Here is a 57,671-nt window from a genome sequence, read left to right as displayed (position 1 = left end):
GATGTCCGTACCGATACTTACCGTGCCTCGGGTGCCGGTGGTCAGCACATTAACAAAACTGACTCTGCGGTACGTTTGACTCATATTCCAACCGGTATTGTGGTGGCCTGTCAAAACCAGCGTTCACAACATGCCAACCGTGACCATGCCTGGAAACAGTTACGTGCAAAACTCTATGAACTGGAAATGAGCAAACGTAATGAAGCGGCTCAAGCATTAGAAGACTCGAAGTCTGACATTGGTTGGGGTAGCCAGATCCGTTCTTATGTACTGGATGACTCACGTATCAAAGACTTACGTACTGGTGTTGAAAATTCAAATACAGGTGCAGTTCTGGATGGTGATCTGGATAAATTTATTGAAGCAAGCTTGAAACAAGGCCTGTAAGCAGACCTTTTAACTCTCTGCGTAGCAAGGCAGATACAGTTTGTAACTCTTATATCTAAAATATTCGATATATAAATCGAAAAAATACGATATAATAGGATAAATGCTGCAATCAGCTTTGTTGCGCACGACTATGTGATGTGACTATGGACTTTGATCTGATCTTTAAAGCACTGGCAAATCCCACACGCCGGCAAATTCTGGAATGGTTAAAAACACCAGAGCAGTTTCTGTCTGCCGAAGAATGTGGCGGCTTTCAGCGTGGTGTTTGTGCGGGCCAGATTGAAAAATTAGGGCAAGTCTCGCAGTCCACCATGTCCAATCATTTGTCCGTGTTACAGCAGGCGGGATTAATTACCGCCACCAAACATGGGCAATGGTCATATTTCTCCCGCAACGAAGCTTTGATTCAGCAGTACATCGAACATCTACAACAACACCTCTAAAACATATCTGGAGGTCGGAGTCAGTATGGCTGAATTAAATACTCCCCTGAAACTGGGTGCGCTTGAATTAAAAAACCGTGTCATCATGGCGCCTTTAACCCGTAGTCGTGCTACGGATGATCGCGTTCCGACGGCATTAATGGCGGAATATTATGCTCAGCGTGCCAGCGCCGGTCTGATTATTTCTGAAGCCACAGTCATTTCTGAAGAAGCCAATGGCTATTTAAATACTCCGGGCCTGTTTAGCGATGCTCAGGTTGAAGGCTGGAAGCGGGTCACCCATGCAGTGCATGAGTGCGGCAGTTTAATTGTGGCGCAGTTATGGCATGTGGGCCGGGTGTCGCATCCCGATTTACTTCAAGGCGAAACGCCAGTGTCTGCCAGCGCTGTGCAACAGGCTGGTCATGTCAGCTTGCTGCGTCCAAAACGTCCTTATGTGCTGCCACGTCCGCTAGAAATTGCTGAAATTCACGCGATTACTGCGCAATATAAACAGGCGGCGATACGTGCCAAAGACGCCGGTTTTGACGGGGTAGAACTGCACGCGGCCAATGGTTATTTAATTGACCAGTTCCTGCAAAGCAAGACCAACCAGCGTGAAGATCAGTATGGCGGTTCGGTTGAAAACCGTGCCCGTTTCCTGCTGGAAGTGGTGGATGCCTTGATTGAGATCTGGGGTGCTGGACGTGTGGGTGTACACCTTGCACCGCGCGGTGATGAGCATGATATGGGTGATGATGATCCACGTGAAACATTTGGCTATGTGATGCAGGAATTGGGTAAACGCCAGATCGCGTTTTTCTTTACCCGTGAATATTTGGCAGAAGACAGTATTTCCGAGTATATGAAACAGCGTTCAGGTGGTGTTCCCTACATTGCCAATATGCGTTTAAGCCGTGCCGATGCGATTGAACTGCTGGCTTCGGGCAAAGCCGATGCCGTGTCTTTTGGTAAGGCTTATATTGCCAACCCGGATTTATATGAACGTTTGCTGGATGATGCACCGCTAAATGAACTGCAGCTAGAGACCATGATTGGGGTGCAGGGTGCAGCAGGCTATACCGATTATCCAAGCCTGGCTGAAAGCGTGGTGACTGCCGACTAAAGCAGCCACGTTATTGCTGTGCTTTTTTTATTTGGAGCCATATCCATTAACATGCGGATATGGCTCTGTTATATTCTCAGGGCAAAAAATCAGTTTGAGGCATCTCTTTGGCTACTCCGTTTTGGTATAACGCAGCGTTATCTGTTCTAAAACCGTTGTATCGGTCGCGTATTAAAAAGCGGGCCGAGAGTGAAGCGCAGTATCAGCAGGAAATTGTAGAGCGTTTCGGGCCATTTCAGCCGCCGAAAAATCTGCAGGCGATCTGGTTTCATGTGGTCTCGGTGGGGGAAACCAATGCGGCCCAGCCTTTAATTGAGCATTATTTAAAAGCCGGTCATCCGGTACTGGTCACCAACACTACCAAAACCGGACAGGCACGTGCTAAAGCTCTTTTTCTTAAAGAACCCTATTTAAATTTATTTCAGGCCGTTTATTTACCAGCCGATCAAAAACATCTGATTCGGGATTTTTATCAGAAATATCAGCCGAAATTATTGCTGTTAATGGAAACCGAGCTGTGGCCGAACCTGATTGATCAGGCCCAAAACTTCCATGTGCCGTGCCTGTTGCTGAATGCGCGTCTGTCCGAAAAATCGGCCAAAGGCTATGCCAAAGTCTCCGGCCTGACCCGGGCGATGTTGCAGGGTTTGACGCAGCTGTTGGTGCAAGATCAGGCCTCACATAGCCGCTTTGTAGCACTGGGTGCAGTTGCTGAACAGACTCAGGTGGTGGGTAGTATCAAGTTTGATATTAGTGCGCCGCCGGCCTTTATTGAACAGGCCAACATGTTGCAGCAGGACTGGCAGCTGGCAGGCCGTAAAGTGATCACACTGGCCAGCACCCATGCTCCAGAAGAAAAAGATGTGCTGGCCGCGTTAAAACCAGCCCTGATGGCAGATCCGGCGCTGGTTTGTATTGTGGTACCGCGCCATCCGGAACGTTTTGATGAGGTCTTTCACGCGGCACAGGCCTTGGATTTGCGTACCCAACGCCGCAGTTTGGGACAAACTATTGAAGCGGATACCCAGGTCTATCTGGCCGATTCAATGGGCGAAATGTGGCTCTGGTACGGTCTGAGTCAGGCCTGTTATGTCGGTGGTTCTTTAAATGAACCGGGCGGTGGACACAATATTCTGGAGCCGATTGCGCTGCATGTGCCGACCATTCTGGGCAAGAATTACTTTAATTTCCAGACTATTGTCGATGAGTTTGTCGATGCTCAAGCGGTAGAAGTGGTAGAGAATGCTCAGCAGGCAGCTACGACTTTGCTGAAGGTTCTAAATGATGCATCCAAGGCTGAGAGTTTAAATACCGCAGCACAAAAGATTATGCAGCAGAATCAGGGTTCACTGGCAAAGCATATTTCGGTGATTGATCAATATCTTTGATGCTATTCTGATGGGTAAAGAAGCTGATTTTCATGGATTTACGATATCAGCTTAAAACTGAGCCTTCTCTTTATAGATTTAATACCAGGAACTCTGCTTTCTTTTACTTTTGTTTTGGTAAAAGGAGTCCTGCCTCGGACCGTTGTGGATGACGTTTCCGCCTATCCAGTGATGGGTTTGTTGAGTTATTTTTTTATGAATATTGTCCTTCTTGATCCTCGCCAAACTGAATCTGAATTGTGGTCGATTAGTTCAACGCGGCAGTTAGCGCATTTGCAACAGCATCTGGATATTCAGGTTGGTGATACCTTGAAAGTAGGGATTCGTGAAGGCAAACGGTATCTCACGGAAATTATCGAAATTACAGACAAAACGGTTCGCCTAAAACCGTTAAAAGAAGAAGCCGTGCCAGCAAAATTGCCAGTGACGTTAATTGTGGCTTTACCACGGCCGAAAGTGCTGCGCCGTTTAATTATGGATGCAGTCACAGTCGGGGTAGAAAAAATTATCCTGATCCATAGCTTTCGGGTCGATAAAAGCTACTGGCAGACGCCATTTTTACAGCAGCTGGAGCATTATATTGAACTGGGGCTGGAGCAGGCCGGCGATACCATTGCACCAAAAGTTGAACTGTACAAACGCTTTAAACCTTTTGTTGAAGATGTTTTACCGGGTCTGATTAGCGCCGATTGTCCCGCCTATGTGGCACATCCCTATGCAGAGATGCGCATGCCTGCCGCGATTCAGCATCCGTGTAGCATCGTGATTGGGCCGGAAGGCGGTTTTATTCCTTATGAGGTCGATCTTTTGATACACAACGGCTGCCAGGCAGTAAGTCTGGGCAACCGGATTATCCGTACAGAAACTGTGATTCCGTATGTGCTGGGACGTTTATTTAGCCTCTGAGCTGTCTGCCACCGATGGATCACCGCGATAGACTTTCACTTCCTGCACCGGGTAAGGAATGGAAATGCCCTGTTCGGCAAAGCTTTGAATGACTTCTTCCTGAATTTTACTGATAGATGCCGCGCTATTGGTTTCGCTGGTATTAATCCACCATTGCACGCGTAAATTGACCGAGAAATTGGCCAGCGCATCGACATTAACGCTAAATTCCGGCTGGGTCAGAATGGTCGGGTCACGTTTCAGAATGCACATCACCAGATCTTTGGCTTTCTGAATGTCATCTTCATAGCCAATGCCGACCACAAATTCGCAGCGGCGGCGTGGAAAGGCAGTATTGACAGTAATGGCGCTGGTATAGACCGTGGCATTGGGAATCACAATGCGGCGACCATCGGCCGAGCGTAAAAAGGTGGCGCGAATCTGGATATCTTCGACCGTACCTTCCAGTCCATTCACCAGAATGCTGTCGCCAATCTTAAAGGGCTCACCCAGTAAAATCAGCACGCCGGAAAGCAGGTTCTGGAAAATATCCTTAAAGGCAAAGCCAATGGCAACCGAACCAATCCCGAGGGCGCTCATCAGCTGGCTTGGGGTAAAACCAGGAATGGCAATCACCAGACCAATTAAGAAACCGAAGAAGATAATCACCGAACTGCCAACCCGGTTCAGTACCAGCACCAGATTCTGCCGGGTATAACTGCGGTTGGATAAGGTTTTTTTCACAAAAAACTTAAATAACTGGGCAATCAGCCAGAAAATCAGAATCACGCCAAGCGCGATCAGGAAATAGGGCACACGCTCCCAGAAGCCTTCCATGATTTTATCAATAGCAGAATAAGCATCATTGTATTTATGGGTATGTTCAATGACTTTCTGGGTGGTTTTTTCCGTGGCCTGTTGAATCAGCTCGGAAGTTTCTTGGGTGACTTCGCCCAGTTGGGTTTTTTCTTCGGCCACGAATCTGCCAGTCCTCAGCAATAAAATCGTATTTTGCCTGAAATCCGGCCGGATTTTAATAAATATTCTGCAAGCGCGCTGCCGATTTTTGCAAAGTACACTGCGGTTTTGACTGCAAGCGGGTTGTTTTTATAGATAAAGCTACTGCTTTTATACTGAAAAGTACGGCAAAGACATTGAATCTGCTGGTGTATCTGTGCTTAAAATTAAATCAATCGCTACGACCAAAGCATGATTGTGGTGGAGAAAAAATAAGCGTCATACTGCTGATATGCAGAAATAAAAAATGAAGAATGTGGCATACATCTCGTGATGAGATGAGAGAAGATCAAGGAAGTATAATATGAATGAGATCTATCCTGTACCCGAAGAATTTAAGAAAACTGCGCGTACCAACGAGGCAGAATATTTCGAACGTTATCAGCAATCCATTGAACAACCCGACGAGTTCTGGGCCGAGCAGGCCAAGCGTCTGGACTGGATTAAACCGTTTACCCAGGTCAAAAATACCAATTTTGATCCGGACAATTTCAAGATTGAATGGTTTGCCGATGGCCAGCTCAATGTCAGTGCCAACTGTCTGGACCGGCATTTAAAAGAACATCCTTATAAACCGGCAATTATTTGGGAAGGTGACCATCCTTCACGGCATAAAATTATTTCCTACCGTGAGCTGTACGATGAAACCTGCCGCTTTGCCAATGTGCTGAAGAAAAATGGCGTCACCAAAGGCGACCGCGTAGTGCTGTATATGCCAATGGTGTCCGAGGCTGCCATTGCCATGCTGGCCTGTGCCCGGATTGGCGCGGTGCATTGTGTGGTGTTTGGTGGATTCTCTCCAGATTCGCTGGCCAGCCGGATTGAAGACAGCCAGGCCAAACTGGTGATTACCGCAGATTCGGCCATGCGCGGCGGCAAGCCGATTTATTTAAAGGCCAATGTCGATCAGGCCCTTACTGTGGCCGGTACCGAGTCGGTGCAAAACGTGATTGTGGTCCACCGGACCGGTAACCCGATTGAAATGAAAGCCGGGCGTGACCTGTGGTATCACATGGAAATCATGACGGTCAATGAAATTTGCCCGCCTGAGCCAATGAATGCCGAAGACCCGTTATTTATTTTATATACTTCCGGCTCGACCGGTAAGCCGAAAGGGGTGCTGCACACCACCGGCGGTTATCTGACTTATGTCAACAGTACCTTCCGTGAAGTTTTTGATATTAAACAGGATGATGTGTTCTGGTGTACCGCCGATGTCGGCTGGGTGACCGGGCACTCCTATGTAATTTACGGGCCATTATCGAATGGCACCACCACAGTGATGTTTGAAGGTGTGCCGCAATATCCGACCTGGGCGCGCACCGGGCATTTGATTGATAAACACAACGTCACGATTTTATATACCGCACCCACTGCGATTCGCGCCATGATGCGTGAAGGTGACAGCTTTGTACGGGAAAGTGACCGTAGCAGCCTGCGTCTGCTGGGTTCGGTCGGTGAACCGATTAACCCGGAAGCCTGGAATTGGTACTACACTGTGGTTGGTGAAAGCCGCTGCCCAATTGTGGATACCTGGTGGCAAACCGAAACCGGCGGGATTCTGATGTCGCCGCTACCAGGGGCAACGCCACTGAAACCGGGCTCGGCTACGCGTCCACTGTTTGGGGTACAACCGGCCCTGGTCGATGCTGAAGGCAATGAGCTGGAAGGTGAAGCCGAAGGGAACCTGATTATCAAGGATTCCTGGCCGGGGCAAATGCGCACCATCTGGGGCGATCCGGCTCGTTTTATTGAAGCCTATTTTGCCACCTATCCGGGCAGTTACTTTACCGGAGATGGCGCGCGCCGCGATAAAGATGGCTATTACTGGATTACCGGCCGGGTCGATGATGTCCTGAATATTTCCGGACACCGCCTAGGCACGGCTGAAATTGAAAGTGCGCTGGTGGCACATGATGCAGTGGCTGAAGCCGCGGTGGTGGGCATGCCGCATGATATTAAAGGTCAGGGCATTTGTACCTTTGTTACCCTGCAAGCCGGCGTGACAGAAAGTGATGAGCTGCGTACCGAACTGGTCAACTGGGTCCGGAAAATTCTGGGACCGGTGGCCACTCCAGATGCGCTACATTGGGCGCCGGCTTTACCAAAAACCCGTTCTGGTAAAATCATGCGCCGGATCCTGAGAAAAATTGCCGCCAATGAGCTGGATAGTCTGGGCGATACTTCGACCCTGGCAGAACCACAAGTGGTAGATCAGCTGATTGCCACGGTGCAAGCCAGCCGTTAAAAAATAAATATTAAAATACCGCCTCTCGCAGGCGGTATTTTTATGCTGAAAGCCGTGTAGCATAGCTGGACAGGATGCGAGCACAACAGCCAGCTTCACCCACGACAAAACCATTATCAAGGATATGATTTTCAGATGAACCCGACTACGACCACTGTTTTAGACCCGCTTGAAATTGCCCGGCAACTGGCTCACCAGTTTGCCCAGACCGCTGCTGAACGTGACCGGCAGGGCGGTAATTCCAAAGCAGAGCGTGATCTGATTCGCCGTAGCGGGTTGTTGAGTTTATCAATCCCGACAGAATATGGCGGGCAGGGTGCAACCTGGCCGACCATATTTAAAACGGTCCAGATTTTGGCACAAGCGGACAGCTCCTTGGCGCATGTCTATGCATTTCATCATTTACTGATTGCCACCGTGCAGCTGTTTGCCCAACCCGCACAATATCAGCACTGGTTACAACAGACAGTTCAGCAGCAGCTGTTCTGGGGCAATGCCCTGAATCCGCTGGATCGGCGTACCACGGTCACACCGGTTGCAGATTCTGAATATCTGTTTCAGGGCGATAAAAGCTTCTGCTCCGGTTCGGTCGATTCAGACCTGTTGCTCTGTTCCGGTTATGATGCGACCGGCAGGCTTTTGATTGCGGTGATTCCGAGTACCCGGAGTGGTGTCCATTTTCTGGGTGACTGGCACAATATGGGACAGCGCCAGACCGATAGCGGCACGACCCATTTTGAACAGGTGCGTGTTCATCAACATGAATTGCTGCTGAATCCCGGACCGCTAAGTACGCCTTATGCCAGTTTGCGGCCACTGATTGCACAACTGATTTTTGTGCATCTGTTTTTGGGTGTGGCCGAAGGGGCATTTGAAACCGCGATTCAGAGCGTGCAAGGTCAAAAAGCCTGGTCCAAATCTCGGGTCGAGCAGGCGGTGGATGACCCGTTTATTCAACGGCATTGCGCCGAGTTTTATCTGCAGCTAGAAAGTGTCCGGCTTTTGGCAGATAAAGCCGTGCAGAGTGTGCAGCAGGCTTGGCGCATCGGACCGGAACTCACGGCTGAACAGCGCGGTGAAGTAGCGGTGGCCATTGCTACGGCCAAAATTGCCTCCACCAATACCTCTTTATATATTACCGAGCAGATGTTTCAGGTAATGGGCGCACGGGCCACCACCGCCCAGCTGAATCTGGACCGCTTTTGGCGCAATGTGCGTACTCAGACCCTGCATGATCCGGTAGATTATAAATATCAGGAACTGGGCGAATGGGTGCTGACTGGCAAAGTGCCAGATCCCAGTTTTTATTCTTAGGACTAAAACCGCTTCATTCTCATTTCATTGAGTCAGATAAAATGAAAAAATCCCTCAAGCCGAGTCTTGAGGGAAAAATAAGGGGCCTGTTGTTGTGTTTATTTGATCCGATATTACAGCGATGTTTCGCTGCAAGCTTGCGGATCCAGGCTGCTGCAAGCCTAAATCCGCAGGATCAATGGCCAAGACTACACTCGGAAGAAGGGAATGCCAGCGGGTCAGCCGATTAAGCCACTTGTGGTTTGACCTTGTTCTGATGCAGACGCGATTCTGCTGCATTCAGACTAGGTACCGCAGCAGAAGGCAGTACTTCATCCTGCTCAATCTGTTTATTAATGCCCAGGTTCTGGTTGGTCTGCTGGGTTTTACTTTTCACCACTTCGGCGCGCTGGCCTTTGGCTGGTGCCCATTCCAGAATGGGCAGGGCGCGTGCCACAGCCAACGTAATCCGGTCACGCAGGGCCTCGCTATGGATGGTGTATTGCGGGGTAAAGTCACGGTCTGTGGCATAGACGCCAATAGGCAAGGTTTGCGCCTGGAAAAAGCTGAATAAAGGACGCAGCTGATGTTCCAGTACCAAGGCATGGCGGTCACTGCCCCCCGATGCTGCCAGTAATACCGGGACATCTACCATCGCAGTCTGTTCGACAAAATCAAAGAAATGTTTGAATAGACCGGTAAAGGAGGCGCGATATACCGGTGTACCGACAATTAATGCATCCGCCGCTTCAACGGCAGCCAGATCATCCTGCACGCGTTGTGGTAACTGCTTGCGGTAAATGGCACCGCCCAGCAAAGGGGCAATTTCACTGAATTTAATAAAATGCACCTGAATCGGGGTGGCTTCGCCCAGTTCATCAATAATGGCTTGCACCAAAGCTTCGGTTTTAGACGGATAATTTAAGCCGCCCGATACTGCGACAATATTGAGTGGTTTGGTTGAATTGAAAACAGACATAGGCTTACCTGAATTGTGGTTGATCTCGGAATGTCTGTTATTAATCAATAGTTGAATTACCCTGTAAAATAAGCAAATACAGAAAAGTTATCTGTTTTTCAGATAACTTTAAAATGAGCAATTAATAATTAAATTTAATGGAATAAATAATTGAAATTTATACTTATATGCGACTCAGATAAGCATCTGAATCAGGCTGATAAATGTTATATCAAAATCAGATTTCCTATCTCAGATTTAAGAAAATATGAATAATCGGACAAAAAATCTCGTTTAAGCCAAAAATAGTTCACTCTTGTATATCCTTAACTGCATTTGTATGGGTAGAATAGGAGCCATTGTGCACAAGATCTCTCACGTCACTTATGAATATTTTAATCGTTGATGATCATCCGCTGTTTCGTCATGCTTTAATTCAGGCTGTACGCTATAGCTTACCGCAAGCTCAAATTCATGAAACTGCTGCAGTCAATGAGTTCTATGAACGTTTAGAAAAAGGACCTGAACCTGATCTTGTTCTCCTCGATTTAAACTTGCCAGGCGCTTCGGGTTTCTCGGCGCTGGTGCATGTGCGTGCACAATATCCTTCAATTCCGATTATTGTGGTGTCGGCACATGAAGAAGTGTCGATTATCCAGCGTGCCATTGCGCACGGTGCCATGGGGTATATTCCAAAATCTGCCCATCCAAGCCATATTGGCGAAGCGATTCGTCAGGTGCTGGAAGGGGAAATCTGGTTACCGCCAAACCTGCCGGCCAATGTCAATTTTGACCCGCGTGCTGCCGATGAAACTGCACTGGCAGAGCGGATTCAGTCCTTAACGCCGCAGCAGTTCCGTGTGTTGATGATGGTGGCTGAAGGTTTACTGAATAAACAGATTGCCTATGAACTGGACGTTTCTGAAGCGACGATTAAGGCACACGTGACGGCGATTTTCCGTAAACTGGGCGTACAAAACCGCACCCAGGCGGTATTGGCGATTAATGCGCTGAATATTGAAGAAAAGAAAATCTAAATATTGAAAATATATAAAAAGGACATCAAATGATGTCCTTTTTTTTTTGCAGGTCGGCTAAGACTTAAGCCAGACAATCCTGTTTCGGTGTGGCATCGGTACAGAACAGCGGATTCAAAGCGCATTGCAGCTCATCAATCTGTTCCTGGGTCACATAGTCCTGAGATTTTAAGTAGTCGGCAATGCGGTCATCGCGCAGGCTTAAAAATGCCGGATCATAGACGCCTAAATCGACAAATAGTGCGGCAGTTTCCAGACTGTTAAAACGGTCCAGATAGACATCATTGCCATACATCAGGAAGATATGATCTTCATGGGAATGAATATCTACGCCTAGACGCTGCGCCAGTTCATGCGGCGGGGTTTTGATAAACAGTAAATCGGACAGTTCATCAAACTGGCTGGTATCGAGTTCGGTTTTATCGGTTTTGACTTTGCCGAGCCAGGCTTTAAATACCAGGACCGCACCACCGCGCAGCAGCATGCTCCAGATCTGGTGACGGGTGGTGGCACCAAGACAGACACATTCAGTTTCCAGCGAACGCAGCAGTTTCTGTTCCTGTTCAGACAGTTTTTCAAACAGGCCCAGTCCTTGTGGTTTATAGGCTGCCGGACTAAATATATCAAAATGCAGTTCATCAAAGACCTGTAAGGCCAGCGGTACAGCGGTTTGATAAATGGTATTCAGGGCTTCAATATGCGCATGTTCTAATTTGCTGTGCTGAAACAGGGTTTTCCAGTCGATGGCCGGCAACAGGGCATTGGCGCCATACTGACGGTGAAACTGTTGGTTCTGCTCATGACCTTGCTGTACTGCGCTTGAAAGACTCATCAAAAAACTCCTCTAGGCTGGATGATGATCAGCTCCGGACAGGACGTTCAGGGGCTCATCTCCAGACTAAACACTGATCTTTTCTTTTTAATGTCTTTTTTATGCGCGTATTGCTACATATCAGATATACGACTAAAGTCTAATGTGTATTTTTTAATCAAAAAATAATTTTAAAAATCATAAGATTAAAATTTTGTAACCAGGTATACAGCTGTACACTGAGATTTTTGGTAGCCTTTGCCATAGTAAATAATTCAATGGAATTTTCTGCCAATGGCTGTCAGGCAGATAGCGCCTGTTTTGAGCAGTTTTGCCTAGCGGGCTGCAATAAATCGCCATTTTCAGGCCCAAAATACAAAACCTCTTTGTTACCGAAGCCGCAAAGAGGTTTCAAAATATGTCAGCCTAAGCTGAAATTTTCAGACCGGATAACCAGGCTCGCAAGGAGGCCGGTTTCAGCGGTTTTTTCAGCAACACGATATTCAGCTCTTTTAGACGCTGCGGTAATTCCGGATCCGAATCGGCGGTAATTAATGCCACTGGTACATTTTCCTGACGGTTGGCCAGAATAAAGTCCAGACCGACTTTATTGTTATTTAAATGCTGATCGACCAGCCAGACCTGAATATTTTCCTGCTGGATAATCTCCAGGGCCTGTTCCGGTTCGGTGGCTTTAAAGACCTGATAGCCCCATTTGCCCAATAAGGTCGCCATGCCTTCTAAAATGGTTTCATCATTATCCAGACACAGAATTTTATAGGCCTTGGTTTTCAGCGGTACGGCCTGAACCGGTGCAGCCACGGCTTTAGGTGCATCCACCACCGGTACTTCAATCATGAAGCAGGAGCCCTGTCCGAGAGTGGAATAGACATAGACCGGATAATCCAGCAGGCTGGTCATACGCTGCACAATGGCCAGACCGAGGCCCAGACCCTGTTCACCCCACGGCGAGGTATGGCCGCAACGTTCAAATTCCTGGAACAGTTTAATGCGCTGTTCTTCGGCAATGCCGGGACCGGTATCCCAGACCCCGATGCGGATATGCTGCGGACGCTGTGCAGAACGTAATACCCCGACCACGACTTTACCTTTGGCGGTATAACGCAGTGCATTGCTGACAAAGTTTTGGATAATCCGGCGAATCCATTGCGGATCGGTGTCAATCCAGAACTGGGCATCATGCACGGCAAACTGGATGCCACGCTGTGCAGCAATGGATTTAAATTGCAGTTCCAGATCACTGAGCAGGTCATGCAGTGGATAAGGCTGACGTTTTGGCTGAATAGTGCCGCCTTCTAAACGGGCAATATCCAGCAGTGCAGACAGCATGCTTTCAGCCCCATGCAGCGCACGATCCAGCTGCTGCAAGGTTTTACGGTCATCATCTGACTGGATGCTTTGCTCCAGCGCGGTACTGAACAGACGGGCTGCGTGCATCGGCTGTAATAGGTCATGACTGGCCGCGGCAATAAAGCGGCTCTTGGACATATTGGCTTTATCGGCCTGTTCGCGCGCCAGCTGCTGTTCGGCCAGGGCATCGGCCAATTGCTGGGTACGGTCTTGTACACGTGCTTCAAGGACCGCTTCATTTTCACGGAAGGCGGTAATATCGGCAAAGGTGGTCACGAAGCCACCGCCTTCAATCGGATTACCGCGCATTTGAATCACGCGGCCATCTTTACGGATACGTTCAAACTCATGCGCACTGCCGACTTTCATCCAGTGAATCCGTTTACGCACGTGTTCTTCCACCGAGCCCGGGCCACATTCGCCGCGCTCGGCGTTATAGCGGATCAGGTCGGCAATTGGACAGCCGACATAGACAATATCTTTTGGATAATCAAACAGTTTCAGATATTGATTGTTCCAGGCCACCAGACACATGTTTTCATCGACCACGCTCACCCCCTGGGTCATGTGGTCGATCATGGTCATGATCAGGTTCTGGTTAAAGCGCTGCCATTGGGAGGCCTGGTCAAGAATATTGGCGACCTGACCTAGCGCCAGACCATTGTTGACCATCGCCGTGGTGAGCAGGGTTCGCGCCGATGCCGCGCCAATGGTGCCGGCCAGGTACTGTTCGGTAAAACGCCACCACATGCCGTTGGCATTGCTGTTTTCATTCAGCACCACATTATTCTGTTCACTGAACTGCCGGAAGGCCTGCATGGTTGGCTCATCGCCGGTAATGCGTTTGGCCAGCGTAATCAGGTCACCGACTTTTAAACGCGCCACATCCTGATGCGAATAGCTGACTTCATTGCTGGTGGTGTGCGATGGCAGCGGCTTGGTTTCATAGTAGAAGAAACTTTCAGCCTGAATCTGTTCAGCCACACTCGGGCGGAATATGCGCGATACCCAGACATACAGCAACAGGTTCATACCAAGTGACCAGACCACACCATGTGTCAGCGGCGCAAATGATTCAAAACCTAACAGCGCTTCCGGACGTAAGCCATTAATACCAAATGGCCCCACAGTTAAATAATACTGGGTAATCGCCGAGAACTGTTCTGGCAGACTGCGTAAAACCGTTGGCCAGAGCAGGGTATAGGCCCACATGATAAAACCGACAATCAGGCCGGCATAGACGCCCTGTTTACTGCCGCCGCGCCAGTACAGCCCGCCAATCAGGGCAGGGGAGAACTGCGCTACCGCACTAAAGGCCAGTAAACCGAAGACCGAAAGCTGGTCAATATCATTAAAGAAATGGAAGAACAGGAAGCCAAGCAGCATCACCGCCAGAATACAGATGCGGCGGGTGAATTTCAGCACCAGTGGCAACCGTTTGTCATGACGCGAAATCAGGCCCGAGCGCCACAGCGCCGGCATGATCAGGTCATTACTGAGCATGATCGACAGCGCCACTGAAGACACCAGCAACATCCCGGTTGAAGCCGAAAAACCGCCCAGGAAGGCCAGTAAGGTCAGCCATTCCTGATTATAGCTGAGCGGTAAGGACAGCACCGCGACATCCGGAATCATCAGATATTGCGGCGCGGCATGTAAGGCCCAGCTGGCAATTGGAATAATCGCGATGGTGGTTAAAATCAGATAAACGGCAAACCAGCGCCGTGCCCCGCGAATATGTTTTTCATCGCGTAATTCGACCACCGCCACGTGGAACTGGCGTGGCAAGCAGATAATCGCCAGTGCGGCCAGCAGGGTTTGCACCCAGAAAGTTTCCGGTACGCCCAACAGCTGCACTTCATGGAAGGTCTGGGCCACATCATTGCTGATCTGCTTCAGGTTATCGGCCGATTCAAAGACAAAGAAACCGGCCACACAGAGCAGGGCAAACAGCTTGACGAAAGATTCAAACGCCACCGCCAGCATTAAACCGCCGTGCTGTTCGGTGTTGGCAATTTGCCGGGTGCCAAACAGCATCGCCAGAATTGCCAGCAGCGCGGTTAAAAACAGTACACCATTGGTGGTACTTTCGACATGGGTGGTCTGATCCAGAATTACGGCAGCACTTAAGGCAATCGCACGTAACTGCAGGGCCAGATAGGGAATAATCGCAATGACTGCCAGAATGGTCACCAGCGAGGCCAGGGCACCACTTTTGCCATATCGCGCTGCCACGAAGTCGGCAATCGAGGAAATGGCATGATGTTGCCGGACCCGACCCAAACGGCGCCAGATGTCATAGCCAACCGCCACGAACAAGAGCGGCCCTAAATAGATCGGCAGGAAGATAATGCCTTCACGCACCGCTGCACCAGTGGCCCCGTAAAAGGTCCAGGATGAACAGTAGACGCCCAAGGTCAGACTGAACAGCAGCATACGACCGCGCGTACTGAGGCGGCTCGCATGTTTTTCACCAAAAAATGCACAAATAAAAAGTAATGCAATATAAAGGGCTAACACCCCGATAATCAGCCAGCTGTTCATAATACCCGCGGTGTATTTATCTCGCGTTATAATACTCTATTCGTGAACGCATCAGTTTGAATTGCTCAAAATTTAACGACCAAAGTCTAAATTACAAGCACCCTACAAACTTGTTAGTTTTCATCATGAATATAATTCGAATTAAAAATTACGCCTAAGGCTGGGCGTTTCAAGGAGTAAAACTATGGATGAGGCTCAAGTAGATCGAATTCTACACAATCCAAAATTCAAAGAAATGGTTGCAAAAAAGCGTAATCTTAGCTGGACGCTTACCGCAATCATGTTAATCGTTTATGTCGGCTTCATGTTGTTAGTTGGCTATAACAAAGAGTTTCTATTATCTTCCATTTCTGGTGGCGTGACGACCTGGGGTATTCCACTGGGTCTGGGCATCATCGTGTTATCTTTCATTTTGTGTGCAGTGTATTCCTATATTGCGAATAACAAGCTGGATCAACTGAATGAAGAAGCAATGCGTGAAGTAGAAGCAATTGCACAACAAAAAGGACAAGACTAAGATGAAATGGACTTCATTGAAGGCGCAAGCTGCTGCAGCTTCTGCGTTGATGATGTCAGGTATGGCTTTCGCCGCACCTGATCTGGGCGCAGCAGAACAACAAGCCACCAACTGGCCTGCAATTATCATGTTCCTGATCTTTGTGGGTGCGACCCTGTTCATTACCAAATGGGCGGCGAAACAAACCACCAATACCAAAGACTTCTATACTGCCGGTGGTGGTATTTCAGGTTTCCAAAACGGTCTGGCCATTGCCGGTGACTATATGTCGGCTGCGTCTTTCCTGGGTATTTCCGCCATGGTGTTTATGTCAGGCTTCGACGGCTTGCTGTATTCACTGGGCTTCATGGTGGGCTGGCCAATCGTATTGTTCCTGATTGCAGAACGTTTACGTAACCTGGGTAAATACAACCTGTCTGACGTAGTTTCCTTCCGTTTATCAGAAAAACCGGTACGTACCCTGGCGGCATTCAGCTCGCTAGTCGTCGTGGCGTTCTATCTGATTGCACAGATGGTGGGTGCAGGTCAGCTGATCAAACTGCTGTTCGGTCTGAACTATAACATCGCAGTTGTGCTGGTTGGTTTATTGATGATGGCTTACGTTATGTTCGGCGGCATGCTGGCAACGACCTGGGTACAGATCATTAAAGCGGTACTGTTACTGTCTGGTGCAACCTTCATGGCTTTCATGGTAATGAAAGGCGTGGGCTTCAGCTTCACTAACATGTTTGAACAATCAATTCAGGTGTTCTCGAAGGTACATGACCTGAGCCTGGCTGATGCAGCCAATATCATGGGTCCAGGTAGCCTGGCATCTAACCCGATTGATGCGATCTCACTGGGTCTGGCATTAATGTTCGGTACTGCAGGTCTGCCACACATCCTGATGCGTTTCTTCACGGTAAAAGATGCCAAAGAAGCACGTAAATCTGTTGTGGTTGCAACCGGCTTTATTGGTTACTTCTACCTGTTAACCTTCATCATTGGTTTCGGTGCGATCCTGTATGTGGCCAACAACCCGCAATTCCTGGATGTTGCGAAAATGGCAGTTACTGGCAAGTTAGAACTTGTTGGTGGTAACAACATGGCTGCGGTGCACTTGTCTGATGCAGTTGGTGGCGACTTGTTCATGGGCTTCATTTCAGCAGTTGCATTCGCCACAATTCTTGCGGTGGTTGCCGGTCTGACCCTGTCAGGTGCTTCAGCAATCTCTCACGACTTGTATGCCAACGTATTCAAGAAAGGTCAAACTACACCTGAATCTGAACTGCGCATGTCTAAAATCGCAACTTTAGGTTTAGCGATCTTCGCTATGATTCTGGGTATTCTGTTCGAGAAACAAAACGTTGCGTTCATGGTGGGTCTGGCATTCTCGGTAGCTGCATGTGCGAACTTCCCGGTACTGGTTCTGTCGATGTTCTGGAAAGGTTTAACCACACGTGGTGCAGTGATTGGTGGGGTAGCAGGCTTAGTTGCAGCAGTCACCTTGATTGTATTGTCTAAAGCAGTTTGGGTAGATACGCTTCAAATTTCTGACACACCAATCAACCCATTCAATGGTCCTGCGATCTTTGCAATGCCACTTTCATTCTTCTGCTGCTGGTTGTTCTCTATCACTGACAACTCTGCGCAAGCACAAGCTGAACGTAAAGCATTCGATGCACAGTTCGTACGCTCACAAACGGGTATTGGTATCTCAGGTGCATCTGATCACTAAGATGAGCAGATATGCCTAAAAAAAGCCCCGCAAGGGGCTTTTTTATGGCTGCGGTTTTTGCTTGCTGGCCCAGTAGGCCTGTAGTTTGCGATATAGCGCTGATTCTTTTTCAAACCAGGTGGCTTTGGCATTCAGTAACAGCTTGGCGACCAGGTAGGCACCCGTGACCTGACCGACCACCGGTAGACCCAACAGCAGACCAATAAAGGCAATTTTACTGACCTTGATGCCAGATACTTTGGCCGCCATCCATTTAAATTCTGACCAGCTGATTTCCTGCTGCTGATAGCGCCGGAACAGTTCATAAATCGCCAGTGAAACACTGGCCACGGAGATGGCCGGAAAGTAGTCCCAGAAATGTTCATCATTCGGGTCTTTGGCGGTGACAATCACATCAATCGCATCTTCCACACTCTGGGTCAGCTCTTTGGTGCTGAGACCAGAACTTTCCAGACCCAACTGTGTCGCGATTTCTTCAGTGGTAAGCAGCGTTTCTTCAGGAGGGGCAGCAATCCAGTCTTTGCCGGTGCCAGTACCTTCGATGACTTTTAGTTGCAATTGCCAGCTTTCACCACTGTGCTGATCGGCCAGAAGCACATCAAAATCGGTATGGTCGCGCTGGTCCAGATACGCGGCATACAGACTGTCGCCATCTTCATGGTCCAGCCGTACAAATTCCATGTCATGCAACATGCCTTTGACCGTCGATACCAGCCCGACAATCTGCTGCTCATCAAAACCCTGTAAATAAGCTTGAATATCTTCCAGAGGGGCGTTTGCCAGTTCAGCATGACTGCGTCTTAATGCGGCCAGTACCGCCTGATCTGTTTCAGTCAGTTGCGGCGTGCGCGCGTTCCAGGCCAGTTTGGCCAATACGGTGGTGATGGCCAGCGCATCAAAATTTTTACGGAGATAGTGAATCGGAGAGGACGATCGGGTCATGGCTTAATCCTCTGGCTGGTGCAGCTGCTCTGCCTGAGCCTGTCCCTGCTTTTTACCTTGCTGGAATGCCTGTTTCCATACCGCTTTAATGCGTTCCTCACTGAGCTTCTCATTGCGGGCTTTATGGGAAAAATACAGATCGGCCACTTTCATAATCGCAAAAGTCAGGCCGTAGACCAGCGGAATGGTCAGCAGGCCACCGAAGCCAAAGGTCACGGTTTTCCAGACTCCCAGTGCAATCTGCTGCGCGGCGATGCCCAAACCGACCAGCCCGATCAGTTCTTTGACCCAGTCCAGCGCTTCATTGTCAGTCAGTTTAATGCCGTGGATGGCGGCAATCCGGCTGGCAAAGTAGCCTTGTAAGGGTGTCAGAATCAGAATATCGGCAAAAGGCAGGGGCTGAATGGCGACACCGGCACAGGTAGCACAGGCCAGATGGGTGATTTTGGCAATCTTTTTATCCTGAGAAAGATCATCCCGGAATTCAATCTGGGTGATTTCTTGACGTACTTTTTCTGTAATTTTCATACAAAGGAGTGATCTGTCTGCGCTTTTAAGCATGCTATGGTAATCAGAACAAAAAAGAAAGTGATGTCCGCATTACACCAAGATACCCAGGATGTGCCCATGCAAGCATTCATTGATTTATGGAAAGGATTCCGGCTGTTGCCTTCGGCCTGGCTGCTGTTAATGCAGTTTTTTATTCTCGTATTGTCGCTGCTTAGCCATCATGCCACCTATCGCGTGCTGATCTGGATGCTGGGCGTGGTGGTATTGCTGTTAATTGCCAAAGTCATTCGTCAGACCCCGATGTTTACTTTTTTAGGGCTGAGCTTTGTCACGGGCGCCTTGTTCTTTTCTCTGCTGATTGTGCTGGGGGTTAACAACCCGACCGTGCTGGTGATTAGTCATGCCTTTGAAGCCGCGGCCTATTTAAGTGCGGCCTATGGTTTGCTGCGTTATATGTTTGAAGACCGTTATCTAACCCGCGATGAACTGTTTGCCGCCGGCGCGGTATTCACCTTAATTGCCTGGGCGTTTGCCTTTGTTTATAACATTTGCCAGATTCTGGATCCTTCCAGTTTTTATCATCCGACCCAGCCGGATTTGCAAAGCTGGCTGGATCTGCTGTTTCTGAGTTTCAGTCTGCAGTCTGCCACTGGCCTGTCTGACCTGATGCCGATTGGTCCGGCAGTACGGGTGATTGCCATGCTGCAAATGTTTTGCGGGGTGATGTATCTGGCCTTAATTGTTTCCCGGCTGATTGCCCTGCAATACATTCGTCATTTGCCCAGAAATAAAGATTAATCATCGGCTTGGGCTATTTTGTTACAGCAGTTCAATAGTGTTTTGGTTGTAATCGGACTAAGCTGTGCGCGAGTTTAAGCTCACGACACTCATCTTTTGTTCACCTTTACGGTGAATACTGCCCGGACCTGAAGAGTCTGTCTATCATCTTTAAAAAAAATGGGGGAGTTATGCCTTCCGAAAAATTGCCCTGGTGGGGCAATATCAATCCGAATGTATTTATCAGTACGGTCGCGGTTATTGCGATTTTTCTGGCGGTGGTGCTGCTGGCGCCCAATAGTTTTGAACTGCTGACCCAGCGTATGAACCAGTGGATTACCGATTCTTTTAGCTGGTTCTATGTGCTGTCGGTGGCGGTGTTTCTGATTCTGCTGATTTATATTGCACTGTCCGATATGGGCAAAATCAAGCTCGGTCCGGACCATAGCCAGCCGGAATATCATCAGGGTTCCTGGTTTGCGATGCTGTTTACCGCCGGGATGGGCATTGGCCTGATGTTCTTTGGCGTGGCTGAACCGGTGATGCACTATGTCTCGCCACCGGTCGGTGAGCCGGCCACCATCCAGGCAGCGCAGCAGGCGATGCGTATTTCTTTTTTCCACTGGGGCATTCATGCCTGGGCCATTTATGCGCTGGTCGGGCTGGCACTGGCTTATTTTGCTTACCGGCACAATCTACCACTAAAAGTCCGTTCGGCCCTGTATCCGCTGATTGGCTCAAAAATTTACGGCCCGCTCGGAGATGGGATTGATACCTTTGCCACGCTCGGTACTGTCTTCGGAATTGCCACCACTTTGGGTTTTGGCGTGACCCAGATCAATTCCGGCTTAAATTATTTATTCGGGATTGAGCAAAGTGCCAGTACCCAGATGATCCTGATTATTGTGGTCAGCAGCATGGCGTCTTTGTCGGTGTTTTTTGGTCTGGACAAAGGTATTAAACGGCTGTCAGAGCTGAATCTGGTGCTGGCGGTGGTGCTGCTGTTATTTGTATTTATAACGGGGCCGAGTATCTATTTACTGCAAACCACCATTCAGAATATTGGTCAGTATGCCTCGAATCTGTTTCATATGACCTTTAATTTATATGCCTATCAACCGAGTGGCTGGATTGGGGGCTGGACCATCATGTACTGGGCCTGGTGGATCTCCTGGTCGCCATTTGTAGGGCTGTTTATTGCCCGGGTATCCAAAGGACGCAGTATCCGTGAATTTATTGTGGGGGTAATGCTGATTCCGACTGGTTTTACCCTGGTCTGGATGGGTTTTATGGGCAATGCCGCGCTGTATAGCATTTTGCATGAAGCGAACCTGCAATTGATGACCGCAGTACAGCAGGACTCCTCGGTGGCCCTGTTTGAGTTTTTAAGTAATCTGCCTTTTGCCTCCATCATGAGTCTGCTGGCGACCCTGCTGGTGATGCTGTTTTTTGTTACTTCGGCAGATTCAGGTGCGCTGGTCACAGATTTTCTCACTGCAAAAACGGAACATTCTCCGGTCTGGCAACGGCTGTTCTGGACCGTATTGATGGCGGTGCTGGCGATTATCCTGCTATTGGCCGGTGGCCTGAGTGCGCTCCAGTCGGCCACCATTATGAGTGCCTTGCCATTTACCCTCATTCTGCTGCTGATGTGCTGGGGCCTGCTCAAAGCCCTACGGCTAGATGTCACCAAAATGAATGCCTTGCAGGAAGCGCGGATTACGCCGCGCGCCATTCATAATCCACGCAGCTGGCAACAGCGTCTGGGGCTGATCATGCATTATCCGCATAGCCAGGCTGAGGTAGAACAGTATATTCAGATTCAGGTACAGCAGGCTTTTGAGAATATTCAAAAGGAATTCCAGAAGCGGCATCTGACTGTGTCGATTGATTCGCTGGAAGATGGCCTGCGTTTAAAGGTCGATCATCAGCATGAGATTAACTTTATTTATCAGGTGGTGTCCCGTGAAACTGTGCCGCCGAGCTTTATGCCAGAAGTCACGGCCGATGCGCCGTTTTATCAGGCTGAGGTATTTTTAAGAGAGGGCGGGCAGAACTACGATGTGATGGACTGGACCCAGGAAGATTTACTACAGGATATTCTGGATCAATATGAACGGCATTTATATTTCCTGAGTATTGTGCGTAGTCCGGAATAATCATTTCTTTCAAACAAAAAAAGACGCTCATAGAGCGTCTTTTTTTACATCAGTTTCTAAATCAGATTAGAAACGGAATTTAGCATTTAAGCCAACAGTTTGAGTATCAAGTACTGTTGCATCTTCTTCGCCAGCTTGAGCAGCTTCGAAGTTAGCATTTACATAGCTTGCACCTACAGAAACAGCAGGAGTGATGAAGTAATTTACGTTTGCACCCCAAGCTTTGTCTGGAGAGTTGTTGTAGCTAGACTCCATGTAAGATGCACCAACGCTAAGAGCAGGCGTTAAGTAAAGATCAGTTTTTAGGTTGTACGCTGTGCTTTCACCGTAAACAAGGCCAGTTTCAAAACCGATTGCCATGTTTGTACCATCAATTGCACCCACGTATTTAGTACGTGCAGTAATAGCATCTTGATCGTCTGCGATTGTTGCAGATTCTAGACCTGCTTTAGCAACACCGTTAGCAACAATGTTGAAAGCATCTAAAGACGCTTGGTCTGCAACGCTGGTATAACCTACAGCAACCAGGAAGTTTGGCGCTACTAATGCACCAAGTTCTAAGGCATAACGGTCGCCATTGTCATCAGCAAAACCAGTTTTGTTGTCTACGATGGTATGGTTATAAGACGCGCTTGCATAGGCTGGAACAAATTTTGTCGGAACATATGCTTCAGCTTTAGCACCATAAGCATGAACAACATCACGCTCGCCATCTTCTTGAAGTTCGCCATAGCTATAAGCTAAAGAAACATTTGATGCTTGGTTTAAAAACGCAGCTTCAGCTAAAGGACCTTTAGTTGAATCAACATTTTTGAAGTAGTAAGTACCTTGAATTGCACCAGAGAAGTCATTGTTGTTTGCAGTATTGTCGATGAATTCTGATTGACCTTGAACTTCGAATTGGTACGCTTGAGCACCGGTCATGGCTAATAATAAAGCTGTGGCTAAACCGAGTTTTTTCATGATAGTTACCAGTTTTGTTAAAAATGGATTAAACAATAGGCATTGTATTGTAACAATTTATTAAGTCAATGAAGACAAAGGAGATTATTTAGTTGAGTAATTGCTCTAAAATATGTATAGGCGAAAAAGTAGTCAATTGATAAATCTGTTGTCAACCTAAAAAGTGTATAAAGAACAAGCGGCTAAATCTCATTTGCGAAAGAAAAGTGTTTGCTGCCTCACTTTTATTTATAGTTAATATGAATTGATTCAATATAAATTATCTATAAAAGCAATCTAATAAAAATGTGAAAAGCAGCGCATAAAGCTTAAAAAATGAAACTTAAGACCAGGATTATGTAGCTGAAATTGATAACGCTTTACTTTTTTTCTACGTTTTCTGGTTTTTATAGGTCTAAATTCGCTGACTATTAATACTGGTTAAACTAAAAGCAGACTATTTTAATAGGCTTTACAAAAAGTGTAATAAGTATCATAATGGCTAGGTAAAGTTATACCGTTTGGTCAGCTTTATCGAAATTGTGATTTCGGTCATGATTTTTCTTGATGCAGGACTAGAGGTTAGAGGAACTGCACTGAGATTCTCCACAAAGTTTTACTTTTTATATGCCCAGCTTTCCCCAAGGCTGGGTTTTTTTTATGCCTGAATCCTGTAGTCAGGATTAAAAACCGCTTAAGTATAAATTTATTGTGCACTATGTTGGTGCAATATTTCTTGAATTAAAAAGCGCTATTGAATATATGACCATAAAAAAATCCCGGTTTTCAACGAAAACCGGGATTTTTTAGCCAAAATTTGCGGGAAAATTTAAAATTCTGCTGAGGAATATCTAAAGTCGCCCCAATGCGGTGCATTATGCACTTATTTGATGCAGCTGTAAAATGTTTTCTTTAATTTTTTATACAATTTTTAAAACCTTATTTTTATTATATAAATCATTGGCTTATATTTAATTTTTAAGAAAATGCAATCTCGGTGGCCCTTCAAAAAAATAGAAACTTACTCTAATTTCGTCGGTTTTTATTCAACTTAATCAATAAATTTGTTAACCTTGTCACAATTTTTTAGTTATCTTGTTGATTTATTCGACTTATAGTTGAATGAACGCTACCGCTGTCCTGTTATTTTTTCCTCAGCAGTGTGGTCATCCGCTTCAGGTCGTTGCTCTGCCTTTGTTGATTCAATACGTTCAGTTCATGCTCATGGTAGTGAGGTTATAAACATGTCCCATCGCTTGCATTCAGAGAATACTAAGCAGCGTCTGTTTATTTCTATGCTCATTATCATCCTGTCGATTCTGTTTATTTCGGTTCCGGTGACGCTGAAGAGTTATCGCTCTTATCAGCAGTCCGATGTGGTGCTGACCGAAATTTCAGTCTTACGTCATGTGGCCGATCTGGCTAACGAGATTTCACGCGAACGTGGCCCCGCCAATAAGGTCATGTCCAGTACTCCAGATGAACTCAGTGCCAACCTGAAAGAGCTGACCCTGTTTCGAGAGCGGGTCGATCTGCAGATTGAACATACCATGCAACTGTTAAACAGCGCCGGTTTTGCTGCACAGGCCAATGCCTTGACCACCGATTTAAAACCGGCTTTGGCAAAAGGACGTGCTGCGGTGGATGCCTATGCAGCACAACCCTATGCCCAGCGCAGTTCAGCACAGCTGGATCAGGCCATTCAGGCTATGTTTCATGCCTGGGATGAAGTCTATGAGGTGCTGAAGCATGTCATGATGCAGTCGGAAGGCAAAAAGACCATGCTGTCGGAGTCCTATAGTCTGATTCTGGTACTGGCCGATTTACGTGATCAGGCCGGACGTCTGGCCTCGACGATTATGGCGGCAGTGACTTTTAAAGAACCGATTTCTGAACAGAACCTGGCCTATTCCTTACAGAGCCAGCGACAGTCTTATTATTTATGGGATCTGGTCAACTCGATTCAGCCTGAACAGCACAAAACGCCTGAATATCTGGGACTGCATCAACAGGTTAAACAAAAATATCTGGATCAGGGGGTTCCCATTGTCAGCCAGCTGATTGAAGAAAGTCTGCATGCGCGCCCGTATTCATTAAGCGGAACTGAATTGACTCTGAAGATTGTCGATAAATTTACGACAGTGGTGAATCTGCAGAAATATCTGCTGGATTATAGTGTCTGGCTGGCTCAGCAGGAGCGTCATGCTGCCTGGCAGCAGTTTATCCTGACGCTGTCGGTGTCGATTATTTCCTTGCTGGCGGCGCTGTTTACCATGGTCTATGCGCGTTTTAAGGTATTTAAACCTTTAATTGAAGCGCGGGATCTGATTTTAGAGTTATCTGAAGCCCAGCCGCAGACGGCCACAGCTCCAGATTCCTCACCCACCTCTTTATTTGCTGCGCTCAAGCAGTTGCAGGCACGTTTGGCTGAACGGGATTTGCTGGAATTCCAGCTACGCAATATGGCCAATACCGATACCCTGACCGGAGTTTCCAATCGTCTGGCGCTGGAAGAATATATTCAATATCTGAACCAGAATCCGGACAAGCTCCATCAAACCGGTTTAATTATTATTGATATTGATGACTTTAAAGAGGTCAATGATCAGTATGGGCATATTGTCGGAGATCGGGTGATTCAGGGAATTGCCGAAGTGTAAAAACACAGTGTGCGTTCATCTGATCTGATTGTGCGTTATGGGGGCGATGAATTCCTGATTCTGATTGAGCAGATTGATCTGGACGGGGCCTTGAGTATTGCCGAGAAATTACGTCAGGAAATTAGCCAGAATGTTCTGACCCTGCCGGGACTGGACACGCCGTTAAATATTTCTGTCAGTGCCGGGGTCGCCGCAGATGCAGGCAGCTGGATGGAACTGTTTGGCCGGGCAGACCACTCCTTATTTAAGGCCAAAGAGAAGGGGCGGAATAGGGTGGAAAGTATGCTCTAAACCGTAAATTAAAATAGAAAAATATTTTAAATATATATCTTGATATTTTTCAGGTGAATCTAATAACAAAGAAAAGGGCTCCTCAGAGCCCTTTCATTTTACTTCAACATCGGTTTCAGGAATTTTCCGGTATGTGAGACTTTCACTTTCACCACATCTTCCGGGGTACCTTCGGCAATAATCATCCCACCGCCGGCACCGCCTTCCGGGCCTAAATCCACAATCCAGTCTGCGGTTTTAATCACATCCAGATTGTGTTCAATCACCACAATGGTATTTCCCTTGTTGCGCAGCTCATGCAGGATGTCCAGTAGTTTGGCAATGTCATGGAAATGCAGACCGGTGGTTGGTTCATCCAGCACGTACAGGGTTTTACCGGTATCCCGTTTTGCCAGTTCGCGTGCCAGTTTGACCCGCTGCGCTTCACCACCAGATAAGGTGGTGGCTGACTGACCCAGACGGATATAACCTAAACCGACTTGATTCAAGGTTTCCAGACGGCGGTGAATCACCGGAATGGCATCAAAGAAATGCATGGCATCTTCGACCGTCATTTCCAGCACATCGGAAATATTTTTGCCTTTGTAATGCACTTCCAGGGTTTCGCGGTTATAGCGTTTGCCATGGCAGGCATCACATGGCACATACATATCTGGCAGGAAGTGCATGGCGACTTTAATCATGCCATCACCTTCACAGGCCTCGCAGCGTCCGCCTTTGACGTTAAAGGAGAAACGGCCCGCCGCATAACCGCGGCCTTTGGCTTCAGGCGTCTGGGCAAACAGTTCACGAATCGGGGTAAATAGACCGGTATAGGTGGCCGGATTGGAACGCGGGGTACGGCCAATCGGACTCTGGTCAATATCTACCACTTTATCCAGGAATTGCAGTCCTTCAATGGTGTCAAACTTTTCCGCGCTGAGCGTGGTGGCGCCATTCAGCTGGGTTGCGGCCAATGGCAGCAGGGTACGGTTAATCAGGGTCGATTTACCCGAACCGGATACCCCGGTAACACAGGTCATCACGCCTAAAGGCAGGGTCAGATCGACATTTTTCAGGTTATGGCCACAGGCACCCATCAGCTTGATCTGCTCATCTGGTTTCGGTGGCTGGGTGCGCTGTTTTGGTACTTCAATCTTGAGCTTGCCCGACAGGTATTGACCGGTCAGAGAGTTGGCATTGGCCGCCAGTTCCTGATAGGTCCCTTCGGCAATCACATTCCCGCCATGTACGCCGGCGCCTGGCCCGATATCAATAATATGGTCTGCGGCGCGAATCGCATCTTCATCATGTTCGACCACCAGTACAGTGTTGCCCAGATCACGCAGGCGAATCAGGGTTTCCAGCAGGCGGTCATTATCACGCTGATGCAGACCAATAGACGGTTCATCCAGCACATACATCACGCCCATTAAACCGGCACCAATCTGCGACGCCAGACGGATGCGTTGGGCCTCACCACCCGAGAGCGTTTCGGCAGAGCGTGACAGACTCAAATAGTTCAGGCCGACTGAGACCAGAAAGTGCAGACGTTCACGGATTTCCTTAAAAATCTTGTCGGCAATTTCGCCTTTGGCACCTTCCAGATTTAGGTTCTGATAGTAATGCTCGGCGTCACCAATCGACATTTTGGTAATCTGGCTGATGGTTTTGTCTTTGACTCGCACATGACGCGAAATTTCATTCAGACGTGAACCATCACAGGCATCACAGGCGGCATTGGAGAGATACTGCGCCAGGTCATCGCGGACATAATTACTTTCCGTTTCACGATAGCGGCGTTCCAGATGTGGCAAAATTCCTTCAAACGGCTGTACCCGGTTGTGACGACGACCACGTTCATCGACATAGCTCAGGTCAATTTTTTCCCGGCCACTGCCGTAGAGGAATTTTTTCTGGGTGTCTTTGTCCAGTTCATTCCAGGGCGTATCCAGCGAAAAATCATAATGATCGGCAACTTTTTGCAGCATGCCATAATAATAAGGACGCTGACGGTCCCAGCCACGAATTGCACCCTGGCTTAAAGAAAGTTCCGGATTGGGAATGAGTTTGTCGGCACTAAAATGGCTGCGTGTGCCCAGACCATCACAGACCGGACAGGCACCAAACGGGTTGTTAAACGAGAATAGGCGCGGTTCCAGTTCGGCCACGGCACGGTCACATTCCGGGCAGGAGTGTTTGGCCGAGAATACCCGGTCCGGATGTTCGCCTTTCATCCACGATAAAATCGCAATATCTCCACCTAAACGTAAAGCGGTTTCAAAACTTTCGGCAATACGGTTGCCCAAATCATCCCGGACTTTAAAGCGGTCGACCACCACTTCAATGCTGTGTTTTTTCTTTTTGTCCAGTTCTGGCGGCGGATCAATCTCCATAATTTCGCCATCTACCCGGGCACGGACAAACCCCTGGCTTTGCAGCTGTTCAAACAGATGGGTATATTCGCCTTTACGTTCACGCACCACCGGTGCCAATAGTAATAGGGCGGTGCCTTCTTCCAGACCTTTGACTACATCGACCATTTCAGACACGGTCTGCGCCACCATCGGCAGGTCATGTTCCGGACAGTAGGGCGTACCCACGCGTGCATAGAGCAGACGTAAATAGTCATAAATTTCGGTAATGGTGCCGACGGTAGAACGCGGGTTGTGGCTGGTCGATTTCTGCTCAATGGCAATGGCCGGACTTAAGCCTTCAATCGAGTCGACTTCCGGTTTTTCCATTTGTGACAGGAACTGGCGCGCATAGGCCGAGAGCGATTCGACATAACGGCGCTGTCCTTCGGCATACAGGGTATCGAAAGCCAGGGAAGATTTACCTGAACCGGAAAGTCCCGTAATCACCACAAACTTGTCGCGTGGAATATCAAGGTTCACATTCTTCAGGTTATGGGTACGTGCGCCTCGAATACGGATATGACTTTGGCTCATGCAATGATCCTAGAAAATTCATTTAAAACCTCTATATGATAGCGCATGAAAAATGTTCAAGTGCAGGCTTAAGGTATTTCTACGTCAAATTATGTCGGTTGATTGCAAATAAAGGCCAAGATCTGAAAATGACAAGGATAAAAAATTGTCAGGATAAAGAATGCAGGGATCAAAGCACGCAAGAATGAAAGAGAACTGTTGGCCCTGGTGCAAGTGTACTAATCTTGCACCAGGGCAAGTGATCAAAAATTAGTTGCTGCTGTCCAGACCCGGCCAGTTACGCTGTGCATAGGCGCTGTCCCAGAACAGCCATTCCAGTTCAGCCGCGCGGGTATAGGCCTGACGCATTTTCGCCAGCGTGTCTTCATCACAGCGCTCGGCCACGCGGTCAACCGTGGCAATCACATTGCGCACTGCGGTATGGAATTCTTCGCCGGCATAGGTATCGACCCAGGCCTGATACGGGTTGTTGGCGACCGAGTTACCGACAATATCTTTACCGACTTCGGCATAAATCCAGAAACATGGCAATAACGAGGCCAGCACCACCGGATAGCTTTCCGACCAGGCAGTGGCAACCAGATAACTGGTGTAATGATGGCAGGCCAGGGTCAGCGGTGTATTTTCAAACTGTTGCTTGCTAATGCCAAAATCCTGCATAAAGCCGTTATGGAGTGAACGTTCCACCACAATTGCTACCTTGGCGGCTTCGGCAAACTGGATCACATCATCGGCATCAAAGGCTTTGGCAGCACACACCGCCAGCGCGCGACCATAGGCCAGTAAATAATGCGCATCCTGAATCACATAGTGGCTAAAGGCCTCACGACTTAGGCTGCCTTGCGCCAGTTCCTGGTTAAAGGGCAGGGCCAGGGTGTTTTGATACAGTTCTAAATTCTGTTGCCACAATTGTTCAGAAAAACGCATGTCCGGTTCCTGTAAAGCATCAAGATCAATGCCCAAAGACTAGCATACTTGCGCTGCAAAGATGAGCCGCTTTGATTTGTATCAGAATCAACAAAAAAGCATACGAAGTGTTTTGGCATCGTCATCAAAAAGCGTCATAATAGCGGCCATATCTCTATCGCCGAGGTCCTGCATGTCTTCAGCAGGATGCACGCGGCGCATTCGGTGTAATTCAAGTTTAATATTTACCGAATTTCTTTATCTAATAATGTCATAGGTCGATTTGTCATGATGAAACATTTTGGTTTCTCTATTGCATTTACGATCGTGTGTCTCGGTTTGTCTGCTTATTGGGGCTATACCCACGGCCCGGAAGCAGGCCTGAAAACCATGTTCACAGCACTGACCATTACGGCCATTCTCGCCATTATGGAAGTGTCGTTATCGTTTGATAACGCGGTTGTTAACGCATCAGTCCTGCGCGGTTGGGACCATTTCTGGAAAATGCTGTTCCTGACGGTCGGGATTCTGATTGCCGTATTCGGTATGCGTTTAATTTTCCCGGTGGTGATTGTTGCCGTCACAGCCGATATGGGCATGATGGAAGTGGTGCAGCTGGCACTGAATAATCCGAAAGAATATTCGGCCAAATTAATGGCGCATCATCCTGAAATTGCAGCATTTGGTGGTGCCTTCCTGTTAATGGTGTTCCTGAACTTCTTTCTCGATGATGAAAAAGACACCCACTGGTTCCGCTGGATTGAGCGCCGTTTATCCAATCTGGCCAGCGTACCGGCCATGTCGGTCTTTATTGCACTGGTGGCTTTGCTGATCATGGCGGCCAATGTGGTTGAGGACAAACGTCTGGTAGTCACCATGGCCGGCATTTGGGGCATCGTGATTTATATTGGTGTACAGGTATTGAGTCATTTACTGGGTGGCGAACCTGAAGTCGATGAAAATGGCAATGCGATTCGTCATGATGAAAATGGCGTACCGACCGGTGCGGTGAAAGCCGGTATTGGTGGCTTCTTGTATCTGGAAGTGCTGGATGCCTCGTTCAGTTTTGATGGTGTGATTGGTGCTTTTGCGATTACTTCGGATGTGGTAATTATCATGCTGGGTCTGGCGATTGGTGCGATTTTCGTGCGGTCGATGACCATTTATCTGGTAGAAAAAGGCACCCTGGATGCTTATATTTACCTGGAACATGGTGCGCATTATGCGATTGGTGCACTGGCCTTTATCATGATTGCCAGCGGAACCGGTTTACACGTCCCGGAAGTGGTCACCGGCCTGATTGGTGTGGCCTTTATTGTCTGGGCGGTATTTGCCTCAATTCAATATAAAAAACGTCAGGCACTGCACTAAGTTGCTGTCTGATCTGAAGAAGGTGCAAGCAATTGCACCTTTTTTTATGACAGGCAGTTCAGATGCAGAATATTGTGCTGAATATCGCAGCATCTGCAGCATGAATGATGTAGGATATTCGCATACAAAATTGTTGCACTTAGCCTATTGATATGATGAATGCCTTAGAACGCCGTTCAACTTTTGCCTTAAGCAGTATTTTTGCCTTACGCATGTTGGGTCTGTTCATGATTATTCCGGTTTTCTCGGTGGCAGGGCAATCCTATCAATATGCAACTCCGACCTTAATTGGTCTGGCGGTTGGGGTGTATGGTCTGACCCAGGCCATCTTACAGATTCCATTTAGCCTGATTGCTGATCGCTATAGCCGTAAACCACTGGTGGTACTGGGGTTATTATTGTTTGCCTTGGGCGGTGCCATTGCTGCAATGTCAGAGACCATTTATGGGGTTATCATTGGCCGGGCCATTGCCGGTGGCGGCGCAGTGTCTGCCGTGGTGATGGCTTTACTGGCCGATGTCACCCGGGAAGAACAGCGCACCAAAGCCATGGCCATGATGGGCATGAGTATTGGTTTATCCTTCGTGATTGCCTTTAGTGCCGGGCCGTGGCTCACCGGACTGGTCGGTATTTCTGGCCTGTTCTGGGTCACCACCATTATGGGGCTGGCAGCCATTGCCATGTTGCTGCTGGTGCCTAAAGTCACGCGCCATCATCGTAATTTCCAGCAGGGCTATCTGCCGCAGCTCAAACAGGTGCTAAAAATGGGCGATTTAAACCGCCTGCATCTGTCAGTGTTTACCCTGCATTTACTGCTAACCGCGATGTTTATTTATGCACCACCGCAGCTGATTGCATATGCAGGTTTGCCATTGTCCAGTCACGGCTGGGTGTATTTGCCGCTGCTGGTGCTGAGTCTGTTTTTTGCCTTCCCAAGTATTATTCTGGCGGAAAAATATCGCAAAATGCGCGGTATTTTCCTGACCGCGATTGGCGGGATTATTCTTGGCCTGATCGTGATGATTTTTGGTTTTGAATCTAAATATATCCTGCTGATTGGACTGGGCCTGTTCTTTATTGCCTTTAACGTGATGGAAGCGCTGTTACCGTCCTGGTTATCGAAAGCGGCACCGATTCAATCCAAAGCCACTGCAATGGGCGTCAATGCCAGCAGCCAGTTCCTCGGTGCCTTCTTTGGCGGCATGATTGGCGGGCAACTGTTACTGCTGAATAACACCGCGATGGGTTGGAGTATTCTGACCGCAGTTGCTATAATTTGGCTGCTGATGAGTTTTGGTCTGGCCCAGCCGCGTTATCTGTCGTCGATGGTATTTCGCCTGCCTGAGGCCAAACAAACGGATGAGTGGACTTCTCAACTTTTGGCCATTCATGGTATTGAAGAAGTCGTGGTGATGTCTGAACAGCAAGTTGCCTATATAAAAGTCGATAAACAGCAAATTGATGATGCTGCGCGACAACAATTAACGCACTTGTTGGGTAAAGAGGTAGCCATTTAAGCATAACTCTTATAAAGTAAATAATAGAAACAAATAGGAAGAATACAGCTGATGCGTGGTGTAAATAAGGTCATTTTAGTTGGTACTTTAGGTCGAGATCCAGAAACAAAAACTTTCCCGAATGGTGGCTCGCTTACTCAATTTTCCATTGCCACCAGTGATGCGTGGACCGATAAAACCACCGGTGAGCGTAAAGAGCAAACCGAATGGCACCGTATTGTGCTGCATAACCGTTTAGGTGAAATCGCGCAGCAATACTTACGCAAAGGATCAAAAGTCTATATTGAAGGTTCATTACGTACCCGTCAGTGGACCGATCAGAATGGTCAGGAACGCTACACCACAGAAATTCGTGGCGAGCAAATGCAGATGCTGGACTCTGGTCGTCAGCAAGGTGAGCAGGGCGATAACGGATTTAACCAGCCGCGTTTTAACAATAACCAGGGTGGCTATGCGCCGCAGGCTCAAGGCGGTTTTAACAACAATAATGCTGGTGGTGGCTATGGTAACCAGGGCGGTTATCAGCAACCGAAACCAGCCCCTGCTGCAACACCTGCACCGGCAGATTTGGATGATGACTTACCGTTTTGAGACACACCTGAGAGTAGGTTTTGTTAAAATTTAATATTTTTTATTATTTAACAATTAATTAAACAAAGAATTTACAGATACTAGAAATAGTTCTGTAAATTTTTTTATTTATAGCCTATTATATTTAATACCTAGATATTTTGTTAAATATAGTTATGATGTCCGTTAAAAGATTTGTAATGAGTAGTGGTGAGCGATTTGCTGTTCTTTTGGATAGTGATGGTGTTCCAATGACTTATCCAAATTTATATACGATCATTAATTTAAGAAATCGTGGTCAATCAATTAATACAATTTCAGCTATCTTGGAAGATATTAAATTGCTCTTTCGGTTGTTAGATCAATTAGAAATTGACTTGGAGCAAAGAATAAAAAGTAAAGACTTTCTGGAAATAAATGAAATTGAGGCTATAGCAAATTTAGCAAGTTTTACCCGTAGTCGACTAAATAGGATGGCTTCAAATAAAAAAGTTGTAAATTTTCCCAAAATTAATAATCAAGAGCGATCTAGAGCAAAATTGGTTATTACTCAGGATTATGTATCTAAACAATTAATATATAGGCGGTTAACTAATTTTGCTGAATATATTGGGTGGCTAGAGATATATTTTCATTCATCAGTAATAACAAGCACAAAAAATTTATTAACATCTCGTAGGCCTTGTAAGCCCATGGATAGTCAGTCTGAATATGAGTCCTTTGATGATGAGCAGGTAGATAAAATTTTAAAGGCGGTTAATCCTGATAATCAGAATCGTATTTGGATTTCAGATTACATAGTTTATAGAAATGAGCTGATTATCTATTTGTTTTTATACTTAGGATGTCGTAAAGGAGAATTATTAAATTTAAAAATTACAGATATAACCCCTCCTCAAGCGGGTACACCTTATCTGACTATTAGACGTAATCCTCATGATGATAGTGATCCTCGGTTATATCAACCTTTGGTAAAGACTAGAAGTCGATCAATTGCACTCAACCAGAATCTAAAGAAAAAATTGGATATCTATATTCTAAATCATAGATCGACAGTGCCTAATGCAGAGTTAACAGACTTTTTGATCTTATCAAATAATGGACAGCCGCTTTCAATTAATGCACTGGACAAAATTTTTTCAGAAATTTCTGAAGTCGTTTTATTCAATGTGCATGCACATGCATTTAGGCATACATGGAATGATAAATATACAGATAAAGTTCAAAATTTAATTCAATCTGGAAAAATAACGGAAGATCAAGCTGAGAGAGATCGAGCGTATCTGATGGGTTGGATACCAAATTCAGAAAGTGCTAGAAGATATTCTAGACGTGCAGAAAATAGGCGGGCTATGGAAGTAGGTTTAAGTATCCAAGAAAAATTTGAGGATGACAGTGAATAAGTCACTTTTAATAGATAGTCTCGGTATATCACAAAATACCTTTAGCTCATTCAAAGGGTATGAGTTTAATATCTATAATGAAACATGGATTTTAGACATTAATGTCACTTTGAATTTAACATATTTGAAACGACTGAAAGAGGATGTACGGCATGATGTTATATTTACACTAACTAATTTTGCTCGATATTCCTCAAGTTTTCATACTGCTAATATGAGTAAATATATAGCGAAATATATTGAGATCAGTGGAGAGGATCATTTTTCAATCGAAGGTCTTTTAAATTATAAAAATTTTTATTCGTCCAAAAAAGAAGAATATAAAGTAGCTATGCTACGAGTTTTTTTGAAAAAACTCTACAATTTAGGATACTCTTCAGTAGATGACGAAATCTATGATTTAATGGATTCATGGAAATTAACTGGAAATGAAAAAGGTACAGCTGTTCTTTCTCTTGATCCAGATGAAGGTCCATTTAGTCCATTTGAATTCCAAGCAATTATTACTAGAACCAACGAATATTTAGCAGAAAATAGGATTTCTTATTATGAGGCTGCTTTAATTCGTGTTTTTTGTGCGACAGGTAGACGACCAATACAAATTGCTGGGTTAAAAGTAAAAGACTTATATGAGACCGATAAGTATAAGTTTAAGGATGAAAAAAAAGTTCATGTACTCAATATTCCAAAAGCTAAAATAAGAGGTGCTAGTGGATTTCGTTATGCTTTTCGTGAAGTAGGAATTCGTGAAAGTATCGTACAAATATTGTTTGAGCATACTCGAATTTTAAAGCAGAAATTAAGCAAAGAAATAAAACGAGAGCTATCTGAACAAGAGTTTGCAGAGCTACCGCTATTTTATGATTTTGAGAAATTGGTTAATTTGGATTGGGAAAATCGGCATGAAATTTCAGAAATTTTGCCAAAAGAAATTATTCATTTGCCTACGGTTGAATTAACCCAAATATTGAAAGGGGCGGTAAGAAAGCTTGGTGTTCGGTCAAGGGAAACAGGTAAGCCAATATTTGTTACTTCTTATAGGTTTCGTTATACGCTCGGTACAAATGCTGCTAGACAAAAAGCAGGCGTGATTGTCATCGCAAATTTATTAGATCATCATGATACCCAAAATGCACATTGCTATGTACAAAGTGTGCCAGAAATTGCACAGCAAATATCATCCATCATGGACGAGAGTTTACGCAAATATGCAGATGCTTTTCAGGGGAAAGTTGTAAAGGATGAGATTGAGGCTCAATCACAAATTGAAGATGCTAATCGAATTTCTTGTGTAGAGCAGGATTGTGATGTTGGCTCATGTGGTACACATCAATACTGTAACGATTATGCACCAATCGCATGTTATCTGTGTAGTAAATTTATGCCTTGGGCAAATGCACCCCATCATCTTATTTTAAAACAATTAATGAAAGAACGAGATGACCTAATAACAATGGGGTGTAGTCTTGAAGTTGCTGCCGTGAATGACCGAACAATTATTGCCATTCAGCAAGTCATTGATGCTTGTAAGGAGTTTAATCATGGATAATTTGATTTATTTTCCATCTGACAGAATCCAAACTCCTGACTCTGAAATTAAGCGGTTTATTGATTTTGTTAAGCAGTTATCAGAATTAAATGAAGATATTAGATTTGAAGACCATTATTGGAAAGGCGAAGTAAACTTTGTCAAAATGGGTATTTCATCCAAAGATAGATTACCCGAAAATCTTTTACATCATTCAATTCTAGAATTTGCAAAGGCGTATGTTAAGTATCAAAGAATTAATAGCAAGTTAAAAACTCAAGACACAATTCTTTCAATTCGGGCAATAGAGCAAATATTCTTAGACCGAAATAGTGAAGTTGATTTAACTAAATTGGTTATTGCTGATTTTGACTTGGCTGCTGAAAATGCTAAGAAAAATTACAAAGCAAGCTCTGCTTATCATGTAGGAAGACAATTAAAAATTCTTTTGGATTTTCTACGCCAAATAAAGGTATTAGCTTTGCCAGAGTGGAAAAATCCACTTAAAAAACCTGCTGATAAATCGATTGTGCTAGATGAGGAGTCAGAGGAACATAGAGAGTCTAAACTTCCTGATGAGGATGCGATTTTTGCATTAGCTGATATTTTCTCGCGGAAAGATTCAGAACTGTCAGATAGAGATATTTTTGTCACCAGTGCTGTGGGTTTGCTTCTAGCTGCGCCAGAACGAGCATCAGAGCTATTTTTCTTAAAGCAGAATTGTATCCACCAGGAAGAAGCCCAAACGCTTTCTAAGAGCAGTTTAGGGCTTACAGTAGATGGTTCTAATAGTGAAACTGTATTTGGTATTAGATGGTATGCGCAGAAAAATTTTGGGTACGATATTAAATATATTCCAGGGGTCATGATCCCAACTGTTCAATTAGCAATTAAACGATTAAAAAAAATTTCTGAAAAAGCAAGACTATTTGCATCTCTGTTAGAAAATAGTGATAAGTTTCCTCGACATGAATTATGTCCAGAAGTCTCTGATGAGCAACTGTTAACAAAAAAACAAGTATTGCAAGCGCTAGGTTTTGATGAGTCAAATTATTCGGATACAACAACAGCTAGAACTTCAGGCAATCAATTCTTGGCAGTAAGAGGTTTAGAAAGAAAGAATAATATATATAGTTTGAATGATTTGAATGAATTGATAAGAAGTCGCTTACCTGAAGGCTTCCCATATGTACCGTTTCAAGTGGGTGCTGGCATAGAAATAAAATGGTCTGAAGCGCTTTTCTGTTGCTTTGCAAATCAATTTCATACCCAAAAGCCAACAGTAACTACTGAGCTATGGATGCCACATATTAATACTTTAAATGAAGGCTTATCTTCCACCAAAAAAAAGAAGAAAGGACGTCATGAGTTAGCAAATGTTCAATCTATTTTCCAACGATGGGGATATGGTGACTACAGTGTGACTACACATCAATTTAGGCATCTTCTCAATACGATAGCAAATACCAATGGAATGGATAGCATGTTACTCGCTAAATGGTCAGGGCGGGCTGATATGAAGCAAAATCGAGTATATGACCATACTTCGGTTGAAGATCGTAATTTTAGCTTAATTGAGATGCAGAAAAACGAGGTTGGTACAGTAGATACTGATAGTACATATACATTCCAGATCGCTACACCTCGAACTCTACAAGAGTTAAATACCAAAACAACATTGTCCATGCACACTACCGAGTTTGGACTTTGTACACATTCTTATATTGATGAACCCTGCCTAAAATATAGAAACTGTCTTAATTGTACAGAGCATGTCTGTATTAAGGGGGATGATGAAAAGAAAAAACGGCTTCAAGATCGACTTAGAAAAGAAAAAATCTTATGGGCTAAGGATAAGGAGGCTGTTAGTAAAAATGTTACTGGTTCAACGGTCTGGTTGCACACTAGAGAGCTTACTATTAAACGTTGTGAACAGTTGATAGCCCTACTTGATGATCCAAACATTCTTGATGGAACGCCTTTAAGTTTGCCGCCTTCGGAACATGTGACACATCTTGATTTAGCGTATCAAAAAGCAGGTCGTAAACGTATCCCCATTATTGAGAATACTCAACGTAAAAAGCTTGAAGAGCAGTCAGGTTTACATGATTCTTTATCATTGGATTTATGGAGCTAATATGGCACAGCATCTAACAGATCAGAATGTACAAGATATTGTTGAAATTCTTGATTATTGGTCGCCAAATGAAAAGTTAACGTGGGAGAAGTTATGCAAAGCAATTGAAGTACAACTAGAGATTGTGCCTGCACCAACTCGCCAAACCCTACAAAAATTTGCAAAAATTAAGAACGCTTATGATCTAGGAAAAAAATCTCCAGCAGCATTAGAAATTTTAAAAGCAAAACAGCAAAAACTCCCTGCTAGTCTGAAAATCGCTCAAACTAAAATTGAGGCTTTGGAGGCCAAGAATGCTAGATTGGAAAAAGAAAACGCTATGTTGTTGGAACAGTTTGTGGTGTGGCAATACAATGCCCATAAGTATGGGCTCAGCATTGCTAAATTGAATGAGCCAATGAGCAAAAAAAGTTCGGATTGATTAACAATCGAAGAGCTAAATGAGTCCTTAGTTCAGAAGCAATAGTAAAGTTAAAGAACCAAAATAAACTGGATCTTTAACTTTCAATAGGATAGATAATGCTTTTTAGAGCATGTTGGTATGCTTTCAACTCAATTATTTCGGACTTACAATTATTTCTAACATATAAAATTTTCTTTTTCATGCTTGGGAAATTAATTTCCAATTGTTTGTAAGCCTCTATTTGTTTTTCAAGGAAAGAAATTTTAAAACTTATTCTAGTTTCTTCTAGTCTCATTTTCGATAAATCTTCACTTTCATTGTTTATGCCTCTAAATATATTAATTTTCTTTGTCTCACTAAATAAAGAAAAGCGAGAGTTTTCATGGTTAACTTTTTTTTCTAAAAAACCTAATTCAACAAGTTTTCGAAGTATTCGATACATTCTTTGACGGTTAAAGCGATTACGTTCCTTTGTTGAAAGTGAGAGTGCAATCCAAAAGTCATTAGTAGTCCGGTAATCCCCCCTAAAAATAATAGGATCTAAAAGTAGAATTTTCTCTTAAGATACGAGCAGGAGATTCTGCATGAAAACATCTAAATTTACTGACAGTCAGATCATGTCCATCTTGAAACAGGCAGAATCTGGCACACCTGTAGCGACCCTTTGCCGTGAACACGGCATGAGTAATGCTACCTTTTATAAATGGCGTGCCAAATATGGTGGTATGGATACATCATTAATGGCTCGACTGAAAGAGCTAGAAGCCGAAAATACCAGACTTAAAAAGATGTATGCGGAAGAGCGATTAAAGGCCGAAATCATCCAGGAAGCGATGGCAATGAGCAGCACTGCTGCGCAAGGGTAAAGCCATCTTGCCGGCGTAAGATGGCACAACAGGCAGTTGCCCAGCATGCCATTAGTATTCGTTTGGCTTGTAAAGCATTTGGCATTAGTGAAACCTGCTACCGCTATCAAGCCAAACTCAGCGATGACAATGCACTCATTGCTGAACAGCTCATTGAACTCACTGAGGAAAATTCCGATTGGGGCTTTGGTTTGTGCTTCTCGTATTTACGGCATGTTGAGAGTTGCTGCTGGAATCACAAGCGGGTTTACCGCATTTACTGTGAGTTGGCACTGAATCTGCGTATTAAACCGAGAAGAAGACTAAAACGGCATGCGCCTGAACCATTGAAGGAACCAATCCGAGAAAATCAGGTTTGGTCATTAGATTTTATGCATGATCAGCTTTCCGATGGTCGCAAGTTTCGATTATTGAATGTGATTGATGATTACCGCCGCGAAGGCCTAGCCATTGAAGCAGGGTTCTCATTGCCCACAATCAGGGTTATTCGTACGTTGAATCAATTGCTGGAGTGGAGAGAAAAACCGTTAGTGATCCGATGCGATAATGGTCCTAAATTTATCAGTCACGAATTTGTGCGCTGGGCGACTGAGCACGGTATTCGTATTGAATATATTCAACCGGGTAAGCCACAGCAGAATGCGTATATTGAACGCTATAATCGGACCATACGTTATAGTTGGCTGAGCAAGCATTTATTTGATACTTTGGATGAAGTACAAGATTATGCAACAAACTGGTTGTGGCATTACAACCATGAAAGACCACACCAAGCAAACAAAGGAAGGCCACCTCTAATGGCTGCTTAACCTCTACTTTTAACTTCGGTTATTTATGGGAGGATTACCTTTAATAAAGCTTTCTTGCAATATATAAGCAGCTGCTTTAGCGATATCACGCTCAGATGTTGGTTTTTTAGTTGGCATATCAAAAACTCTCATAAGTGATAATTTTAAGCATGTTTTTAACCACTGCATAAAAATAGACCAAAAATTAAGCTTTTTTAGTTTTACAGATTCGAAAATAAATAGTAATAATTCATGAATAGTAGCCGAAGCTACCATTCATGAATCCAAATCATACTATTTTAAAAAACTAATTCGATGCCTGCACCATATTTCCATCCCTTTTCAGACTCTGTTGCCTCTTGCATAGAAGTGGCTTTCTGTCCTTTTTCATATTGGTAAGCAACATCAATGAAAGGTTTAATTCGCTTAGTAATCTCATATCGGGTTTTGATACCAGTTTTTAGTTCTGATAAACCTGATTTTGCAGCATAGTTAGAATCATCGCTAAATATTACATCTGCTTCGATATAAGGTTGAGTAATAAGTTTCTGAGTTAAAAGCAAATCACGTTCTAATTCAAAACTTGCTCCCCAAAAATTATTCTCACCGCCATAAAGATATGCTTGTGTTTCAAAGAAATAAGGAGCTAGACCTAATATACCAATAACCCCATCCACTCGATCGCTGCTGCTGTTATTTTTATCTTCACTATATCTTACCCCAGCTTGTACATCCCAAAATGGGGCTACGTTACGGCTATAAAGTGCTGATACAGCATATTCTGGATCATTACTTTCTGACTTTTCCGAATTGGCTTCAATAAATAGACGATTTTCATCTGTCCCAATCAAAGTTTCAAACTTCGTTCCTAGTGTACCCTTACCATCTTCATCAACTATCCATGCATTTTCAAGTTTTGTTGCTTGATAAATTTGTCCGCCATGTTCTTTAAGATGATCATCATGAGATGGGGCTGATCTCTTTCTTGCGGTCAGAATAATATTATCTCCCCCATTTGCATTTTCCATTGAATAATATTCTGGATACAATTCTTGGGGGCTATATCTTAAGCCACCAGACTCCTGTAATAAGACTCTCATACCATTTGTAATATTACTTTCTTGTTCCGAAGTGCTGCTATTAGCAAAAGTTAAGTTTGATATACTTATTAATGCAATTGATAAGACTGTTTTTGAGAAGAAATTCTTAGTGATTTGCATGTGGATTTACTCCCTTCTCATTTATTGGGGGCTGAGCAACAATATTTTTTGAAACACTATCTTTGTCTACTTGGGCTACAATGAGTTTATTCATCATTCCTGCACTCATATGGTAAAGCAGGTGACAATGAATAGCCCACTCACCTAACTCATCAGCTGTGAGTAGAGTGGTTATCGTTTTCCCAGGTGGAACAATTACCGTATGTTTGTTTGGCATATTGCTTGGATCCTGACCATTCTCAAGCTGCATAAACATGCCATGTAAGTGCATTGGGTGAGCCATCATACTGTCATTGACAAATTTTAAGCGAATACGTTCACCATACTTCACCACTAGTGGGTCGGCTTCATTAAATTTTTTACCATTTATTGTCCAAATATAACGCTCCATGTTTCCACCAAGACGGATCTCTATTTCACGTTCAGCTGCACGAGTGTCTTTTTGAGGATCTAACGATTGCAAATCACTATATTGCAATGCTTTATTACCTTCAGGTGTTGAAGCATTTGCCCATCCAAATACGGTATTATCATTCTTGTCTGAAGCCGCCTTAACAGTAGCGCTATTCATCGGCATATCATGATTCATACCTTTCATAGAAGACATATCGTGATTCATGCCTTTCATAGAAGACATATCATGATTCATATCTTTCATTGAAGACATATCATGATCCATACCTTTCATAGAAGACATATCGTGATTCATGCCTTTCATAGAAGACATATCATGATCCATACCTTTCATAGATGACATGTCATGGCTCATCCCCATATCTTCCATAGTTAATAAAGCACGAGGGCGAGATTTAGGCATCTCAATTTGTTTGACTGCTGGGCTGCTTTCTTCATGTAATGTTCCCACTGAAAAACCGGTACGATCAATAGATTCAGCTTCAATTTGGTAATGTGCTTGTTTTGGTTCCACAATGACATCATAGGTTTCAGCAGTACCAATACGGAACTCATCTACAGGAACGGGCTTTACAGGTTGACCATCAGCACTGACTACAGTCATTTTTAGGTTTGGAATGCGTACATCAAAGAATGACATAGCGGAAGCATTAATAAAACGAAGGCGAACTTTTTCACCAGCTTTGAAGTTACCGGTCCAGTTTTGCTGAGGTGTTTTGCCATTCATTAAAAATGTATAACCAGTCACATCGGACATATCTGTTTTCAACATCCGCATCCGATTCCACATAGAGCGGTCTTGCCAAGTTGCCTTTAATCCATCACGTTTAACTTGTTTTAATACATCGAATACTGTTTCGCGACGGTTCTGATAGTAATCTGCTTCTTTTTTAAGATTTTTCATAATTTGATCACTTGTTGAATTATGAAAATCAGAAAGCAAAACAACGTAATCTTTATCGGTTTTTTCAGCAGCTGTTAGTGGAGTTTTATCTTTAGGATAAATAACAAAAGCACCATATAAACCGTCTTGTTCTTGTCCTTTACTATGTGAATGATACCAATAAGTACCATTTTGGCGGACTTTAAACTTATATTCATAAGTTTTATTAGGGGCAATGCCATTAAATTTGTTAAATCCAGGTACACCATCCATAATTCCAGGTAATAATAAGCCATGCCAATGGATTGAAGAGTCCTGATTTTTTAACTTATTGTGAACACGGATAACGGCCTCATCACCTTCTTCAAATTCAAGAAGTGGTGCAACGAATTTACCATTTACAGTAATTCTCTCAACTGGTTTTCCTGTGATATTTACAGTTTGTTCAGCGATTGTTAAATCATATTCTTTAACTGCCGCCATTACCCAAGTTGATGAAAATAAACCAACTCCAATTAAGAGTATATGACTTAACTTTTTTGACATTCTATCTCACCTTTAGAAAGGTCAAGATTGAAGTAATAAAGCAAATATTTAGTATAAACTTTAATACTTCTTTCTCGCTATTTATAAAATTATTTATTGCTACCAGGCATATTCATCTTTGAATGATCCATTTTAGAATGGTCCATATTCATCATAGAATGATCCATTTTTGACATGTCAGATGAGTTAGGAGACTGATGTTGACTATGATCTTGCTGAGTCTTGTCATCTTTTTCCATTTTACAAGGTTTTGTACAAGGTTCCTGTGCTTTTACCGTTTTAGTGGCACTTGAGGTTGATACATCTTTTGCCCAAGATTGAGTACCAGCAATTAAAGTTCCAGCACACATTAAAATTGTTAGACTACGACGCACTACAGTTTTCATAAGTTTCTCTAAAAGTTAATTTCTTGCTACTACAATAAAGTGAAGCACTGAACATCTAAGTGACTTGAAAATGACATTTTTGTAATCTATCTCGATCAGATGTTTTATAACGTTATTATAGTTTTAATGAATAACTTAGGATTCTGAGATGAGAATACTATTAGTTGAAGATGAACAAAAAACTGGTGATTATCTCAAGCAAGGTTTATCCGAAGCTGGCTATATTACGGACTGGGTTACAGATGGGTTAACGGGTAAACATCAAGCTCTTTCTGAAGAGTATGACTTAATTATTTTAGACGTGATGTTACCTGGACTAAATGGTTGGAATATTATCAATGATATTCGTAGCAGCGGTAAAACAATGCCCATTCTTTTTCTTACCGCCCGAGATCAAATCGAAGATCGAGTAAAAGGATTAGAGCTAGGCGCTGATGATTATTTAGTTAAGCCTTTTGCTTTTGCAGAGCTTCTAGCTCGAATAAAAACGCTCCTTAGACGAGGGCAACAAAGAGAAGATAATAATATTATTAAGATTGCTGATTTAGAACTTGATTTGAGAAAACGTCGGGTAACACGAGCAGGTCAACGCATTGATCTGACGGCTAAAGAATTTGCGCTTATGGAGCTTTTTATGCGTAGAAGAGGTGAAATTCTACCAAGAGCACTTATTGCATCTCAAATTTGGGATATGAACTTTGATAGTGATACAAATGTAGTTGAAGTCGCTATTAAACGATTAAGAAATAAAGTAGATAGTAATTTTACCCCTAAGTTAATTCAGAATATTCGAGGAATGGGGTATGTATTAGAGGTAGAAGATGAATAATAAATTATTCAAATCTATTAGTTTTCGTATTGGTATTATTTTCTCATTATCGACTATATGCATTCTCATTATGATGGGGTTTTTCATCCATAAATTAGTGATGCATCATTTTGAAACGCAAGATCGTACCCAATTAGAAGGTAAAATCCAGCTTATTCAGAATCTTCTCCAACAGCATCCTAAAAATTCTCCAGAACTTGATCTATATTTGAAAGATGCTTTAGTTGGACACCATGATCTTATGGTCCAAATAGAACGACCGGCAGGTCAGATTTTATTTAGTTCAACACCTTCAATCATTAATACTCAACAGTTAATCAAGTCAGCAAATAACCCTTGGATTAAATGGAAAATTAAGAATAAGACCTATCGTGGCATGATCTACAACACGGATTTAAACAAAAATACTGAAATACAATCTGTACGCATTATTGTGGGGATCGATACATCTGAACATCTACATTTTTTAAATGATTTTAAGCGTCAACTTTTTTACATTGGTTTAGCCGGTACGATTTGTTTAATGTTTTTAGGCTGGTTTGCAACCTGGAGAGGTTTAAGACCCGTGCAAAAAATGGCTAAGGTCGCAGAAGGCATTTCTGCCCAACATCTTTCAGAACGTTTAGAAGTTGAGCACACACCAACAGAACTAAAATCATTAGCAATTGCCTTCAATGATATGCTCGACAGACTAGAATCAGCTTTAGAAAGGCTTTCCGATTTTTCATCTGATTTAGCGCATGAAATTAGAACACCGATTAATAACTTAATGACTCAAACTCAAGTATGTCTTGCCCGTAAACGAGATACCAGTACCTATCAAGAAGTACTATTTTCTAATTTAGAAGAATTAGAACGTTTGGCTCGAATGGTATCCGATATGCTTTTCTTGGCAAAAGCAGAACATGGCCTAAAATTACAGAACTTACAGAATATTGACCTGGTTAAAGAAGTTACAGCCTTATTTGATTTCTATGATGCGCTAGCTGCCGAAAAAAATATGACGCTTCAACAAACAGGATCTGGAAATGTCAAAGGTGATCCTGCTATGTTACGTCGAGCACTCAGCAATCTATTATCTAATGCAGTTAAATATGGAAATAAGAATTCTACAATACGCATAAAACTTCAACAGAATTTAGATAACACAATATTTTCAATTGAAAATGAAGGCCCTGAAATCTCTCCTGAACAACTATCCAGGTTATTTGATCGATTTTATCGAACAGATGCATCTAGACAAAGAACAGAAGAAGGAACCGGCTTAGGGCTCGCGATAACAAAATCTATTCTTGATATGCTTGGGGCGACCATCCAGGCTGAATCCCTCAATGGTCGAATCATTTTTACCATTGTTTTTCAAAGTGAATCCATGCAAGGGGAATCATTTTAACTCATTTTTTGAACATCTTCCATTTACCCGAGTTGACCTTACATAAAGCTCAAACTGAGAGCCAGAGCTACGCCAGCACCTATCATGGCAATTGTGTAGCCAAATATGATAGCTCGGCCAAACTGTGCCCCCCTGTCATCCATGCAATTGTCGCTTTGCTTAACATGTTGCTCAGTGTGGCCAGCCCTAGCGCGACAGCAGCCACATTTGTTGTTAAGCCTTCAGTACTATGCAGGCGGGCAAGTGAGACTAAAATAGCATCTACGTCTGCTAGCCCAGAAATAGTCGATAATACGAAGATGCCGCTGGTGCCCAACCATTGTTTTGCTGCCGGGACCAAGACTGCCATGACAGCCAGGAAAGCAGCGAAGCTGAATGCTGTCCCAAGATCAAAAGGAGCCATTGCTTCTATTGTTCGATCGTTGTTTTCAGCGCTGGTAATTTGGCGTTGTCTCCACAATGCCATACCCAGCAGAAGGATTCCCGCAATCATCATTGCACCACCAAAAGTGCTTAGCAATGCTGGCTCAATGACGCCTATCAGCACAACCATACGAAAAAACATGATGCCACAGGCAGCCAATGTTCCAGAAATAGCAGCACTGACCATGACGGGGTGCTGGCGTGTATAGCGTGCCAGTGCGACAGTTGCAGCTGTAGAAGATGCCAAACCACCCAATAGACCTGTCCAGAATATGCCTCTTTCTGAACCGGTAAGCCGCATGGCAAAATGACCTGCCAGAGAGAGTCCGGCAATCAGGATCACTGCCCACCATAACTGGTAAGGATTTAATGCAGCAAAAGGTCCCAGACCCGTATTGGGTAAGTAGGGTAATATAACGACAGAAAGTACCAGCAACTGCAGGGATGCGGTTAATTCACGATGCTCTATCAAGCGTAGCCAACCGTGTAAGGTTGGCTTGAGATCCAAAAATACAGCGACGATTACAGCCGCGGTTAATGCTAAAGTAACATTACCATGGGATGCATATGCACCTAAAACTAATGTCAACAGCATCGCGATCGTCGTGGTAGCGCTTAGATTACCGGAAAGTTTTGCGGTACGCGCGTAGGACACTGTTAATAATAAGGAAAGCCCTAATACGGCCGCGACCAGCGGCCAAGGCCCGAAGTTTGGTTGTAAATGACCGAGCACTCCTCCGAGGAATCCTGTCAATGTGAAGGTACGTAGGCCTGCTACTCGGCTGCCCTCGGGCAATTCACGATCGTGCCATCCTCGTTCTAAACCAATGAGCAGGCCGATGGCAAGTGCTGCAATAAGACCTGGTACATCTGGTGGAAGAAAAGAACTCTCTATCATAACTTTTTATTTCGCAGGCGAAGGGCATTCGTGATGACTGAAGCTGAACTCAAACTCATAGCCAAGGCGGCAATCATCGGTGACAACAACCAACCGGTAAATGGATATAGTACGCCAGCCGCGATAGGGATACCCAAAGCATTGTAAAGGAAAGCAAACATGAGGTTCTGTTTCATGTTGCCAACAGTAGCTTCCGAAAGTGAACGGGCAACCGCGATACCGCGTAAATCTCCCTTGACCAAGGTAACTTGAGCACTATTCATTGCGACATCAGTTCCGGTCCCCATAGCGATACCGACATCAGCCTTGGCTAGTGCTGGTGCATCATTGATTCCATCGCCGGCCATTGCCACGATGCGACCTTCCTTCTGCAATTTGCTGACCAGTTCTAGTTTATCTGCGGGTTTAACTTCACCATGTACCTCATCAATGCCTAGACGTGCTGCGACTGAACGGGCAGTGGTGAGACCATCTCCTGTTGCCATCACGATACGTAGACCCGCTTCCTTCAGGGTGGCAAGTGCTTCTGGGGTACTTTTTTTGATGGGATCGGATACTGCAAGCAGACCGGCCAATTCACCATTGATGGCTAGATGCATCACACTTGCACCTTCCGAACGCAGCTCTTCGGCTTGCGGAATCAGAGATTGTACCGAGATACCCAATTGCTCCATCAGTGCTGTGTTGCCCAAAGCTAACTGACGATCGCCCACTTGACCTCGAACACCAATCCCTGAGCCCGATTCAAAATTATCTGGTGTTTCAAGAGACAGGCCACGTTCGTGTGCTGCGTTTACAATCGCTTCGGCTAGCGGGTGTTCACTGCCTTGATCAAGACTGGCGGCTAAACGTAATACTTCAGATTCGTCAAAACCTGATGCGGCAACTACACGATCGAATACAGGGCGTCCTTCAGTTAACGTACCTGTTTTATCGATGATTAGTGTGTCAATCTTGCGTAGATTCTCAATGGCTGCTGCATCACGGAACAGTACACCATGAGTAGCACCTTGACCCGTCGCAACCATGATAGACATTGGAGTTGCCAAGCCTAGTGCACAAGGACAGGCAATAATGAGTACTGCCACAGCATTGATTAATGCATAAACCCAGCTTGATTCTTCTGGGCCGAATAGTCCCCATCCAAAGAAGGTAAGCAAGGCAATGATCACTACAGCCATGACGAACCAACCTGCTACCTGATCAGCCATACGTTGCATTGGTGCTCTCGATCGTTGAGCTTGCGCCACCATCTGTACGATCTGGGATAACATGGTACTTGAACCAATTTTCTCTGAACGCATGATCAATGAACCATTGGTATTCAGGGTAGCTCCAATGACTTTATCGCCGATACGTTTAGTGATAGGTAAAGGTTCACCTGTCAGCATCGATTCATCCACTGAACTACTTCCTTCAGTGATTACACCATCCACAGGCACTTTTTCACCTGGGCGAATTCTGAGTAAATCTCCTACATGGACATGCGTTAGAGGAACATCTTCTTCAGTTCCATCAGGCAGGATTCGGCGAGCTGTTTTAGGAGCGAGCCCAAGGAGTGACTTAATTGCAGCAGAAGTTTGCGAACGTGCTTTTAACTCCAATATTTGTCCCAGTAGGGTCAATGAAATGATGACCGCTGAAGCTTCAAAGTAAACAGCGACACGACCCATGGAAATAAATGAGTCTGGGAAGATTTGCGGTGCAATGGTTGCGACCACACTATAAATAAATGCAGCTCCAGTGCCCAAACCAATCAGCGTCCACATGTTCGGGTTGCGATTCACAACCGATTGCCAACCCCGGGAAAAAAATGGCCAACCTGCCCAAAGTACAATTGGGAGTGACAACACCAGTTCAATCCAGCTCTGAACAGCCATATTGAACAGGTTCATTTGATGACCAAACATCGCCAAAAAAGTCACGATGATGGTCAATGGCAGTGTCCACCAGAAGCGTCGGCGGAAATCACGTAACTCCGGATTCTCATCTTCCTCTAATTCAGGAATGAGTGGCTCCAGTGTCATTCCGCATTTAGGACAGTTTCCAGGATGATCTTGCCTGATTTCTGGATGCATTGGGCATGTATAGATGGTCGTACCTGTTGTGCTTGCCGCATTAACGTGTTGAACAGTCTGATGATGCTGTGTATGTGCATCGGCAGTCGTCGTTGCGGGTTTAGCGATATATTGCACCGGGCTGCTATGAAACTTTGATTGACATTTATCACTGCAAAAAAAGTAAGTTTTCCCCTTAAATTCCTCATGGTATTTCGATTCTTCAGTGACGGTCATACCACAGACTGGGTCTTTCAGTACGTCTGTTGTAGCCTGTGCCATATGGTCCTGGTTATGATTTTTTTGATCTGACATAAATAATTCTCCTATGGTAAAGTGGTTTTATGGCCGAATTTTGGAATAAATCTTGGAGTCTGTTGAGCATAGCTGTCATAGACAGTACCAAACTGTTTACTCATCTCAGCCTCTTCCGTGATTGCTAGGCGCCCATACATAATCAGTAAGATCGGAAACATAATCAGTGTCAGTAAAGTTGGCCATTGCAATAAAAAACCCAGCAAGATCATTACAAAAGCTACGTATTGCGGGTGGCGTATGCGCGCATAGGGTCCGCTTACTGCCAATTGGTGATGACGTTGTGCGTGGTACAACACCTGCCATGCTTTTGATAGTAAATAGAAACCATAGCCCAAAAAAATATAACTCGCGATGTGCAGAATGCCAAAATGTGGATCACCCTTTTCACCCAGTAGCGTTGACCATAAGTGACCTGAGTTATGCGACAGCAAATCAAGTTCAGGAAAGCGAGTTTGTAGCCAGCCTGACAACAGGTAAATGGTTAAAGGGAAACCATACATCTCGACAAACAATGCAATGATGAAAGCAGAGAAAGCGCTAAAAGTACGCCAGTCTCGTGCTGTGGCGGGTTTAAAAAAACTGAAGGCAAACATAATGAAAATTGCCGAATTTATGATGACGAGCCACCACAGACCATAGGCCGATTCCGCATGATTCATGAGGGGTCTCCTGGTTCGCGTGATTTTTTATTATCTGATGTGTCTGGATTTTTCTGTTGATGATGGTGATGTCCATGACCACCATGCATAAAAATATGCATGAGTGGGGCATGCTAAAAGGAGTAAAAAGGGTAAAACACCAACGACATGGGCCAAATGCTCGGTTAAGAGAAAATAGGCTGCCACACCACCAATCACGAATAGGCCGATGGCATAACGTGTAGACCAAAAGTTAGGTACTGAATTATGTTCTTGAGGTTGATGGTTCATGGTGCTTCCCTCTCTAATTCATGGGTAATTATTTAGTTGTGGAGGGAGGCATACAGTCCATCATCATCTGCATCATGGATTGCATCATGTCCATACGTTTTTCCATCATTTGCTGACGGTCAGCCATATTTGCATTCATGCTTTGGCCGCTCATCTGTTTCATCATGCTCATACCTCCTTGCATGAGTTTCATGTGCTCAGCCATAAGTTTTTGACGTTCTTGAGGGTTTTTTGCAGCCATCATCTTTGCATGCATGGCTTGCATTGCTTTCATGTGCTGGTCCATTGCAGCCATTTTATCTGTAGCAGTGGTGCTGGTAACTGTTTGCTTAATTGTTACTGCAGATGGTGCTGTTTTTTCAGGGTGGTGATCTTTGTGTTCATCGGATTGCTGTGCAAATGTATTCAATGACGCGGCTGCGATACATAAGCCCAAAAAAATGTTTTTGAATTTCATCATAATTTTTTCCTTTAAATAATTTGGAAGTAAAAGCTATGTTTTAGTACTGAACAGAGTCTAGGAATTTGACTACTAAACTGATGAAATTTTTGGTTATTCTCTGTCTCTCTTAAAAATTTTAGCACTATTAATTAATTATTTTTTAAAAATGACAAAAATGTAATTTTGAGATCTTCTCGAAATATATAGTCTATGCTGAGATGACAAAAATTTTATTTAATATTAATCTTTTAAAACTATTAAAGTTGTTATGATTTTATGTGCTTAAAAAAATAAAAATGAAATGATTAGATGACTCCAAGGCTAGTTAGAGACACATTCTTAATGTAATTTACACTGTTATTCCTTTAAAGAAAAAATACAGTTGATCAAAATAGTTTTTTATAGAAAAAAGGGTGGATAATTTAATTATTAAACTTATTGGTATATTTATTAGATAGAAGGGGCTTTGTTGCACAAAGATTTCATAACTATATGATTTTAGAAGTTTTGATTATTTTTTTGATTCAAAATTAAATTTATTTAAATCAGATGCTTACATATTTATGCAACAAAGCCGATAGAAGGTAAAGAAGATTATTTTTAATATTAGGGTTTATAATCCAAATTTCAGAGTAAGGAATCTACTACTTATATAATAGAGATTCCATCTCCAAAACAGTACTACTGTATGAATGAGTTGTATTCAATGCAGGGAAGAATGTAGATCCTTAATACTAACGGAAAATTATTTTACTGAATTTTCATGTAAAGACTCATTTAATTGATCAATCACTGTCGTCCATTCACCATCAGAGTGTAGTTTTTCTTCTAAAAAATGACGTTGAGCATCAGTCCAAAAAATTGCTTGTGTTAAAAAAACATCTCCAGCTAGCTGATGGCTCTCTATGAATTTTGCAATTGCTTCTTCAGTAGAAGCTAAACCAAGCTGTTCAAATAATTTGGTCATTCTTGGACGTGTTTGAGTCATGTGCTTAGCCCACAAATTTATATTAGATCAAATTAAACATAACATGTTTATATTTAAAATAAAATATAAAAAATTAAATAGCTACTATTTTCTTAGACAAAATGATTACTACATTTCATAAATCAACCACCTACATAATTTGTTTGTTAAATGATCATTATTTTTCAATAAGATTATTTTAATAGTTAAAGATTTTAAATTTTAAAAATGACAAAAATGTAATTTTGAAGTCATCGCTCTGTTTCTGTCTCTCACTAATAATTGAAATATAAGAGGAGATGATGTGGTCTCATTAAATATAGATTTTATAAAGTCATCTCTAATGAACTAACGAATCAAGAGGAAACGTAAATGAAATTATTTCAAAATAAAATGACTGCTCTACGTAATGTTGTAGTAGCTGCAACGATGATTGTGGCTACTACAACTACGTTCGCTCATGTGAGTTTAGTGAGTGCGATTCCTGCGGAAAATGCATCTATCCTTAGTCAACCAAAGAACTTGACCCTTAACTTTGGTGCAGAGGTTATGTTGATGAATATTAAGTTACTGGATGCTCAGCGAAGAGATGTTCCTTTAAAATATAAAGTTACTCATGACTTAAAGAAATCCTTTGATGTCGCTCTTCCGAAACTGAAAAAAGGTAAATATACCGTTGTCTGGACAACAATGGGGAAAGATGGTCACAACATGAATGGTGAATATAGTTTCACTATTAAATCAACTAAATAAGAATTGATTACCTTTCAACATGTCAGTGAGGTGCTGGCATGTTGTTCTAGAATGGACAAAAATAATGATTTCTGAATATTGGATGTGGGCCACTTGGTTAACTAAGGTTATTTTATATTTAAGTGTAGCTTTTGTCGTTGGTGGGGCCTTTTGCTATTTTTTACTTAGACAATATCTTGAACTAAAAGAATCGATTCTTAAATATATTACAATTGGCGCTGGATTAGGCCTAATTTCCAGTACCTTGGGATTTTTTATTCTGATTGGTAGTTTTGCCAATACTGGTATTACAGGGATGGTGGACCCCACGTATATTAATATATTGGTTAATACTCCGACGGGGTATATATACGTTCTTCGTTCTATTAGTTTTGCTCTTTTACTTCTTCTCATGGTGGTTAAAGTTAACAGGAACAAAGGTCAGTTTTCTATAATTGAAAGTTCAATATTTTGTATTTTACTTATCCCGATTATTTTTAGTTTTTCCCAGCTCGGACATGTCGCTAATTTAACCTTACTTACTCAAATTTTATTATCAATCCATATTCTAGTTATGTCGTTATGGATGGGGTCTTTATATCCGTTATGGAAAACCAGCCGGGAAATAAGTGGTTTACCTTTAAAAGATCGCATGCATGTATTTGGACGTATTGCTGCTTTCATTGTTGGGATATTAATCGCCTGTGGCGCTAGTGTAGCTCTTCTTTTAATTAAAGATTTTAATACCTTAATCAATACTGCATATGGCTATGGTTTCATGGTTAAAATGTTTTTTGTTATAGGTATTCTACTTTTAGCTGCCTTCAACAAATGGTATTTCACCCCGCGTCTTCAACATCCTAAATTCGCTAAACACCTTAGTCATGCCATTTTATTTGAGATGTTATTAGGTCTATCAATTCTATTAACAACAGGCTATATAACCACTGTCGTGGGTATTGAATAAGAGAATTTCAAAATAAGGGAATTGAGGAAATTTAACATTACTGCATTTATCTTTTGTAGCTGAGCAATAAAGTTTCTACTGGACTGCCAACTTACGACAATCAGAACAGTAAAATCGCATCATGAGGCATTATACATAAAGGTAGTCACCGGTTTTTAGCTTATCTTCAACCCATAACGGTCTCATCTATTCAGTTCACTACCATTGATTGAAATAACTAATCTTATAAATTTCAGAGTGATCGTAGATGACAAAAATGTCATTTTAAAGTCACATTAATGTTGGTTAAGTACTTTTACTGTAGTCATTAGAACACTCTTCTTTGGAATACTCTGAAGAAAACTGTAAGGTTGTAAACAGACCAAGTTACAGCGAGTAACTGATTCAGAAAAAGGCTGGTTGTATGGTGAAAGTTTAGAGTTACTGTTCTAATGTTTTAAACAAATGTTTTGTTAAAAGGAGCAACATATGAAATTTCACATCGCTAATATGACTTGTGGTGGTTGTGCACGCGGCATTACTACCGCAATTAAAGAGCTCGACTCGAATGCCTCACTCGATATTGATTTACAAAACCGTATTGTTGAAATCAACACAACGGTGAGTCAGGATCAAGTCATTGCCACTCTCAGTGAGCGTGGATTTACAGCTGATCCTGCTTAATCTCTGTTAGAGTAACAGTGGGAATTCCTTACCACTTTTACTCTCTCTTATTTTCCTCATCGTACAGATAAAACCTGTACTTGCTTGAAATAAAAGTAATCCCTGAATTCCCCCTAATCTTGGTTCGAGCTGATCTTCGCATATAGAACTCAGCATATCTAAATGATAGAGATCGTATATGAGTACCGAAATGACTGATACGCCACACTACAGTGAAACATTAGAGATTGAGGGGATGACATGTGCTTCTTGTGTAGGCCGGGTGGAAAAAGCTTTAAAATCTGTTGAGGGTGTTGAATCGGCTCATGTAAATCTGGCTACCGAAAAAGCAGTCATTTATGCGCATCAACCACTTGATCGCGCTACTTTAATTAAAGCCGTAGAAAAAGCAGGCTACGAAGTGGAAGCGCTGCAACCAATAGAGCTTACGATTGAGGGTATGTCATGTGCTTCTTGTGTAGGTCGAGTAGAAAAGGCCTTAAAATCTGTTGAGGGTGTGGAATCAGCTCATGTAAATCTGGCTACTGAAAAAGCGACTATTCAGGCAAGCTCATCTGTCACTCGTGACTCGTTAATTCAGGCTGTCACCAAAGCAGGGTTTGAAGCAAAGTCAGTTCATCAAACTACGGAAAGCTTTCAAGATAAAAAAAATATTGAATTAGAAAAACTTAAAAAAGATTTAATTTTGTCAGTCTTATTGACTCTACCCGTTTTTATTTTAGAAATGGGATCACACCTGATTCCCGCCTTTCATACGTTTATGATGGATAACATTGGCCAACAAAATAGCTGGTTAATGCAATTTTTCTTGACCACAGTAGCATTAATTTTTCCAGGCCGACGCTTCTTTAAAAAGGGCATCCCAAGTTTATTCCGCTTAGCACCAGACATGAATTCCTTGGTGGCTGTAGGAACATTGGCTGCTTATCTTTATTCAGTGGTTGCTACTTTCTTTCCAAGTGTCCTGCCACAAGGCACGGTCAATGTTTATTATGAAGCTGCAGCGGTTATTATCACTTTAATTCTATTAGGTAGATTTTTTGAAGCCAAGGCAAAAGGCCGAACGTCTTTAGCAATTCAACATCTAGTTGGAATGCAGCCTAAAGTTGCCAGAATACAGCTCAATAATCAGGTGATAGAAGTTCCGATTGCCGAAGTTCAAACAGGAACGATTGTAGAGATTAGACCAGGCGAGCGTATCCCTGTCGATGGTGAAGTTATTCACGGCCAAAGTTTTATTGATGAATCCATGATTACTGGCGAGCCTATGCCCGTTGAAAAAACGATAGGCTCTACTGTGGTAGGAGGAACAATTAACCAAAGTGGCAGCTTAAATATCAAAGCCACCTCTGTTGGTAGTTCATCAGTGCTTTCTCAAATCATCCGAATGGTTGAACAGGCACAGGGTTCCAAGCTGCCTATTCAGGCATTGGTTGATAAAATTACCATGTGGTTTGTACCTGTAGTAATGGGTCTCTCTCTTTTAACTTTTATTACTTGGTTTATCTTCGGCCCTGAGCCCGCCCTAACGTTTAGCTTAGTTAATGCAGTTGCGGTACTCATTATTGCATGTCCTTGTGCAATGGGACTTGCAACGCCTACATCAATCATGGTGGGAACTGGGCGTGGTGCTGAAATGGGTGTTTTATTCCGTAAAGGGGAAGCTTTGCAGCTGCTCAAAGAAACTAAAGTGGTTGCTGTTGATAAAACAGGGACCCTGACTGAAGGGAAACCAATTTTAACCGATCTGCATGTCTTAGAAGGGTTTGAATACAATGCCGTACTTTCACTTATGGCAGCCGTTGAATCAAAGTCTGAGCATCCTATTGCTCGAGCAATTGTACAAGCCGCTATAGATAAGGAATTAATCCTGTCTCCTGTTGCTGATTTCAAGTCAGTCACGGGCTATGGAATAGAAGCAACGGTGTCTGAACATTTGGTTCATATTGGTGCAGATCGATATATGGAAAAACTAGGTTTGAATCCTAATGTTTTTTCTCAATTTTCGGATCGTTTGGGAGAAGAAGGAAAAACCCCTCTCTATGTTGCGATTGACCAGAAACTTGCTGCCATTATTGCTGTAGCAGATCCAATTAAAGAATCAACATTTGCTGCAATTGAAGCGTTACATCAGTTAGGTTTAAAGGTTGCCATGATTACAGGTGATAACCGTCATACAGCTCAAGCGATTGCAAAAAAACTAGGTATTGATGAGGTTATTGCAGAAGTCTTACCAGAAGGTAAAATAGAGGCCGTTAAAAAATTAAAAAATCAATATGGTAAACTCGCATATGTTGGAGATGGCATTAATGATGCCCCTGCACTTGCAGAAGCAGATATTGCTTTAGCGATAGGTACAGGTACAGACGTAGCTATTGAAGCTGCTGATGTGGTTTTGATGTCTGGCAACCTGAAAGGAGTGCCGAATGCTATCGCTTTAAGCAAAGCGACTATAACCAATATTCGTGAAAATTTATTTTGGGCATTTGTTTACAATGCAGCTCTGATTCCTATTGCAGCAGGTGTACTTTATCCGCAATTTGGACTGCTACTTTCTCCTGTATTTGCTGCTGGTGCAATGGCTCTCTCGTCAATATTTGTACTAGGAAATGCTTTACGATTAAAACGTTTTAAAGCCCCCCTTGCAATTATTTAACCATTTTTTATATACATTTAAAGTTTTGTTGGCTTTACTTTATATATTTGGAAATAGTCTAAGCCATGTTGGCTTTTATTAAATATCATACAGTTGATATTCTAATTATTTGAGAGGGATTAAGATGAAAAGAATTTTATTAATATGCTTTATAGGCATGTCATTTACCTATGCGAATGCTCATTCTGGGGGAACGAACTCACAGGGTTGTCATACCAACAGTAAAACTGGTGATTACCACTGTCATTAATAGGTGCGCACACAGTTTTTTTATTTAAAAGACTGTGCTTTAAAGTTATAAGTAGCGTTTAACTAAAGCTAAAAATTCATTCAGTTCTTTTTCCTTTATTTCCTCAGTATCACCGAGTACATGTTCTCTAAGATGAAGTTCTATTAACGGCACTGTTGCAAATAGAGATTTGAGTCGATGATGTTCCCTTTAAAAAGTACTTAGAGACCGAAAACCCTGTTGATTAGACACACTTCACCCTGAGGCTGACCATAATAAAATGACGATGCTTGTC

Annotated in this window: 44 protein-coding genes and 4 pseudogenes (1 of these 48 running past the window's edge); 28 read left to right on the top strand and 20 right to left on the bottom strand. The window is 43.8% G+C overall.

Translation table 11 applies throughout. The features are described 5' to 3' along the window. The 5 genes from prfB to FTU69_RS04380 form a co-directional block, all read left to right on the top strand. The gene (gene prfB, locus FTU69_RS04400) for a peptide chain release factor 2 (protein ID WP_180103548.1) occupies window positions 1–387 on the top strand (it extends 709 nt beyond the left edge of the window). Within the gene, window positions 1–387 belong to an annotated coding region that runs on past the window's edge; the region does not span the whole gene. A 146-nt stretch (window positions 388–533) separates the two neighbouring features. Beyond that, window positions 534–833 (top strand): helix-turn-helix transcriptional regulator, encoded by a 300-nt coding sequence (locus FTU69_RS04395; protein WP_005180779.1) that lies wholly within the window; start codon window positions 534–536, stop codon window positions 831–833. 25 nt (window positions 834–858) lie between these two features. Then, on the top strand, window positions 859–1,938 hold the full coding sequence (locus tag FTU69_RS04390; protein WP_180103547.1) for an alkene reductase: 1,080 nt from the start codon (window positions 859–861) through the stop codon (window positions 1,936–1,938). A 107-nt stretch (window positions 1,939–2,045) separates the two neighbouring features. After that, the gene (locus FTU69_RS04385) at window positions 2,046–3,326 is read left to right on the top strand and encodes a 3-deoxy-D-manno-octulosonic acid transferase (protein ID WP_180103546.1); all 1,281 of its coding nucleotides are present in this window, start codon (window positions 2,046–2,048) and stop codon (window positions 3,324–3,326) included. Window positions 3,327–3,521: 195 nt separating this feature from the next. After that, window positions 3,522–4,232 (top strand): 16S rRNA (uracil(1498)-N(3))-methyltransferase, encoded by a 711-nt coding sequence (locus FTU69_RS04380; RefSeq protein ID WP_180103545.1) that lies wholly within the window; start codon window positions 3,522–3,524, stop codon window positions 4,230–4,232. On the opposite strand, the gene FTU69_RS04375 is transcribed toward FTU69_RS04380, so the two are convergent. Continuing rightward, entirely contained in the window at window positions 4,218–5,189 is a 972-nt protein-coding gene (locus tag FTU69_RS04375; RefSeq protein WP_016658753.1) for a mechanosensitive ion channel family protein, read from the bottom strand. The two genes, FTU69_RS04380 and FTU69_RS04375, sit on opposite strands and share 15 nt — an antisense overlap. A gap of 343 nt (window positions 5,190–5,532) precedes the next feature. Here FTU69_RS04375 and acs point away from each other — a divergent pair, with 343 nt between their 5' ends. Together acs and FTU69_RS04365 are read left to right on the top strand one after the other, a co-directional pair. After that, complete coding sequence (acs, locus tag FTU69_RS04370) at window positions 5,533–7,476, top strand: acetate--CoA ligase (protein ID WP_005180764.1); 1,944 nt, start codon at window positions 5,533–5,535, stop codon at window positions 7,474–7,476. A 135-nt stretch (window positions 7,477–7,611) separates the two neighbouring features. Then, complete coding sequence (locus tag FTU69_RS04365; RefSeq protein ID WP_180103544.1) at window positions 7,612–8,790, top strand: acyl-CoA dehydrogenase family protein; 1,179 nt, start codon at window positions 7,612–7,614, stop codon at window positions 8,788–8,790. Window positions 8,791–9,016: 226 nt separating this feature from the next. Here FTU69_RS04365 and msuE read toward each other — a convergent pair whose 3' ends face one another. Then, on the bottom strand, window positions 9,017–9,748 hold the full coding sequence (msuE, locus tag FTU69_RS04360) for an FMN reductase (protein ID WP_104471907.1): 732 nt from the start codon (window positions 9,746–9,748) through the stop codon (window positions 9,017–9,019). A gap of 365 nt (window positions 9,749–10,113) precedes the next feature. Here msuE and FTU69_RS04355 point away from each other — a divergent pair, with 365 nt between their 5' ends. Next, complete coding sequence (locus tag FTU69_RS04355; RefSeq protein ID WP_005180757.1) at window positions 10,114–10,764, top strand: response regulator transcription factor; 651 nt, start codon at window positions 10,114–10,116, stop codon at window positions 10,762–10,764. A gap of 64 nt (window positions 10,765–10,828) precedes the next feature. On the opposite strand, the gene FTU69_RS04350 is transcribed toward FTU69_RS04355, so the two are convergent. Both FTU69_RS04350 and FTU69_RS04345 read right to left on the bottom strand, forming a co-directional pair. Further along, the gene (locus FTU69_RS04350; RefSeq protein ID WP_180103543.1) at window positions 10,829–11,596 is read right to left on the bottom strand and encodes a hypothetical protein; all 768 of its coding nucleotides are present in this window, start codon (window positions 11,594–11,596) and stop codon (window positions 10,829–10,831) included. A 405-nt stretch (window positions 11,597–12,001) separates the two neighbouring features. Continuing rightward, complete coding sequence (locus FTU69_RS04345) at window positions 12,002–15,490, bottom strand: PAS domain-containing hybrid sensor histidine kinase/response regulator (protein WP_180103542.1); 3,489 nt, start codon at window positions 15,488–15,490, stop codon at window positions 12,002–12,004. A 184-nt stretch (window positions 15,491–15,674) separates the two neighbouring features. On the opposite strand from FTU69_RS04345, the gene FTU69_RS04340 reads away from it, so the two are divergent. Both FTU69_RS04340 and FTU69_RS04335 read left to right on the top strand, forming a co-directional pair. Continuing rightward, a complete protein-coding gene (locus tag FTU69_RS04340) occupies window positions 15,675–16,007 on the top strand; it encodes a DUF485 domain-containing protein (RefSeq protein WP_005180745.1) in 333 nt (110 codons plus the stop codon). Window position 16,008: 1 nt separating this feature from the next. Then, window positions 16,009–17,724, top strand: coding sequence for a cation acetate symporter (locus FTU69_RS04335; protein WP_005180743.1), 1,716 nt, complete (start codon window positions 16,009–16,011; stop codon window positions 17,722–17,724). Between the two features lie 42 nt (window positions 17,725–17,766). Here the strand turns inward: FTU69_RS04335 and FTU69_RS04330 are convergent, their stop codons facing one another. Both FTU69_RS04330 and FTU69_RS04325 read right to left on the bottom strand, forming a co-directional pair. Next, entirely contained in the window at window positions 17,767–18,666 is a 900-nt protein-coding gene (locus FTU69_RS04330; protein ID WP_180103541.1) for a hypothetical protein, read from the bottom strand. Between the two features lie 3 nt (window positions 18,667–18,669). Further along, a complete protein-coding gene (locus FTU69_RS04325; RefSeq protein WP_104513201.1) occupies window positions 18,670–19,194 on the bottom strand; it encodes a DUF697 domain-containing protein in 525 nt (174 codons plus the stop codon). Between the two features lie 99 nt (window positions 19,195–19,293). Between FTU69_RS04325 and FTU69_RS04320 the strand changes: the two genes are divergently transcribed. Further along, window positions 19,294–19,974, top strand: a complete 681-nt coding sequence (locus FTU69_RS04320) for an ion channel (RefSeq protein ID WP_005180739.1) — start codon at window positions 19,294–19,296, stop codon at window positions 19,972–19,974. A 170-nt stretch (window positions 19,975–20,144) separates the two neighbouring features. Next, a complete protein-coding gene (locus FTU69_RS04315) occupies window positions 20,145–22,112 on the top strand; it encodes a choline BCCT transporter BetT (RefSeq protein ID WP_005180738.1) in 1,968 nt (655 codons plus the stop codon). A 66-nt stretch (window positions 22,113–22,178) separates the two neighbouring features. On the opposite strand, the gene omp33-36 is transcribed toward FTU69_RS04315, so the two are convergent. Continuing rightward, complete coding sequence (gene omp33-36 / locus FTU69_RS04310) at window positions 22,179–23,078, bottom strand: porin Omp33-36 (protein WP_265088073.1); 900 nt, start codon at window positions 23,076–23,078, stop codon at window positions 22,179–22,181. Window positions 23,079–24,298: 1,220 nt separating this feature from the next. On the opposite strand from omp33-36, the pseudogene FTU69_RS04305 reads away from it, so the two are divergent. Beyond that, window positions 24,299–26,005: pseudogene (locus FTU69_RS04305) on the top strand (GGDEF domain-containing protein). Between the two features lie 98 nt (window positions 26,006–26,103). Here the strand turns inward: FTU69_RS04305 and uvrA are convergent. Together uvrA and tenA are read right to left on the bottom strand one after the other, a co-directional pair. Next, entirely contained in the window at window positions 26,104–28,935 is a 2,832-nt protein-coding gene (uvrA, locus tag FTU69_RS04300) for an excinuclease ABC subunit UvrA (RefSeq protein WP_180103540.1), read from the bottom strand. Between the two features lie 249 nt (window positions 28,936–29,184). Beyond that, a complete protein-coding gene (tenA, locus tag FTU69_RS04295) occupies window positions 29,185–29,862 on the bottom strand; it encodes a thiaminase II (RefSeq protein ID WP_168390770.1) in 678 nt (225 codons plus the stop codon). Between the two features lie 267 nt (window positions 29,863–30,129). Between tenA and FTU69_RS04290 the strand changes: the two genes are divergently transcribed. The 7 genes from FTU69_RS04290 (at window position 30,130) to FTU69_RS04260 (ending at window position 38,788) form a co-directional block, all read left to right on the top strand. After that, entirely contained in the window at window positions 30,130–31,212 is a 1,083-nt protein-coding gene (locus tag FTU69_RS04290) for a DUF475 domain-containing protein (protein ID WP_045795508.1), read from the top strand. 152 nt (window positions 31,213–31,364) lie between these two features. Beyond that, window positions 31,365–32,729, top strand: a complete 1,365-nt coding sequence (locus tag FTU69_RS04285; protein ID WP_104470282.1) for an MFS transporter — start codon at window positions 31,365–31,367, stop codon at window positions 32,727–32,729. 51 nt (window positions 32,730–32,780) lie between these two features. Then, window positions 32,781–33,320 (top strand): single-stranded DNA-binding protein, encoded by a 540-nt coding sequence (ssb, locus tag FTU69_RS04280; RefSeq protein WP_180103539.1) that lies wholly within the window; start codon window positions 32,781–32,783, stop codon window positions 33,318–33,320. Window positions 33,321–33,475: 155 nt separating this feature from the next. Further along, window positions 33,476–34,702, top strand: coding sequence for a site-specific integrase (locus tag FTU69_RS04275; RefSeq protein ID WP_180103538.1), 1,227 nt, complete (start codon window positions 33,476–33,478; stop codon window positions 34,700–34,702). Continuing rightward, window positions 34,695–36,251, top strand: coding sequence for a site-specific integrase (locus FTU69_RS04270; RefSeq protein WP_180103537.1), 1,557 nt, complete (start codon window positions 34,695–34,697; stop codon window positions 36,249–36,251). The genes FTU69_RS04275 and FTU69_RS04270 overlap by 8 nt, the downstream gene beginning before the upstream one ends. Continuing rightward, window positions 36,244–38,367: an integrase gene (locus FTU69_RS04265; protein WP_180103536.1), complete on the top strand. Its 2,124-nt coding sequence runs from the start codon at window positions 36,244–36,246 to the stop codon at window positions 38,365–38,367. Before FTU69_RS04270 ends, FTU69_RS04265 begins: the two co-directional genes overlap by 8 nt. A gap of 1 nt (window position 38,368) precedes the next feature. Beyond that, on the top strand, window positions 38,369–38,788 hold the full coding sequence (locus FTU69_RS04260; protein ID WP_104988039.1) for a hypothetical protein: 420 nt from the start codon (window positions 38,369–38,371) through the stop codon (window positions 38,786–38,788). A 76-nt stretch (window positions 38,789–38,864) separates the two neighbouring features. Here the strand turns inward: FTU69_RS04260 and FTU69_RS04255 are convergent, their stop codons facing one another. Further along, the gene (locus FTU69_RS04255) at window positions 38,865–39,212 is read right to left on the bottom strand and encodes a hypothetical protein (RefSeq protein ID WP_257223590.1); all 348 of its coding nucleotides are present in this window, start codon (window positions 39,210–39,212) and stop codon (window positions 38,865–38,867) included. 142 nt (window positions 39,213–39,354) lie between these two features. Here FTU69_RS04255 and FTU69_RS04250 point away from each other — a divergent pair. After that, window positions 39,355–40,445: pseudogene (locus FTU69_RS04250) on the top strand (IS3 family transposase). A gap of 9 nt (window positions 40,446–40,454) precedes the next feature. On the opposite strand, the gene FTU69_RS04245 reads toward FTU69_RS04250, so the two are convergent. The 4 genes from FTU69_RS04245 to FTU69_RS04230 all read right to left on the bottom strand — a co-directional run bounded on the left by FTU69_RS04245 (window position 40,455) and on the right by FTU69_RS04230 (window position 43,873). After that, the gene (locus FTU69_RS04245) at window positions 40,455–40,700 is read right to left on the bottom strand and encodes a hypothetical protein (RefSeq protein WP_180074801.1); all 246 of its coding nucleotides are present in this window, start codon (window positions 40,698–40,700) and stop codon (window positions 40,455–40,457) included. Between the two features lie 23 nt (window positions 40,701–40,723). Next, the gene (locus tag FTU69_RS04240) at window positions 40,724–41,644 is read right to left on the bottom strand and encodes a copper resistance protein B (RefSeq protein ID WP_104988042.1); all 921 of its coding nucleotides are present in this window, start codon (window positions 41,642–41,644) and stop codon (window positions 40,724–40,726) included. Then, entirely contained in the window at window positions 41,631–43,487 is a 1,857-nt protein-coding gene (locus FTU69_RS04235) for a copper resistance system multicopper oxidase (RefSeq protein ID WP_156189616.1), read from the bottom strand. The genes FTU69_RS04240 and FTU69_RS04235 overlap by 14 nt, the downstream gene beginning before the upstream one ends. An 89-nt stretch (window positions 43,488–43,576) precedes the next feature. After that, complete coding sequence (locus FTU69_RS04230) at window positions 43,577–43,873, bottom strand: hypothetical protein (protein WP_005006338.1); 297 nt, start codon at window positions 43,871–43,873, stop codon at window positions 43,577–43,579. 148 nt (window positions 43,874–44,021) lie between these two features. Between FTU69_RS04230 and FTU69_RS04225 the strand changes: the two genes are divergently transcribed. Then, the gene (locus FTU69_RS04225; protein WP_004679347.1) at window positions 44,022–44,702 is read left to right on the top strand and encodes a heavy metal response regulator transcription factor; all 681 of its coding nucleotides are present in this window, start codon (window positions 44,022–44,024) and stop codon (window positions 44,700–44,702) included. Beyond that, window positions 44,695–46,095: a heavy metal sensor histidine kinase gene (locus tag FTU69_RS04220; RefSeq protein WP_180103535.1), complete on the top strand. Its 1,401-nt coding sequence runs from the start codon at window positions 44,695–44,697 to the stop codon at window positions 46,093–46,095. The genes FTU69_RS04225 and FTU69_RS04220 overlap by 8 nt, the downstream gene beginning before the upstream one ends. A gap of 38 nt (window positions 46,096–46,133) precedes the next feature. On the opposite strand, the pseudogene FTU69_RS04215 reads toward FTU69_RS04220, so the two are convergent. The 6 genes and pseudogenes from FTU69_RS04215 to FTU69_RS04190 form a co-directional block, all read right to left on the bottom strand. After that, window positions 46,134–47,416: pseudogene (locus FTU69_RS04215) on the bottom strand (MgtC/SapB family protein). Then, window positions 47,413–49,788 carry a heavy metal translocating P-type ATPase gene (locus tag FTU69_RS04210; protein ID WP_180103534.1) on the bottom strand — a complete coding sequence of 792 codons (2,376 nt, stop codon included), beginning with the start codon at window positions 49,786–49,788 and terminating at the stop codon, window positions 47,413–47,415. Before FTU69_RS04210 ends, FTU69_RS04215 begins: the two are co-directional and overlap by 4 nt. A gap of 11 nt (window positions 49,789–49,799) precedes the next feature. Continuing rightward, complete coding sequence (locus FTU69_RS04205; protein WP_016658846.1) at window positions 49,800–50,450, bottom strand: isoprenylcysteine carboxylmethyltransferase family protein; 651 nt, start codon at window positions 50,448–50,450, stop codon at window positions 49,800–49,802. Next, a pseudogene (locus FTU69_RS04200) lies at window positions 50,447–50,720 on the bottom strand (DUF2933 domain-containing protein). The gene FTU69_RS04205 and the pseudogene FTU69_RS04200 overlap by 4 nt, the downstream one beginning before the upstream one ends. A 28-nt stretch (window positions 50,721–50,748) precedes the next feature. Beyond that, the gene (locus tag FTU69_RS04195; protein WP_004681444.1) at window positions 50,749–51,180 is read right to left on the bottom strand and encodes a hypothetical protein; all 432 of its coding nucleotides are present in this window, start codon (window positions 51,178–51,180) and stop codon (window positions 50,749–50,751) included. Window positions 51,181–51,907: 727 nt separating this feature from the next. Beyond that, window positions 51,908–52,150: a DUF2789 family protein gene (locus tag FTU69_RS04190; protein ID WP_004281876.1), complete on the bottom strand. Its 243-nt coding sequence runs from the start codon at window positions 52,148–52,150 to the stop codon at window positions 51,908–51,910. 351 nt (window positions 52,151–52,501) lie between these two features. Here FTU69_RS04190 and FTU69_RS04185 point away from each other — a divergent pair, with 351 nt between their 5' ends. From FTU69_RS04185 to FTU69_RS14920, 5 genes are all read left to right on the top strand, one after another. Next, complete coding sequence (locus FTU69_RS04185; protein ID WP_004681441.1) at window positions 52,502–52,882, top strand: copper resistance protein CopC; 381 nt, start codon at window positions 52,502–52,504, stop codon at window positions 52,880–52,882. A 64-nt stretch (window positions 52,883–52,946) separates the two neighbouring features. Next, a complete protein-coding gene (locus tag FTU69_RS04180) occupies window positions 52,947–53,828 on the top strand; it encodes a copper resistance D family protein (RefSeq protein ID WP_180103533.1) in 882 nt (293 codons plus the stop codon). Between the two features lie 468 nt (window positions 53,829–54,296). Further along, entirely contained in the window at window positions 54,297–54,491 is a 195-nt protein-coding gene (locus FTU69_RS04175) for a heavy-metal-associated domain-containing protein (protein ID WP_004281879.1), read from the top strand. 178 nt (window positions 54,492–54,669) lie between these two features. Further along, the gene (locus FTU69_RS04170) at window positions 54,670–57,147 is read left to right on the top strand and encodes a heavy metal translocating P-type ATPase (RefSeq protein WP_180103532.1); all 2,478 of its coding nucleotides are present in this window, start codon (window positions 54,670–54,672) and stop codon (window positions 57,145–57,147) included. A gap of 124 nt (window positions 57,148–57,271) precedes the next feature. Continuing rightward, window positions 57,272–57,397: a YHYH domain-containing protein gene (locus tag FTU69_RS14920; protein WP_094148905.1), complete on the top strand. Its 126-nt coding sequence runs from the start codon at window positions 57,272–57,274 to the stop codon at window positions 57,395–57,397. Window positions 57,398–57,671 lie beyond the last annotated feature (274 nt).

The sequence above is a fragment of the Acinetobacter sp. YH12134 genome, assembly GCF_013418555.1.
Lineage (GTDB): Bacteria > Pseudomonadota > Gammaproteobacteria > Pseudomonadales > Moraxellaceae > Acinetobacter > Acinetobacter indicus.
The sequence above is the reverse complement of the archived record's forward strand: the minus strand, read 5'-3'. Positions and strand labels throughout refer to the sequence as shown.

Excerpts from the sequence above, each read along its gene's own strand:
- tenA (WP_168390770.1), bottom strand. The coding sequence starts at position 29,862 with ATGCGTTTTTCTGAACAATTGTGGCAACAGAATTTAGAACTGTATCAA.
- FTU69_RS04185 (WP_004681441.1), top strand. The coding sequence starts at position 52,502 with ATGAAATTATTTCAAAATAAAATGACTGCTCTACGTAATGTTGTAGTA.
- FTU69_RS04225 (WP_004679347.1), top strand. The coding sequence starts at position 44,022 with ATGAGAATACTATTAGTTGAAGATGAACAAAAAACTGGTGATTATCTC.
- FTU69_RS04205 (WP_016658846.1), bottom strand. The coding sequence starts at position 50,450 with ATGAATCATGCGGAATCGGCCTATGGTCTGTGGTGGCTCGTCATCATA.
- FTU69_RS04345 (WP_180103542.1), bottom strand. The coding sequence starts at position 15,490 with ATGAACAGCTGGCTGATTATCGGGGTGTTAGCCCTTTATATTGCATTA.
- FTU69_RS14920 (WP_094148905.1), top strand. The coding sequence starts at position 57,272 with ATGAAAAGAATTTTATTAATATGCTTTATAGGCATGTCATTTACCTAT.
- FTU69_RS04325 (WP_104513201.1), bottom strand. The coding sequence starts at position 19,194 with ATGAAAATTACAGAAAAAGTACGTCAAGAAATCACCCAGATTGAATTC.
- FTU69_RS04350 (WP_180103543.1), bottom strand. The coding sequence starts at position 11,596 with ATGAGTCTTTCAAGCGCAGTACAGCAAGGTCATGAGCAGAACCAACAG.
- FTU69_RS04380 (WP_180103545.1), top strand. The coding sequence starts at position 3,522 with ATGAATATTGTCCTTCTTGATCCTCGCCAAACTGAATCTGAATTGTGG.
- FTU69_RS04335 (WP_005180743.1), top strand. The coding sequence starts at position 16,009 with ATGAAATGGACTTCATTGAAGGCGCAAGCTGCTGCAGCTTCTGCGTTG.
- FTU69_RS04235 (WP_156189616.1), bottom strand. The coding sequence starts at position 43,487 with ATGTCAAAAAAGTTAAGTCATATACTCTTAATTGGAGTTGGTTTATTT.
- acs (WP_005180764.1), top strand. The coding sequence starts at position 5,533 with ATGAATGAGATCTATCCTGTACCCGAAGAATTTAAGAAAACTGCGCGT.
- FTU69_RS04330 (WP_180103541.1), bottom strand. The coding sequence starts at position 18,666 with ATGACCCGATCGTCCTCTCCGATTCACTATCTCCGTAAAAATTTTGAT.
- FTU69_RS04170 (WP_180103532.1), top strand. The coding sequence starts at position 54,670 with ATGAGTACCGAAATGACTGATACGCCACACTACAGTGAAACATTAGAG.
- uvrA (WP_180103540.1), bottom strand. The coding sequence starts at position 28,935 with ATGAGCCAAAGTCATATCCGTATTCGAGGCGCACGTACCCATAACCTG.
- FTU69_RS04240 (WP_104988042.1), bottom strand. The coding sequence starts at position 41,644 with ATGCAAATCACTAAGAATTTCTTCTCAAAAACAGTCTTATCAATTGCA.
- FTU69_RS04290 (WP_045795508.1), top strand. The coding sequence starts at position 30,130 with ATGATGAAACATTTTGGTTTCTCTATTGCATTTACGATCGTGTGTCTC.
- FTU69_RS04340 (WP_005180745.1), top strand. The coding sequence starts at position 15,675 with ATGGATGAGGCTCAAGTAGATCGAATTCTACACAATCCAAAATTCAAA.
- FTU69_RS04180 (WP_180103533.1), top strand. The coding sequence starts at position 52,947 with ATGATTTCTGAATATTGGATGTGGGCCACTTGGTTAACTAAGGTTATT.
- FTU69_RS04175 (WP_004281879.1), top strand. The coding sequence starts at position 54,297 with ATGAAATTTCACATCGCTAATATGACTTGTGGTGGTTGTGCACGCGGC.
- FTU69_RS04265 (WP_180103536.1), top strand. The coding sequence starts at position 36,244 with ATGGATAATTTGATTTATTTTCCATCTGACAGAATCCAAACTCCTGAC.
- FTU69_RS04275 (WP_180103538.1), top strand. The coding sequence starts at position 33,476 with ATGATGTCCGTTAAAAGATTTGTAATGAGTAGTGGTGAGCGATTTGCT.
- FTU69_RS04230 (WP_005006338.1), bottom strand. The coding sequence starts at position 43,873 with ATGAAAACTGTAGTGCGTCGTAGTCTAACAATTTTAATGTGTGCTGGA.
- FTU69_RS04395 (WP_005180779.1), top strand. The coding sequence starts at position 534 with ATGGACTTTGATCTGATCTTTAAAGCACTGGCAAATCCCACACGCCGG.
- FTU69_RS04220 (WP_180103535.1), top strand. The coding sequence starts at position 44,695 with ATGAATAATAAATTATTCAAATCTATTAGTTTTCGTATTGGTATTATT.
- FTU69_RS04195 (WP_004681444.1), bottom strand. The coding sequence starts at position 51,180 with ATGATGAAATTCAAAAACATTTTTTTGGGCTTATGTATCGCAGCCGCG.
- FTU69_RS04320 (WP_005180739.1), top strand. The coding sequence starts at position 19,294 with ATGCAAGCATTCATTGATTTATGGAAAGGATTCCGGCTGTTGCCTTCG.
- FTU69_RS04210 (WP_180103534.1), bottom strand. The coding sequence starts at position 49,788 with ATGTCAGATCAAAAAAATCATAACCAGGACCATATGGCACAGGCTACA.
- FTU69_RS04315 (WP_005180738.1), top strand. The coding sequence starts at position 20,145 with ATGCCTTCCGAAAAATTGCCCTGGTGGGGCAATATCAATCCGAATGTA.
- FTU69_RS04245 (WP_180074801.1), bottom strand. The coding sequence starts at position 40,700 with ATGGTAGCTTCGGCTACTATTCATGAATTATTACTATTTATTTTCGAA.
- msuE (WP_104471907.1), bottom strand. The coding sequence starts at position 9,748 with ATGTCTGTTTTCAATTCAACCAAACCACTCAATATTGTCGCAGTATCG.
- FTU69_RS04365 (WP_180103544.1), top strand. The coding sequence starts at position 7,612 with ATGAACCCGACTACGACCACTGTTTTAGACCCGCTTGAAATTGCCCGG.
- FTU69_RS04255 (WP_257223590.1), bottom strand. The coding sequence starts at position 39,212 with ATGTATCGAATACTTCGAAAACTTGTTGAATTAGGTTTTTTAGAAAAA.
- FTU69_RS04285 (WP_104470282.1), top strand. The coding sequence starts at position 31,365 with ATGATGAATGCCTTAGAACGCCGTTCAACTTTTGCCTTAAGCAGTATT.
- FTU69_RS04390 (WP_180103547.1), top strand. The coding sequence starts at position 859 with ATGGCTGAATTAAATACTCCCCTGAAACTGGGTGCGCTTGAATTAAAA.
- ssb (WP_180103539.1), top strand. The coding sequence starts at position 32,781 with ATGCGTGGTGTAAATAAGGTCATTTTAGTTGGTACTTTAGGTCGAGAT.
- FTU69_RS04190 (WP_004281876.1), bottom strand. The coding sequence starts at position 52,150 with ATGACTCAAACACGTCCAAGAATGACCAAATTATTTGAACAGCTTGGT.
- FTU69_RS04260 (WP_104988039.1), top strand. The coding sequence starts at position 38,369 with ATGGCACAGCATCTAACAGATCAGAATGTACAAGATATTGTTGAAATT.
- FTU69_RS04355 (WP_005180757.1), top strand. The coding sequence starts at position 10,114 with ATGAATATTTTAATCGTTGATGATCATCCGCTGTTTCGTCATGCTTTA.